The organism is Amycolatopsis xylanica, from assembly GCF_900107045.1.
Lineage (GTDB): Bacteria > Actinomycetota > Actinomycetes > Mycobacteriales > Pseudonocardiaceae > Amycolatopsis > Amycolatopsis xylanica.
This window is the reverse complement of sequence record NZ_FNON01000013.1, coordinates 56481-112187: the sequence shown is the minus strand read 5'-3', so window position 1 is coordinate 112187 and position 55707 is coordinate 56481. Positions and strand designations below refer to the sequence as shown.

At 70.3% G+C, this 55707-nt stretch carries 56 protein-coding genes (2 of these 56 running past the window's edge); 37 read left to right on the top strand and 19 right to left on the bottom strand.

Annotated elements, in window-relative coordinates; genetic code table 11:
• From BLV57_RS39420 to BLV57_RS39385, 8 genes are all read left to right on the top strand, one after another.
• Positions 1-761, top strand: the 3' portion of a protein-coding gene (locus BLV57_RS39420; RefSeq protein ID WP_218134981.1) for a radical SAM family protein. Its footprint begins 541 nt before the window's first position; the window shows 761 of its 1302 coding nt (coding positions 542-1302); its start codon lies off the left edge, out of view; its stop codon occupies positions 759-761.
• Position 762: 1 nt separating this feature from the next.
• On the top strand, positions 763-1464 hold the full coding sequence (locus BLV57_RS39415) for a nucleoside monophosphate kinase (protein WP_176969012.1): 702 nt from the start codon (positions 763-765) through the stop codon (positions 1462-1464).
• A gap of 87 nt (positions 1465-1551) precedes the next feature.
• The gene (locus BLV57_RS39410) at positions 1552-2274 is read left to right on the top strand and encodes a hypothetical protein (RefSeq protein ID WP_091298950.1); all 723 of its coding nucleotides are present in this window, start codon (positions 1552-1554) and stop codon (positions 2272-2274) included.
• Positions 2271-3455: a nucleotidyltransferase family protein gene (locus BLV57_RS39405; protein WP_091298947.1), complete on the top strand. Its 1185-nt coding sequence runs from the start codon at positions 2271-2273 to the stop codon at positions 3453-3455. Before BLV57_RS39410 ends, BLV57_RS39405 begins: the two co-directional genes overlap by 4 nt.
• Positions 3455-5203 carry an ABC transporter ATP-binding protein gene (locus BLV57_RS39400; protein ID WP_091298944.1) on the top strand — a complete coding sequence of 583 codons (1749 nt, stop codon included), beginning with the start codon at positions 3455-3457 and terminating at the stop codon, positions 5201-5203. Before BLV57_RS39405 ends, BLV57_RS39400 begins: the two co-directional genes overlap by 1 nt.
• The gene (locus BLV57_RS39395; RefSeq protein ID WP_245757707.1) at positions 5200-7131 is read left to right on the top strand and encodes an ABC transporter ATP-binding protein; all 1932 of its coding nucleotides are present in this window, start codon (positions 5200-5202) and stop codon (positions 7129-7131) included. Before BLV57_RS39400 ends, BLV57_RS39395 begins: the two co-directional genes overlap by 4 nt.
• A gap of 3 nt (positions 7132-7134) precedes the next feature.
• On the top strand, positions 7135-8754 hold the full coding sequence (locus BLV57_RS39390) for an amino acid adenylation domain-containing protein (protein ID WP_091298941.1): 1620 nt from the start codon (positions 7135-7137) through the stop codon (positions 8752-8754).
• Positions 8751-9695, top strand: coding sequence for a 3-oxoacyl-[acyl-carrier-protein] synthase III C-terminal domain-containing protein (locus tag BLV57_RS39385; RefSeq protein ID WP_091298937.1), 945 nt, complete (start codon positions 8751-8753; stop codon positions 9693-9695). The genes BLV57_RS39390 and BLV57_RS39385 overlap by 4 nt, the downstream gene beginning before the upstream one ends.
• Before the next feature lie 11 nt (positions 9696-9706).
• Here BLV57_RS39385 and BLV57_RS39380 read toward each other — a convergent pair whose 3' ends face one another.
• Entirely contained in the window at positions 9707-10681 is a 975-nt protein-coding gene (locus tag BLV57_RS39380; RefSeq protein WP_091298934.1) for a LuxR C-terminal-related transcriptional regulator, read from the bottom strand.
• Positions 10682-10981: 300 nt separating this feature from the next.
• Here BLV57_RS39380 and BLV57_RS39375 point away from each other — a divergent pair, with 300 nt between their 5' ends.
• The 8 genes from BLV57_RS39375 to BLV57_RS39340 are packed head-to-tail and all read left to right on the top strand — an operon-like array spanning position 10982 to position 16916.
• Complete coding sequence (locus tag BLV57_RS39375; RefSeq protein WP_091298931.1) at positions 10982-11248, top strand: hypothetical protein; 267 nt, start codon at positions 10982-10984, stop codon at positions 11246-11248.
• Between the two features lie 12 nt (positions 11249-11260).
• The gene (aroF, locus tag BLV57_RS39370; RefSeq protein WP_176969011.1) at positions 11261-12049 is read left to right on the top strand and encodes a 3-deoxy-7-phosphoheptulonate synthase; all 789 of its coding nucleotides are present in this window, start codon (positions 11261-11263) and stop codon (positions 12047-12049) included.
• A gap of 1 nt (position 12050) precedes the next feature.
• Positions 12051-12803, top strand: a complete 753-nt coding sequence (locus BLV57_RS39365) for a PIG-L deacetylase family protein (RefSeq protein ID WP_091298925.1) — start codon at positions 12051-12053, stop codon at positions 12801-12803.
• A complete protein-coding gene (locus tag BLV57_RS39360; RefSeq protein WP_091298922.1) occupies positions 12793-13602 on the top strand; it encodes an ABC transporter ATP-binding protein in 810 nt (269 codons plus the stop codon). The genes BLV57_RS39365 and BLV57_RS39360 overlap by 11 nt, the downstream gene beginning before the upstream one ends.
• Complete coding sequence (locus BLV57_RS39355) at positions 13599-14396, top strand: ABC transporter permease (protein WP_091298919.1); 798 nt, start codon at positions 13599-13601, stop codon at positions 14394-14396. The genes BLV57_RS39360 and BLV57_RS39355 overlap by 4 nt, the downstream gene beginning before the upstream one ends.
• 5 nt (positions 14397-14401) lie before the next feature.
• The gene (locus BLV57_RS39350; protein ID WP_091298916.1) at positions 14402-15199 is read left to right on the top strand and encodes an ABC transporter permease; all 798 of its coding nucleotides are present in this window, start codon (positions 14402-14404) and stop codon (positions 15197-15199) included.
• Positions 15196-16293, top strand: coding sequence for a hypothetical protein (locus BLV57_RS39345; protein ID WP_091298913.1), 1098 nt, complete (start codon positions 15196-15198; stop codon positions 16291-16293). Before BLV57_RS39350 ends, BLV57_RS39345 begins: the two co-directional genes overlap by 4 nt.
• The gene (locus tag BLV57_RS39340; protein ID WP_091298909.1) at positions 16290-16916 is read left to right on the top strand and encodes a hypothetical protein; all 627 of its coding nucleotides are present in this window, start codon (positions 16290-16292) and stop codon (positions 16914-16916) included. Before BLV57_RS39345 ends, BLV57_RS39340 begins: the two co-directional genes overlap by 4 nt.
• Before the next feature lie 358 nt (positions 16917-17274).
• Here BLV57_RS39340 and BLV57_RS39335 read toward each other — a convergent pair whose 3' ends face one another.
• Positions 17275-17976 carry a TetR/AcrR family transcriptional regulator gene (locus tag BLV57_RS39335; RefSeq protein ID WP_091298906.1) on the bottom strand — a complete coding sequence of 234 codons (702 nt, stop codon included), beginning with the start codon at positions 17974-17976 and terminating at the stop codon, positions 17275-17277.
• A 172-nt stretch (positions 17977-18148) separates the two neighbouring features.
• On the opposite strand from BLV57_RS39335, the gene BLV57_RS39330 reads away from it, so the two are divergent.
• Positions 18149-18751 (top strand): RNA polymerase sigma factor, encoded by a 603-nt coding sequence (locus BLV57_RS39330; protein WP_091298903.1) that lies wholly within the window; start codon positions 18149-18151, stop codon positions 18749-18751.
• Positions 18752-18762: 11 nt separating this feature from the next.
• Positions 18763-18885 carry a hypothetical protein gene (locus tag BLV57_RS44295; protein WP_281244473.1) on the top strand — a complete coding sequence of 41 codons (123 nt, stop codon included), beginning with the start codon at positions 18763-18765 and terminating at the stop codon, positions 18883-18885.
• Here BLV57_RS44295 and BLV57_RS39325 read toward each other — a convergent pair.
• Together BLV57_RS39325 and BLV57_RS39320 are read right to left on the bottom strand one after the other, a co-directional pair.
• A complete protein-coding gene (locus BLV57_RS39325) occupies positions 18882-20558 on the bottom strand; it encodes a glycoside hydrolase family 13 protein (RefSeq protein WP_091298900.1) in 1677 nt (558 codons plus the stop codon). The two genes, BLV57_RS44295 and BLV57_RS39325, sit on opposite strands and share 4 nt — an antisense overlap.
• Before the next feature lie 37 nt (positions 20559-20595).
• A complete protein-coding gene (locus BLV57_RS39320; protein WP_218134980.1) occupies positions 20596-21600 on the bottom strand; it encodes a LacI family DNA-binding transcriptional regulator in 1005 nt (334 codons plus the stop codon).
• A 175-nt stretch (positions 21601-21775) separates the two neighbouring features.
• Between BLV57_RS39320 and BLV57_RS39315 the strand changes: the two genes are divergently transcribed.
• Positions 21776-23077 (top strand): ABC transporter substrate-binding protein, encoded by a 1302-nt coding sequence (locus BLV57_RS39315; protein WP_176969010.1) that lies wholly within the window; start codon positions 21776-21778, stop codon positions 23075-23077.
• Here the strand turns inward: BLV57_RS39315 and BLV57_RS39310 are convergent.
• Both BLV57_RS39310 and BLV57_RS44140 read right to left on the bottom strand, forming a co-directional pair.
• Positions 23067-23399 carry a MerR family transcriptional regulator gene (locus BLV57_RS39310; RefSeq protein WP_091298897.1) on the bottom strand — a complete coding sequence of 111 codons (333 nt, stop codon included), beginning with the start codon at positions 23397-23399 and terminating at the stop codon, positions 23067-23069. The two genes, BLV57_RS39315 and BLV57_RS39310, sit on opposite strands and share 11 nt — an antisense overlap.
• A gap of 1219 nt (positions 23400-24618) precedes the next feature.
• On the bottom strand, positions 24619-25380 hold the full coding sequence (locus BLV57_RS44140; protein WP_091298894.1) for an ANTAR domain-containing protein: 762 nt from the start codon (positions 25378-25380) through the stop codon (positions 24619-24621).
• Between the two features lie 175 nt (positions 25381-25555).
• On the opposite strand from BLV57_RS44140, the gene BLV57_RS39295 reads away from it, so the two are divergent.
• The gene (locus tag BLV57_RS39295; protein WP_176969009.1) at positions 25556-26302 is read left to right on the top strand and encodes a phosphatase PAP2 family protein; all 747 of its coding nucleotides are present in this window, start codon (positions 25556-25558) and stop codon (positions 26300-26302) included.
• A 24-nt stretch (positions 26303-26326) separates the two neighbouring features.
• On the opposite strand, the gene BLV57_RS39290 is transcribed toward BLV57_RS39295, so the two are convergent.
• The gene (locus BLV57_RS39290; protein ID WP_091298891.1) at positions 26327-27265 is read right to left on the bottom strand and encodes a beta-ketoacyl-ACP synthase III; all 939 of its coding nucleotides are present in this window, start codon (positions 27263-27265) and stop codon (positions 26327-26329) included.
• Positions 27266-27330: 65 nt separating this feature from the next.
• On the opposite strand from BLV57_RS39290, the gene BLV57_RS39285 reads away from it, so the two are divergent.
• The 7 genes from BLV57_RS39285 (at position 27331) to BLV57_RS39260 (ending at position 32895) form a co-directional block, all read left to right on the top strand.
• Complete coding sequence (locus BLV57_RS39285; protein ID WP_091298888.1) at positions 27331-27924, top strand: TetR/AcrR family transcriptional regulator; 594 nt, start codon at positions 27331-27333, stop codon at positions 27922-27924.
• A gap of 76 nt (positions 27925-28000) precedes the next feature.
• Positions 28001-28174 carry a hypothetical protein gene (locus BLV57_RS43545; protein WP_176969008.1) on the top strand — a complete coding sequence of 58 codons (174 nt, stop codon included), beginning with the start codon at positions 28001-28003 and terminating at the stop codon, positions 28172-28174.
• A 12-nt stretch (positions 28175-28186) separates the two neighbouring features.
• Complete coding sequence (locus BLV57_RS39280) at positions 28187-28669, top strand: restriction endonuclease (protein ID WP_091298885.1); 483 nt, start codon at positions 28187-28189, stop codon at positions 28667-28669.
• Between the two features lie 184 nt (positions 28670-28853).
• Complete coding sequence (locus BLV57_RS39275) at positions 28854-30194, top strand: cytochrome P450 (RefSeq protein ID WP_091298882.1); 1341 nt, start codon at positions 28854-28856, stop codon at positions 30192-30194.
• Between the two features lie 55 nt (positions 30195-30249).
• Complete coding sequence (locus BLV57_RS39270) at positions 30250-31200, top strand: TIGR03557 family F420-dependent LLM class oxidoreductase (protein WP_091298880.1); 951 nt, start codon at positions 30250-30252, stop codon at positions 31198-31200.
• A 61-nt stretch (positions 31201-31261) separates the two neighbouring features.
• The gene (locus BLV57_RS39265; protein ID WP_091299138.1) at positions 31262-32617 is read left to right on the top strand and encodes an aldehyde dehydrogenase family protein; all 1356 of its coding nucleotides are present in this window, start codon (positions 31262-31264) and stop codon (positions 32615-32617) included.
• The gene (locus BLV57_RS39260; protein WP_091298877.1) at positions 32614-32895 is read left to right on the top strand and encodes a hypothetical protein; all 282 of its coding nucleotides are present in this window, start codon (positions 32614-32616) and stop codon (positions 32893-32895) included. The genes BLV57_RS39265 and BLV57_RS39260 overlap by 4 nt, the downstream gene beginning before the upstream one ends.
• A gap of 11 nt (positions 32896-32906) precedes the next feature.
• On the opposite strand, the gene BLV57_RS39255 is transcribed toward BLV57_RS39260, so the two are convergent.
• The 9 genes from BLV57_RS39255 to BLV57_RS39215 all read right to left on the bottom strand — a co-directional run bounded on the left by BLV57_RS39255 (position 32907) and on the right by BLV57_RS39215 (position 42829).
• Positions 32907-34217 (bottom strand): UDP-glucose dehydrogenase family protein, encoded by a 1311-nt coding sequence (locus BLV57_RS39255; RefSeq protein WP_091298875.1) that lies wholly within the window; start codon positions 34215-34217, stop codon positions 32907-32909.
• On the bottom strand, positions 34210-35127 hold the full coding sequence (locus tag BLV57_RS39250; protein WP_091299135.1) for a glycosyltransferase family 9 protein: 918 nt from the start codon (positions 35125-35127) through the stop codon (positions 34210-34212). The genes BLV57_RS39255 and BLV57_RS39250 overlap by 8 nt, the downstream gene beginning before the upstream one ends.
• A complete protein-coding gene (locus BLV57_RS39245; protein WP_091298872.1) occupies positions 35118-35798 on the bottom strand; it encodes an SDR family oxidoreductase in 681 nt (226 codons plus the stop codon). The genes BLV57_RS39250 and BLV57_RS39245 overlap by 10 nt, the downstream gene beginning before the upstream one ends.
• Before the next feature lie 28 nt (positions 35799-35826).
• Positions 35827-37149, bottom strand: coding sequence for a PfkB family carbohydrate kinase (locus BLV57_RS39240; protein WP_091298870.1), 1323 nt, complete (start codon positions 37147-37149; stop codon positions 35827-35829).
• Positions 37146-37709 carry a D-sedoheptulose-7-phosphate isomerase gene (locus BLV57_RS39235; protein WP_176969007.1) on the bottom strand — a complete coding sequence of 188 codons (564 nt, stop codon included), beginning with the start codon at positions 37707-37709 and terminating at the stop codon, positions 37146-37148. The genes BLV57_RS39240 and BLV57_RS39235 overlap by 4 nt, the downstream gene beginning before the upstream one ends.
• Complete coding sequence (locus BLV57_RS39230) at positions 37706-38719, bottom strand: glycosyltransferase family 9 protein (protein WP_091298868.1); 1014 nt, start codon at positions 38717-38719, stop codon at positions 37706-37708. The genes BLV57_RS39235 and BLV57_RS39230 overlap by 4 nt, the downstream gene beginning before the upstream one ends.
• Entirely contained in the window at positions 38716-40182 is a 1467-nt protein-coding gene (locus tag BLV57_RS39225; protein ID WP_091298866.1) for an HAD-IIIA family hydrolase, read from the bottom strand. Before BLV57_RS39225 ends, BLV57_RS39230 begins: the two co-directional genes overlap by 4 nt.
• Positions 40179-41801 carry a carbamoyltransferase family protein gene (locus BLV57_RS39220; protein ID WP_091298863.1) on the bottom strand — a complete coding sequence of 541 codons (1623 nt, stop codon included), beginning with the start codon at positions 41799-41801 and terminating at the stop codon, positions 40179-40181. The genes BLV57_RS39225 and BLV57_RS39220 overlap by 4 nt, the downstream gene beginning before the upstream one ends.
• Before the next feature lie 92 nt (positions 41802-41893).
• Entirely contained in the window at positions 41894-42829 is a 936-nt protein-coding gene (locus tag BLV57_RS39215) for an NAD-dependent epimerase/dehydratase family protein (RefSeq protein WP_091298860.1), read from the bottom strand.
• A 43-nt stretch (positions 42830-42872) separates the two neighbouring features.
• On the opposite strand from BLV57_RS39215, the gene BLV57_RS39210 reads away from it, so the two are divergent.
• The 3 genes from BLV57_RS39210 to BLV57_RS39200 are packed head-to-tail and all read left to right on the top strand — an operon-like array spanning position 42873 to position 45471.
• Positions 42873-43751, top strand: a complete 879-nt coding sequence (locus BLV57_RS39210; protein ID WP_091298858.1) for a polysaccharide pyruvyl transferase family protein — start codon at positions 42873-42875, stop codon at positions 43749-43751.
• A complete protein-coding gene (locus BLV57_RS39205; RefSeq protein ID WP_091298856.1) occupies positions 43748-44584 on the top strand; it encodes a glycosyltransferase family 2 protein in 837 nt (278 codons plus the stop codon). The genes BLV57_RS39210 and BLV57_RS39205 overlap by 4 nt, the downstream gene beginning before the upstream one ends.
• Positions 44581-45471: a glycosyltransferase family 2 protein gene (locus BLV57_RS39200; protein WP_091298854.1), complete on the top strand. Its 891-nt coding sequence runs from the start codon at positions 44581-44583 to the stop codon at positions 45469-45471. The genes BLV57_RS39205 and BLV57_RS39200 overlap by 4 nt, the downstream gene beginning before the upstream one ends.
• Before the next feature lie 385 nt (positions 45472-45856).
• Here BLV57_RS39200 and BLV57_RS39195 read toward each other — a convergent pair whose 3' ends face one another.
• Together BLV57_RS39195 and BLV57_RS39190 are read right to left on the bottom strand one after the other, a co-directional pair.
• Positions 45857-47062: a glycosyltransferase gene (locus BLV57_RS39195; RefSeq protein WP_091298852.1), complete on the bottom strand. Its 1206-nt coding sequence runs from the start codon at positions 47060-47062 to the stop codon at positions 45857-45859.
• Entirely contained in the window at positions 47059-48075 is a 1017-nt protein-coding gene (locus tag BLV57_RS39190; RefSeq protein WP_425426083.1) for a glycosyltransferase, read from the bottom strand. Before BLV57_RS39190 ends, BLV57_RS39195 begins: the two co-directional genes overlap by 4 nt.
• A gap of 35 nt (positions 48076-48110) precedes the next feature.
• Between BLV57_RS39190 and BLV57_RS39185 the strand changes: the two genes are divergently transcribed.
• On the top strand, positions 48111-49064 hold the full coding sequence (locus BLV57_RS39185) for a YihY/virulence factor BrkB family protein (protein WP_091298848.1): 954 nt from the start codon (positions 48111-48113) through the stop codon (positions 49062-49064).
• A 6-nt stretch (positions 49065-49070) separates the two neighbouring features.
• Here BLV57_RS39185 and BLV57_RS39180 read toward each other — a convergent pair whose 3' ends face one another.
• Positions 49071-50759, bottom strand: coding sequence for a PucR family transcriptional regulator (locus BLV57_RS39180; RefSeq protein WP_091298845.1), 1689 nt, complete (start codon positions 50757-50759; stop codon positions 49071-49073).
• A 172-nt stretch (positions 50760-50931) separates the two neighbouring features.
• Here BLV57_RS39180 and BLV57_RS39175 point away from each other — a divergent pair, with 172 nt between their 5' ends.
• The 6 genes in view from BLV57_RS39175 to clpB are tightly spaced (at most 9 nt apart) and all read left to right on the top strand, a layout consistent with a single transcriptional unit that may run on beyond the window.
• The gene (locus BLV57_RS39175; RefSeq protein ID WP_091298843.1) at positions 50932-51450 is read left to right on the top strand and encodes a YflT domain-containing protein; all 519 of its coding nucleotides are present in this window, start codon (positions 50932-50934) and stop codon (positions 51448-51450) included.
• Positions 51450-53324, top strand: coding sequence for a molecular chaperone DnaK (dnaK, locus tag BLV57_RS39170; protein ID WP_091298841.1), 1875 nt, complete (start codon positions 51450-51452; stop codon positions 53322-53324). The genes BLV57_RS39175 and dnaK overlap by 1 nt, the downstream gene beginning before the upstream one ends.
• Before the next feature lie 9 nt (positions 53325-53333).
• Positions 53334-53873 (top strand): nucleotide exchange factor GrpE, encoded by a 540-nt coding sequence (locus BLV57_RS39165; RefSeq protein WP_091298838.1) that lies wholly within the window; start codon positions 53334-53336, stop codon positions 53871-53873.
• A gap of 6 nt (positions 53874-53879) precedes the next feature.
• Positions 53880-54788 carry a DnaJ C-terminal domain-containing protein gene (locus BLV57_RS39160; RefSeq protein WP_091298835.1) on the top strand — a complete coding sequence of 303 codons (909 nt, stop codon included), beginning with the start codon at positions 53880-53882 and terminating at the stop codon, positions 54786-54788.
• A complete protein-coding gene (locus BLV57_RS39155) occupies positions 54788-55084 on the top strand; it encodes a chaperone modulator CbpM (RefSeq protein WP_091298832.1) in 297 nt (98 codons plus the stop codon). The genes BLV57_RS39160 and BLV57_RS39155 overlap by 1 nt, the downstream gene beginning before the upstream one ends.
• On the top strand, positions 55075-55707 hold the 5' portion of the coding sequence (clpB, locus tag BLV57_RS39150) for an ATP-dependent chaperone ClpB (RefSeq protein WP_091298828.1). The gene runs 1998 nt beyond the window's last position; only the first 633 of its 2631 coding nucleotides appear in the window; its start codon is at positions 55075-55077; its stop codon lies off the right edge, out of view. Before BLV57_RS39155 ends, clpB begins: the two co-directional genes overlap by 10 nt.

Here is a 55707-nt window from a genome sequence, read left to right as displayed (position 1 = left end):
AGCCCGCCGCCCGTGTCATCGAGCTGCTGGGCGAGGACGACCTGCGCGACGTCGGCTGCTACGTCCGGTCCGTATTGCTGGACAACGACCCCACGACCGAGCGGCTGGCCGAGGCGCTCGGGGGCAAGGTCGGGCCGATCCGTGACTACCAGCAGGAGATCGAGCTGCCGGACGGGCGGTCGATTCTCGTCTACCACAAGAACCTCATCGTCGAGGGGCGGATGAACGAGCGGAAGCTCTCCCGGCTGCCCGTGGGCCTGCCCCAGCAGTCGCGGGCCGACGTGTTCGGCAAGCGATTCCTGGACGGGCGCGGCAAGAGCGTGCCCGCGCGCACGTACAACGGACCGGTCGTGCGTCACCTGGACGGGCTGGCCTGCTTGGTGGACGACGACGGCAAGGCTCGCATCCTGGAAGGCAACGCGCCCAACCGCTGCGCCGACGTGCGCCAGGTCAGCGACTGGGCCGAGGCGATCCGGTACCTGTACGCGGATCCCCTCACGGTGTTCCTTGTGGACAATGGCCCACAGGAGCTCGCCGCGCTCCTGTCCGACGCGTTTCCTGAGGCCGCGACACTGGCAGCGGACACCAATCAGCTTTACCACCTCACCGAGTCGCTGCTGGACCGGCCCGCACGCCGGTTGTACGCCACGTTGCGCGTCTTGGAGCAGCACGTCGCCGAAGGACGAGTCACCGTGCCCGAAGATCTGGTCGGCCAGGGTTGGTCGATGCTGGACGGCGCCGGTGTCGGCAGGCGGACGTGACGTGGCTTCCCAGCATCCGAAGGCCGCGTCCGCACCGCCGGTCGTGGTCGCGGTCACCGGGCCCCCTGGCGCCGGTAAGTCCTCCGCGCTGATCGAGCTCGGCCGCCGATCGGACCGCCTCGCCCGGTTCGGTGTCCGCGATTATGGTTTGTGGCTGGCCTCGCAGGGTGACCCGCTCGGCCTGGCCATGCGGGACACCTTGCTCCGTCAGGAGCTGCTCACCGACGACCTGGTGCGGCAGGAGTTCCTGCATTTCCTCGATCGGTTGCCCGCGACGGCGGAAGTCGTCGCGGTGGAGGGCTACCCTCGGGACGAGCGGCAGTGTGACGACCTGCTGGAGGCGGTCGACGGCTGGGGCACCCGGGTCGCCGGGTACGTGGTCGTCGATGTGCCGGACGAGGTCGTGCGCGCACGTGTGACCCGCAGACGGATCTGCGGTGACTGCGGCGCCCCGACGGACGCCGGAACCGCTTCGCGGTGCCAGGACTGTGGCGGCGCGCTGGTCGTCCGGCGGGACGACCTGCTCGCGACGCTGGAGCGACGACTCGCCGAATACCGCAGGCTGAGCAAGGGACCACGCGAGTACTTCGCGGCGAGGGGGCTGTTGTCCGAGATCGACGGCGCCCAGCCTGCCGAGCGTGTGCTGGGGGAGCTCGCGGACGTGCTCGGCGTCGGCGCGGTGACGGCCCGGCTGTCGCCCTGAAGGGGAAAGGAGACGGCCATCCGGTTTCGGGCGAAACAGATGACCGAAATAATGGTAGCGCGTTACCAAGGGCTCGACAGGTGTGCGGTGGCGCCGTTGCCCGTCGGCGGTTCGTTCGCCGACATCACGCTCCGGCTCCCGGAGCGAGAAGAGCCGTACGAAGTGTTGGCACGGACCGCGTCCGAGGTCGCGCGGCGGCTGGCTCGCCCTGATCACCAGGTCGGCCCCGGCGCCGTGGTCGTCACCGGCTTGTCGGCCCACTTCGACTTCGCCGCGGCGAGGGAGTTCCACGAGCGGCTGTTCCGGTCGGTGTGGACGGAGTTCCGGGATTACGCCGGAATCCCCGGACCGGAGGAGGCCTACCGGATCAAGACGGGGACGATCGCCGACGGCGCCATCCCCGTCGAGCTGTACGGCAGCCAGTGGAGTTTCAAGGACTTGCACGTGGATCGGGAAGTCCTGCTGTTTTCCCATCTTTATGGCCCGGTCACCGGATTCACCGGTGGCGAACTGCTGCTCGTCGACATCCGGCCGTACCTGCGCGGCCGTGGACTGGGCTTCGATGACGCCTTCGCCTGGTCGAACGAGGCGACCGAAGGCAGCAAACCCGTGCTCCGCGAGGCCCACTGCGGGCCCGCGCTGGCAGAGTGTGGCATCGACCTCGGTCCACTGGGGCCGGACGCCGTCGTGTTCGTGAACAACCTGCCCGACGCGGGCATATTGCATGGAGTGCGGCCCGTCGAAGTGACCGACGTCCGCGGCTTCCGTCGTGAATACCACCGTTGCAGCGCGAAAGGAGTGTCGCGATGACAGGGCAGCACGACGGACTCGCGCGGACCCGCCTCGGCGGACTGACTCGTGAGGCGGACCTGCTGCTGGCACTGTCACGGGTGCGCCTGGACGCCGCCGGACAGCGGAGGGTGCACGATTTCCTCGGCGAGCACGGCAGGACGCTCGACTGGGGCCTGTTCATCGAACTCGCCTGTGCACACGCCGTCCTACCGCTGGTGGGCCGCAACCTCGTCAAGCTACGGCTGGCGCATTCCGCGGAAGGGCGGGCGCTCGCGCCCTATCGCTGGATCTACGCGTACGTCTACGAGGGCAACCGACAGCGCAACCTCGCGTTGCGCGACGAGTACGCCAAGGTCCTGCGCGGGTTGAACGGTGCCGGCGTCGACTACGCGGTGCGGAAGGGGCCGGTGCTCGTCGAGGGCGTCTACCCCGATCCCGGTGTCCGGCGCATGGGGGACCTGGATGTGCTGCTGAAACGGGAGAGCCTGGCCGAGTTTGCCGCCGTGGCAGGCGAACTCGGTTACCAGCAAGGACATCTGTCACGCAACGCGGATACGGTCGTGCCCTTCGACCGGCGCACCCAGATGGTGTGGAAGGTCAACCTGACCAACTCCACTCTGCCGTTCCTGAAACCGGCGCAGCATGACGACGTCGAAGCGTTCGTGCTCGATCCGTGTTTCGACCTGTTCCAGCCGCGGTCGGGACGGTCGGCGGAAGCCGCGAAGCTGCTGGCGCGGTCGGTGCCCACGACGCACTTCGGTGAACCGAGCCATATGCTCGACCGGGTGGACCAGATCGTGGACATGTGCGTGCAGCTGCACGTCGAGGCGACCACCTTGATGTACATCGAGCTTGGCAAGGACCTCACCTTGCTCAAATTCCTCGACCTGGTGGAGCTGCTCCGGCTGCTCTCGCCCGCCGAGGTGGCGGTGCTGGCCGAGCGGGTGAGTGATTTCGGCTGCGCGGACAGCGTCCACTACGCCCTCCGGCATGCGGGAATGGTCTACCCCGGCGACGTCGACCCTGAGCTGATCGCGCGGTTCGACACCGGTGACGAGGAGGTTCTCGACCTTTACGGCGCGCTGGACGACAAGCCGCAGCGCTGGGATCGAGACTTCGCCGAGCGCCTGTTCGACACCCGGCGCTGGGCGTCGCTGACCGAGCACAGCACCGTGCCCGGACCGCGCGCGGTCGTCTGATGTGGCCTCACGCGAGCGAGCTGTCCGGCTTGCTCCGCGATCATGTGCGGGCCCGCCGCACTCAGGTCGCCTGGCTGGTCGTGCTGCACTCGCTCCAGTCGGTCGCGTTGCTCTACCTGCCGACGCTCAGCGCCGACATCATCGACAACGGTGTGCTCGCCGGCGACACCGGCCACATCTGGCGAGTCGGCGCGCTGATGATCGGTGTGACCGTGGTGCAGGTGGTGTGCCTCGCGGCGGCGGTGCGGCTCGGCGCGTACACCGCCCTGTCCGTGGGGCGAGACCTGCGTGAGGCGATGTTCGCGCGGGTGCTCGACCTGTCCACGACCGAACTGGCGACCTTGGGCACGCCGTCGTTGATCACCCGTACGGCCAACGACGTCCAGCAGATTCAGACGTTCTTGCTCACCGGCCTGACGGTCTTGGTCGCCGCGCCCGTAATGGGGATCGGCGGCGTGGTGCTCGCCTTGGGCCAGGACGTGCCACTGGCCTTGCTGCTGCTCGTGATGGTCCCCGTGATCGGCTCGCTGATGCTGGTCATCGTCCGGCGGCTCCGCCCGCTGCAGCGGATACTGCAGCGGAGCGCGGACAGCGTGAACGGTGTGCTCCGCGAGCAGGTCGTCGGTGTGCGCGTGATCCGGGCGTTCAACCGCGACGAGTACGAGCGCCGCCGGTTCGCCGACATCAACACGGAGTTGACCGAGGTCGGGATCCGCAGCGGCAGGCTCAGCACACTCATGCTGCCGTTGGCCGCCACCGTGACCACTCTCTTCTGCGTGCCGGTGGTGTGGATCGGGGCCTACCGGGTCGACGCAGGCCAGATGCAGGTCGGCGCCCTCACGGCCTTCCTCGGCTACCTCGCGCAGATCCTGGTCGGGATCATCTCGGCGACCTTCGCGCTGATGGCGTTGCCGCGCGCGGAAGCGTCCGCCGAACGGGTCGCCGAGGTACTGCGCACGAAGACCTCCGTGGTGCCTCCCGCCAAGCCCGTCACCAGGCTGCCTCGTCCCGGTCACCTGGAGCTGCGGGAGGTCGAATACCGGCTGCCCGGCGCGGAGGCGGCGGTGCTGCGGGGCGTCGACCTGGTCGCGCGGCCGGGCGAGACGATCGCGGTGGTCGGCTCCACCGGCAGCGGCAAGAGCACACTGCTCGCGCTGATCGCCCGGCTCGCCGACGTGACCGCAGGCCGGATACTGGTCGGCGGGGTGGACGTCCGGGAACTGGACCGGGCGACGTTGTCCCGTGAGGTGTGCCTGGTTCCCCAGCGAGCGGGACTGTTCGCCGGCACCATCGCGTCCAACCTGCGGTTCTGGCGGCCCGGTGTCCCGGACGACGAGCTGTGGCGGGCGCTGGAGACAGCCCAGGCACGCGAGTTCGTCGAACGCATGGGCAAAGGGCTGAACAGCGCGGTCACCCAGGGCGGCGGCAACCTGTCGGGAGGCCAGCGCCAGCGTCTGGCCATCGCACGGGCTTTGGTGGTCCGCCCGCGGATCTACTTGTTCGACGACTCGTTCGCCGCGCTGGACTACCGCACGGACGGGCGGCTGCGCGCGGCTCTGGCCGCCGAGACGGCGGACGCCGCGGTCGTGCTGGTGTCGCAGCGGGTGGCGACGATTCAGCACGCCCACCGGATCTTAGTGCTCGAGGAAGGGGCTATCGCGGGCGTCGGCACCCACCATGAACTACTCGCCGGCAACGCGGTCTACCGCGAGATCGTCCAGTCCCAGCTCGCCGAAGAGCCGGCGTGACCGGCGTGCGGGCGGGCGACGGCGGCCGTCAGCGGGACCACGGGTTCGCCGCCACGGCGCGACGTCTCCTCCGGCTGGTCCGGGTGCACCGGGCGTTCTCGGCGATGCTCGCGCTCGGCCTGGCGAGCATCACCCTCAACATCATCAGCCCGATCCTGCTCGGCCGGGCCACCGACCTCGTGCTCGCTGGCGTGCTCGGCCGCGCCAATGCGTCAAGCGCGACCAAAGCCGACGTCTTGACGCAGCTGCGTGTCCAGGGCCACGAGACCCTCGCGACCATGGCAGGCGCTGTGGACTTCACTCCCGGGCATGGCATCGACATGGCCGCTCTCATTTCGACACTGCTGACCGCGCTGCTGGTGAGCGCGCTTTCCGGGGTGTGCTGGATGGCACAGGGACGGCAGGCCACCGCGGCGATCCAGCATGCGGGATCGCGGCTTCGCGCCGAGGTCGAGGCCAAGCTGAGCAGGCTCCCGCTCACCAGGTTCGACGCGACCAAGCGTGGCGACCTGCTCAGCCGTGCCGTCAACGACGTCGACAACGTGGTCGTCGCACTGCAGCAGACGATGAGCCAGCTGTCGAACTCGGTGCTGCTGCTGGTCGGCCTGCTCACGATCATGTTCGCCATCACGCCACTGCTTGCGGTGATCGCGGTGCTCGTGGTGCCGGTGGCCGTCGTGGTGACGACCCTGCTGGGTAAACGGGCACAACCCGACTTCGACCGGCTGTGGGCCGCCGTCGGCGACCTCACCGAACATGTCGAGGAGACCTATACCGGCCACGCGCTCGTCACCGCCTACGACCGCCGCGAGCCGGCTCTGGCCGAGTTTCGCGAGCGCAATGAGGCGGTGTTCCGTGCGGGCTACCGCGCCCAGTTCGTCAGCGGACTCAGCCAGCCGTCGATGAACTTCGTGAACAACCTGGGGTACGTGTTCGTCGCCGTGGTGGGGTGCCTGCGGGTCGCGTCCGGTGGCCTGACGATCGGCGAGCTCCAGGCGTTCGTGCAGTATTCGCGCCAGCTGAGCGGACCGCTGACCCAGGTGACCGGACTCGCCGGTGTCGTGCAGTCCGGGATGGCGTCGGCCAGGAGGGTGTTCGAACTGCTCGACGCGGACGAGGAGCCGACCGAGGCGGAGCATGACCGGCTGCCTGGCCGGGTGGCCGGCCTCGTCCGGTTCGAATCGGTCCACTTCGGCTACGACGGCACACCGCTGATCGAGGGCTTGTCGTTGACCGCGCGGCCCGGCCGCACCGTCGCCATCGTCGGGCACACCGGCGCGGGCAAGACCACGCTGGTCAACCTGCTCATGCGGTTCTACGACGTGTCCGGGGGCCGGATCACCGTGGACGGTGTGGACACGGCGACGGTGCCACGGTCGGACGTGCGGGCGAACATCGGCATGGTGCTGCAGGATTCCTGGTTGTTCGCGGGCACGATCGCGGACAACATCGGCTACGGCAGGGCCGACGCCACCCGCGAGGAGATCGAAGCGGCGGCCCAGGCGGCGCACGCCGACCATTTCGTCCGGACGCTGCCGCAGGGCTACGACACCGTTCTCGGCGACGACGGCGCCGGCGTCAGTGCCGGTGAACGGCAGCTGATCACGATCGCCAGGGCGTTCCTGGCCGACCCGCCCATCCTGGTGCTGGACGAAGCGACCAGTTCCGTGGACACCCGGACCGAACTGCTGGTGCGTCGGGGAATAGGGCAGCTGAGCACAGGCAGGACGTGCTTCGTGATCGCACATCGCCTGTCGACCATCCGAGACGCGGACACGATCGTCGTCATGAGCGGCGGAGCGATCGTCGAGAGCGGCACGCACGACGAGCTGCTCTCGGCCGATGGTCCCTACGCGGCGCTGTACCGCGCCCAGTTCGCGCGAACCGGGTCGGACGCGGGCTTGAGTCCAGGCATCGAGGGGGTATGACAGATGGAGAACCTGCCTTTGGGCCGGCTGCCGATGTGGCCGGGAACGACGACGAAGGCCGTCGGTCAGGCGCTGCGGAACCCCAAGGTCCTTTCCGGTGGCGGTGTTTTCGAGCGAGTGAACGAGATCGCCGAGGCCGACCCGGACGCCGTCGCCGTCGTGGACGGCGCGCGGGTGATGACCTACCGGCAGCTGAGCGAGCGAGTGCGCCGGCTGCGGCTCGTGTTGAGGGGCCGAGGATGCCGTCCGGGTGACCTGGTCGGCGTGGCAGGCCCGCGGTCGGCCGAGCTGATCGCGGCGTTCCTCGCCATCGAGTCGCTGGGCGCCGCCTACCTCCCCGTGGATCCCGGCTGGCCCGCCGGGCAACTGGCGGACATGGCGCGAACCGCACGGCCACGATGCGTGCTGGTGATCGGGGACTCGCCTCCGCCACCCACGCCGGTGGTGCGGCCGCCCGCGGCGGACGCGCCGATGTCGCCGGCGGAGCCTGCCCGTCGCGCACCGGCCGACGAACCGCGCTACGTCATCCACACCTCGGGCAGCACCGGCAGGCCGAAGGGCGTCGTGGTCGCGCAATCCGGGCTGCTGAACCATCTGTGGTCGATGGTTCACGAGCTGGAGCTCGGACCGTCGGACTCGGTCGCGTTCACCGCGGCACCGAGCTACGTCATCTCGATCTGGCAGATGCTCGCGGCGTTGCTCGTCGGTGGCCGGGTCGTGGTGATTCCGGAGGGCGACGCGGTGTTCGGCCGGAGGCTGGTCACCGCGCTGTCCCGCGGCGGGGTGACGGTCGCGGAGCTCGTTCCCACCGCGATCGGCTGGCTGGCCGAAGAACATCGGCGGCGACCGGAGACGGCACAGCTGCCTTCGCTGCGCTGCCTCGTGTCCACCGGGGAGAAGCTTTCCCCCGGACTCGCCGCGCGGGTGCTGCGCGACCGTCGCGGCATCAGACTCGTCAACGCCTACGGCGCGACGGAATGCGCCGATGACGTGACGCTGCACCGGGTCACGCCTGCCGACTGTGCCGCGGAGCGGCTGCCCATTGGCGTACCACTGCCCAATGTCGCCCTGTACCTGCTGGTGCTGGAGGACGGTGCGTGGCGCGCGGCCGAGCCCGGTGAGCCCGGTGAACTGTGGGTCGGTGGTGCCGGTGTGGCGTGCGGCTACCACGGCGAGCCCGAGCTGACCCGGGGCGCGTTCTTCGTGGACGAGTTCGATCCGGACTCGCCGACCGGGCGGCTCTACCGGACCGGCGACTTCGCCGTCTTCTCCGAAAACCGGGTGTACTGCCTCGGCCGGGCCGACCGGCAGGTCAAGGTCGCCGGTGTCCGCATCGAGCTGGACGAGGTCGAGGCCGCCGTCGCCGCGGTGCCGGGGGTGGCAGGCTGCGCGGTCGTTGTCCAGGGCGAGGACGGCGACGTCCACCTGCATGCCTATTACGGGGCTGAGCCGTCCGTCCCGCCCGAGCGCGTCCGCGGCGCAGTCGAACTCAGGCTGCCGAAGGCAATGGTGCCAAGGCACTGGACCAGGTTGGACAGTCTGCCGCTGAACAGCAGTGGCAAGGTCGACTACCGCGGTGTCGGCGGCAGGACAGGCGCCATCGATCAGCGGGAGACGGTGTGACCACTGCGGCACCTGACAAGCCGGTGTACGTTTTCGGCCTCGCCCACGAGCTGGGTGTGAGCGCGCCGCTCGAGGAGATCGACGATCCGGAGGTCCGCGAGCAGCTGGGCACCCTGCGCACCCAGGGGTTACGCGACTGCCGGGTGGCTCAGGAAACAGTGGTCGAGCTCGCGGCGCGCAGCGCGCGGCGGACACTCGCCGCCGTCCAGCCGGATACGGTCGACGCGGTCGTGTTCAGCACCGATACCTCACCCGAACTCACCCCCACCGCGGAGATCTGGGATTTCCTCGAAGCTGTCGGCTTGCCACGCACGCCGGCCACCTTCGTCAGTGGTTCGGGCTGCGGGAACCTGGGGCCTGCCTTGGCGGTGGCACGCGGGATGGTGCTGACCGGCGACAAGCCGACGGTGCTGATGGTGACCGCCGACCGGGTGCGGTCGCGAACCAGATATTTGACTAACGGGCAGACTGTGCTCAGTGACGGTGCGGCGAGCTGCGTGGTCAGCTCGACGCTGTCCGGCCCGGGGTACGAGCTGCGTACGATGGCCGACACCTGCCGGGCCGACATCGGCACGGTGGCGGACAAACCGATCCTGGTCGCTCGTGCGACGACGCTCGGCATCCGAGCCGTCGTCCGCACCGTGACCGAGCGGCTTTCGCTTACCACAGCGGACTTTCGCCACGTGCTCACCGGAAACTACGGGCGTTCGACTCTCGAGTTCATCGCGTCGTCGGCGCGGGTGCCGGTGGACAGAGTGGCGAGCCCCTTGGGAGCCGGCACCGGGCACTGCTTCTCGGCGGACGCGCTCCTGACCCTGGAGCATCTCGTGGACAGGGGACACCTCGATGATGACGATCAGACGCTGGTGCTCACGATGAGTCCGCGTTCATGGTCCGCCATAGTCCTGCGACGTATCGAGGCCGGCAGAACCGGAAACTGAACTCGCGCTGATCACAGCCAGCCCCGTTCGACCGCGCGGCAGCCTGCCTCGAACCGGCTCTTCGCGCCGAGCCGGTCCATCAGGTCGGCCGCCATGCGGCGCACGGTGCGCAGCGAGATACCCAGCCGCCTGGCCGACATCTCGTCGGTCAGGCCCTGCCCGAGCAGTTTGAGCAGTTCGCGCTCCTGGCCGGTCAGCCCCGCGTCGTCGCGGGCTGGCTCCTCGCCGAGTGGCGATGCCGCCGCCCATACCTGATCGAAGAACGCGGTCAGCGTGACGATGATGCCCTGGCTGGTCAGCTGCAGCGCGCCTTCCCTGCTGTCGTCAGGGTTCACCGGCAGCAACGCTATTTCGGAATCCACGAGCAGCATCCGGACCGGCAGCGTCGGGGTCGTGCGGAACTCGCCGCCCCGCTCGGCGAGCCAGCGCGCGTAATTCCTGGTCATCGTGTCGTTGCGGACGCTGTCCAGGTACACCGTGCGAATCGCGACTCCACGCCGTAAAGCGGCTTCGTTCAACGGTTTCCCGGCTTCGATGCTCGAGGCCGACTGCGCGCCGCCTGGCATGAACGACAGGCACTCACGCCTGGCGCGCCCGGCGAGCACCTCGATGCGGTCCTGGATCTCGTCGATGCCGACCAGCTGATCGACCTCGACGCGCCCGCCGGAGGTCTGCAGGTCCGCGAGCATGCCGGTGATCGCGGCCTGGCTTTCGGCCAGCTCCTGCTGGCTGCGCTGCAGTTGTGCCTGCCGCTGCTGCAAAAGCGACACCAGGCCGAATTCCGGATCGACCGGACGGACGATGCCGGGGTCGTCGAGAGACTGGCGTACCAAGGCGAGATCGGCCAGCTGGTCCAGTGCGGTGTGGACCTCGGTCTCGGACACGCCGAGATGGCGCGCCAGCTGCGCGACACCCCACCCGCGATGGGTGATCATCGCGCGGTAGACCGATTCCGCCGCGGCATCCAAGCCCAGCGGTTTGAGCATGTACCACCCCCAGTGGCATCGGGCCGCTGTCGAACCCGCGTCCAGCATGCTACACGCGGAGTTGATCAGTGCCCAGGTCGTGGACAGGCGGTTCCGCTCAGCGGGAGCGTGGCGGGGCTGGCAGGAAGGTGCACCGGCGTTTGGTGCCACCGCGAAACCCTTCCGGACCCTCGTGGGCTCCGGCATCGTTATCCGCATCGGAAACGCGAAAAAACGATTCCTGGGGGCTAAAAATGCTTATTCCCGAATTCGGTGGATTCGACTGGGACGCCAAGATCCGCAAGAGCGACCGCCGTGTACATGGCTAGCGTCGCACTCGCGGCCACCGGTGGCGCCCGCCACCACGACATGACGGCCGACGTGGTGGTCGACCTGCTCTGGGCGCTGGCCGAGCCGGATTCCGGGCTCGAACACGTCCGCGCGGCCACCAGTCCCGGCCGGGTCGACGTCATTCTTTTCAGTATCGCCGAAAACGCGCTTTCAGCCGCCGAGGCAGGTGCCCGGCTCTGCGAGCTCGCCACCACGACCGCGCCCCAGTTCGAGGGCTGGCGGATCGTGCACGACTGAATGGGGAACGCAATGAACGTCACTATCGGAGCAGCCGTTTTCGGTTCCGGCGCAGCGCCGGTCATCTCCGGCCCGTGCTCGGTCGAGCCGGACTACGTGCGCCACGCCCAGGCCGCCGCCGACGCGGGCGCCGACGTGCTGCGCGGCTGCGTGTTCAAGCCGCGATCCGGCCCTGACCGGTTCCAGGGCATGGGTCTTGAAGCCATCCCGCTGCTCGACGAAGCCAGGGCCCGCACCGGACTGCCGATCCTGTCGGAGCCACTCGACTCCGCCGACGTCGAAGCGCTGATCGGGCACGTCGACGCCTTCCTCATCGGCGCCAGGTCGATGCGCAACGCCCGCCTGCTGCAGGCGGTCGGCGCCGCCGGGCTGCCGGTCGTGCTGAAGCGCTCGTTCGCGGCCACCTACGACGAGTGGCTCGGCTCCGCCGACTACATCCGCGCCGAGGGCAACCCGAACGTCATCCTGTGCGAGCGGGGCATCCGGACCTTCATCACCGAGACCAGGAACACGCTCGACATCGCGGCCGTTCCGGTGCTGCGCACCAAGACCGAGCTGCCGGTGATCATCGACCCGAGCCACGCGGCCGGTCGCCGCGACTGGGTGCTGCCACTGGCGCTCGCCGGTGTCGCGGTCGGCGCGGACGGCCTGGTGGTGGAGAGCCACCCGGTTCCGGACGAGTCGTGGACCGACTGCGACCAGGCCATCGACAGCGCGGCGTTGCGGCACCTGATCGAGACCGTGAAGGCCATGCGCGTCGTCAGCCCGCTGACTCCGGCGCCAGTGGAAGTTGTTGTGTGACATGACATCCAGCACGACACGCGCGACGGTCCTGTCCGCGCACCTCGACGACGCCGTCCTGTCCGCGTCGGCGCAGCTGCTGCGGCCTGGCGCCAGGGTGGTCACCCTCTTCGCCGGTCCGCCGCCGCCGAGCATCGGCCGGACCAGGTGGGATCGCATCACCAGGGCGACCACCTCGGCCCGCCGTCACGCCGAGCGCGTCGCCGAAGACGAACTCGCGGTCGCCGAACTCGGCTGCACCGCACACCGGCTCGCCGAGCCGGAGAACCAATACCGGACCGAGCCGCCCGATCAGGCCCGGCTGACGAAGGCGTTGAGGCCCTTTCTGGCCGAGACGGCGGAATTGTGGTTCCCGGCGGGGATCGGCGGCCACCCCGACCACGTCGCACTGCGCGACGCGGCGAGTGCCGCGGTGGCGGGCGACGGCCGCGGCCCGGCGGTCTTCGTCTACGCCGATCTGCCTTACGCGCTTCGGTTCGGCTGGCCGTCCCGGGTCGACGGCGGCCCGAAACCGGACTTCCTCGACGCCGGCTTCTGGCTCGACGAAGAACTCGCCGCCTGCGGGTTCGACCGCGCCAGGCTCAAGGAGCAGGTCGTCGAGCTGACCGGGGAAGCCCGGCGGGCCAAGGAGCGCGCGGTCCGCTGCTATCGCTCGCAGCTGCCCGCGCTGCGGCTCACTCCCGACGACGCGCCCGGTTGGGACTCGTTCTTCCGCTATGAACTCTTCTGGGAGCTGGTGCCCGATGGAAGCTGAGCTCGCGATCGACGCGGCGGGTGTCTCGAAGTCGTTCGAGGTCACGGTGCGGGGGAGCGGGATGCGGGCGGCGGTCCGCTCGCTCATCCGGCCGGTGCGGGAAACCAAGCAGGTGGTGGACGACGTCTCGCTGACCGTGCGCAAGGGCGAGTTCCTCGCGCTGCTGGGGCCGAACGGCGCGGGGAAGTCGACCTTGATCAAGATGCTGACCGGCGTGCTGGTGCCGACCAGCGGCGAGATCCGGGTCAACGGCCGCGTGCCGCACACCGACCGGCTGGCCAACGCCCGGGACATCGGCGCCGTCTTCGGCCAGCGCACCCAGCTGTGGTGGGATCTGCCCGCGGTCGAATCGCTGAACATCCTCCGTGACATCTACGGCATTCCGCGGGCTGAGCACGCCGACCGGATGGCGCTGTTCAGCGAATTGCTCGGGCTCGCCGGATTCTGGCGGACGCCAGTGCGGCACCTGTCGCTCGGCCAGCGTGTCCGGTGCGACCTGGCCGCGGCGTTGCTGCACGACCCGCCGGTGCTCTTCCTCGACGAGCCGACCATCGGGATGGACCTGGTGGTCAAGGAGCAGGTGCGTGAGTTCCTCCGCCACCAGGTGGCCGACCGCGGCCGCACGGTGCTGCTGACCACGCACGACATGACCGAGGTCGCGCAGCTGTGCGATCGGCTCGTGCTGATCAACGGCGGCAAGGTGGCCTACGACGGGACGCTGGGCGCGCTTCGTGCCGCTCACCACGACGAAGACGCCGATGTCGAGGCTCTCGTCCGGCATCTGTACCTGGTCGCATGAGCGTCCAGTGGTCGCTGGCGCGGGTGCCGGTGCTGACCGAGCTGACGCACCGGAGCCGGTTGGCGTCGGCGGCGGCGATGGGCGTGCTGCAGGTGGTGCTCGGCTATTTCCTGTGGCACGCCTTGTACGCGGGCACGACCGTCGCCGCCGGGATGAACGTCGACCAGGCCGTCACCTACGCGACGATGGCCGTGCTGGTGACCCGGATCCGCTGGGCGTCGCGCATCTTCTCGCGTGATGCGCTGTGGTCGCTGGTCAACGACGGCCGGATCGCGTACTGGTTCCTGCGGCCGGTGAGCGCGCGGCGCTATCACCTCCTCAAGTCGACGGGCGAGGCGCTCTACTGGGGAGGCTGGTCGCTGGCCGGCTACCTGGTGGCGCTCGCGACCGGGTTGATCCAGCCGCCGCCGGACCCGGCGGTCGCGCTGGCCAGCGTGGTGAGCCTGCTGCTGGGACAGGTGGTCGAGTACCACTTGCTGCTGGCCGTCGACCTGCTGTGCTTCTGGATGACGACGAACAACAACGCCAGGCGCGTCTACCACTTCATCGCCGACTTCCTCTCCGGCGCGTTCGTCCCGCTCTGGTACCTGCCGGACGCGGTGGTGACGTTCGCCGGGCTGCTTCCCTTCCAGAGCACGCTGAACGTCCCGTTGTCCCTCTACACAGGACGGATCCCGCCCGCCGACGCGCCGGGACAGCTGATGCTCCAGGCCGGCTGGTGCGTCCTGCTCGCGGGCCTCACGCGGGTGATGTGGGCGCGGGTCGAGCGTCGCGTCGAGACACAGGGCGGGTGAGGACCATGAGTGTGCTGCGCAGCGCGGTCCGGCTGACCGCGCTCAACGTCCGTGCCCGCATGGAGTATCGCGGCGAGTTCGCGCTCTCCTTGGTGCACGGTGTGTTGTGGCAGTCTTCGCTGCTGCTGTTCCTGACCGTGCTGGTCACCCGGTTCCCCGGGCTGGGCGGGTGGACCGGCGGGCAGGTCTTCTTCATCGCGGGCCTGCGACTGGTCGGCCACGCGGTGTACGTGATCTTCTTCGACACGGTCGCCGACCTGCCCCGGCTTGTCCAAGAAGGACGGATCGAGGGCTATCTACTGCGGCCGCTTCCCTTGCTGACGCAGGTGTTGCTCAGCTCGGCACGGGTGACCGCGCTCGGCGACCTGGCCGTCGGGCTGACCGTGCTCGGGATCGGCATCGGCATCGCCGACACCTCGTGGCCCTGGTGGAAGCTCGCGTTCCTGGTCGCCGCCGTGGCGGGCGCCGCGCTGCTCGAAGGCGCGGTACAGCTGGCGATCTCGACGCTGGCCTTCCGGCAGGTCGACACCGGCACGCCCGCGATGTGGGCTGACGAGCTGATGGCGTCGTTCGGGAACTACCCGATCACGATCTTCCCGATGCCGCTCAAGCTCATGCTCACCACCGTTCTTCCGGCGGCCTACACCGCTTTCCTGCCCGCGTCCGTCCTTTTGGGACAGACGCAGGGCGGGGTACTCGGCGCGCTCGCGATCGCCTCACCGGCGGCCGGTGTGCTCGCATTCCTCGCCGCGCGAAGGCTTTGGTACGCCGGCGCGGCCCGATACGAAGGAGTCGGCGGATGACAGTCCAGCTGAGCGTCGCGATCATGCACCATCCGAGCCGGGCGGACCGGATCGGCGAACTGGTCCGCTCGTGTGCGCCCTTGGCCGCGCGGGTGGTGACCGATCCCGACCCGGGCGGCCCGCCGAGCCCGCTGCGCACGGCCAAGAAGGCGTGGGCCGCGATCGAGCCTGGCGCGACCCATCACCTGGTGCTGCAGGACGACATCCACCTGATGCCGGGCTTCGGTCACCAGCTGCCGCAGGCCGTCGCGGCCCAGCCGTCGGCCGCGCTCACGCTCTACGTGAACTGGCACAGCACGCCGAACTCGTACTTCGTCCGCCGAGCCGTCGAGTCCGGGTCGGCGTGGGCGCCGCTGTTCCCCGGCTTCGTGCCCACACTGGGTTTGGTGCTGCCGGTCGACGAGGCCCGCGCGCTCGCCGGGTATCTCGAGACCGTCCCGGACGACGTCCGCCACGACGACCGCGCCATCGCGACCTTCGTCGCCGACCGCGCGATCCCGGTCCTCGCCGCCGTGCCGCACCTGCTCGAACACGGCACGCTCAGCAGCGTCGCGGGCAACGAGCTCGACGGTGAGCGTCACGCGGCGGTCTTCACCGACACCTCGCTGCCTTCCGGCTACTGGGAAACGTCCTCATCGGTACTGGGCGAACTCGCCGACCGCGCGGCCCACCGCCGGTCCGGTGACTTCGCGGTCGAGTTCCACAACTCGGAGACCAGGCTGCGCTTCGCGAGGCCGGGCGCCGGTGAGCACATCTGGCACCCGTTCGGCTGGTATTGGCACGACTGGTGCGATCTGGTCGGCGTCGACCGGGACGACATTGCCGGTACCTGCCCGCTGCCCACCCGGCTCGGCATGGAGATCTGGGCGGCGGGCTACCTGCTCGGCGCGGACACCGCGAACCCGAGGGCTGAGCGGGGAGTGTTGCGCGCGGACCTGCTCAAGGTCGCGTTCGAGTCCTGGCTCAAGTGCGGCCTCCTACCCGAAGACCAAGCAAGCCTCACCCGGCTCTCGGCGCGGCACTTGGCCAATTTGGGCGTCGCCGCCGTCGCACAAGGAAACGTTGCCCGCGAACGGAACGGGATCCTGTCATGAACCAGCACATCGTGACCCGCATGGCCCGCCGCGAGGCCGCCGCCCATCTCCTGGTCGCCTCGACCGCGTTGTCGGTTCGCATCAACCTGTTCGCCCGCACCTGCCCGTGGTGCGGCGCCGGCCAAGCCGACGCACTCGCCCGTGCGTCGGCGTTGCCGATCCGGGGCTGGAAACCGGGCTACGATTGGGCTCCCGAGTCGCACGGCCACCCGACGCTGGAGATCCTGGGCTGCGAAGCGCTGACGGCCCGCTCCCTGCTCCCGCTGGGCGCCGCCGCGCACCACTTCCCGGAACTGCGGAACGGCCGCTTCCGCAGTCGCGCGGTGACCTGGCTCGAGCTCGGATCGATCTCGGCGGTGGACGCGGCCGAGCGCTGGATCGACTATCTCCTGGTGGCGTCAGGCACCGCGAACACTCTGCCGCCGACCTGCGAGACCGAGACGCTCACGCTGCCCGCCGCTTCTCGCTCCTTTGCGCCGGGCGTCGCGCACGAGGATTCCCTGGCACCGCACTTCCTCACACCGCACCACGATGCGTCGGCCGAGCTCAACCAGCTCTACCTGGACACCCGGGCCGACGCCGTCCGGCGGCTCGGGGGTTTCGCCGTCCAGGACTCCTATTGAGGGGAAAGCCAAACATGGCGTGTCGCGGAGCAGCTGGGTGAGGGCCTCCCTCACTCAATCGGGGCTACGCGGGTAGTCGGGCGAGCCTGCCGAGTGGGGAGTCGTGAGTGTTCCGGCCGGTTAGAACCGGCCGGAACACTCACGACCCCCGTGTCCAAGCCGAGCCCACGATCACGCCACCTTTGCGCTTCCCCTCAATAAGCGAGAGGCGCCGTCGGGGGCGATTCGCCCATTACGGTCACTCGCCGCGAGCGAAAAGCCCATCCATCCCCCGCAGGGGTGGTTTTCCTGAAATTCTCCGGCCCCAGCGCCTCACGATCACGGTGCGGTTACTCGAAACCGCAGCGCCCGGTGCCGTTTACGCAGGTGGGGTGGCAGGTGGCGGGGGCGGCAAGGGCAGGTCCGGGTCGATTTCGATCCCGGCCGCGCGCAGTGAGTCGTTGAGGATGTGCCAGACCCACCGGGTCAGCATGTCGGTCAACTGGGGCCGGTCGATGCCCTGCGGGCTGTTCAGCCACTGGGTGACGCTGGAGTCGACGAGCCCGACGACGCCGAAGGAGAGGACGTCGGCGATGCGCGCGTCGAGTTCGAAGGCGTTGAGATAGAACTCGAAGACCTGCGTGAGCTGGCGCGCGATGATCGTCTTGACGTCGACGATGGCGTCCTGACCGGCGGATCTGCCGATCTGGGAGTGCCGCATGAGGTAGCGGTAGAGCTCGCCGTTGGCGGCCACCCAGCCGGTGTGCGCGTCGACAGCCACGAAGATCATCTGCAGTGCGCTGCCCTGCGGCTCCCACACCGGCCGCAGCGCGGCGGTGATGGCCTGGGTCGCGCGGTCCGCGATCGCCCGCTGCAGGTCGGTCGCGTCGTCGAAATGCCGGTATATCTGGGCTCGCGCCACCCCGGCGGCCTCGGCGATGCGCTCGGTCGTGACGTCAGGCCCATGCTCGGCGATCGCGCGCAAAGCGGCCTCGACGAACTCGTGGCGCCTGCGCTCACGCTGTCCCGTCCACCGGGTGACGCGGCCGTCGGAACCCGGGCGACCCGAAGACGATCCCACTTCGCCGACCCTATCGGGATCATGAACCGGCCGTGGGCCGGGCGATTAGTGTTACAGCGCTGTCTTTGTTACTTTGGGCCGCCAGTAATCACAGAGCGTGTCGAGGCCGCGAACGGGGGAACCCTCGTTCGCGTGCCGCCGTGACGCTCGACCCGGGGGGAGCGGAGACACGATGCGGGATGCAGCGGACGAGGCCGACACGTCCGACGCGCGGCTGATCGACAGGTTCCGCCACGGTGACACGCAGGCGGCCGAGCTGCTCTTCCGGCGCCATGCCGCGCTCCTGCGCCGGGTCGCCGCACGCTGGGTGCGACGGCCCGCCGAGCGCGACGACCTGGTGGCCGAGGCGTTCACCTGCGTGTTCGCCGTGCTGCGGGCCGGCGGCGGCACCCCGGAGAACCTGTGTGCCTACCTCGTGCTCACGATGCGCGCCCTGCACACCCGATGGACGCGGCACCACGAGCCCGAGGAGACCGACGCGCTGATGCTGCGCCACACCACCGACGAGGTCGTCGCCTCGGCGCTGCGCAGCCTGCCGCCCCGCTGGCGGACCCTGCTGCGCAGCACCGTCGCCGACGGCCACACGGCGACCGAATTGGCGCCGGTGCTCGGCGTGTCGCGCACCGAGATCTCCGCCATGACCTTCCGCGCTCGCGAGGCACTGCGGCTGGCCTATCTCCACCGCCAGCCGCGGCGCCTTCCCACGCCGAGGGAAGAGCCCAGCCCCGACGCCACACATGGGCCCGCCCGGCCGGACTCCCCGGGCACGACCTGACAGGAACACCGATGAACGACACGACAGCTGTCTCGGACACCCCGATCTTCGACCTGCTCGTCCTCGAAACCGGCCTGCGCTGGCCCGCGGACGAGGCGGCCACCACCGACGCGGAAGCCGACCCCGCGCCTTAGGAGCGAGCGAACCACAGTGACGTGTCAGGTGGAATGGTCGCCTCGTCGTCGCGCGGGGCACTGGACAGCGCGAGGACGCCGTCCGGTGGATCGAATGCGACGGCGCTCTTGCTGAAGTTCGTCACGCAGGCCAGCGATCCGCCGCGCACGAACAGCAAGGGTCCTTTCCGGTCGACGCTGACATCCGCCCAGGTGGCTCGACCCCCGTTGGCCTGGAGGTCGCGCCGGATGGCGAGTGCGGCGCGGTAGAGGTTAAGTGTTGAACCGGCTTCGCTCTGCTGGGCTTCGACGCTGTAACCGGCGAACCAGGATGGCTGCGGCAGCCAAGGGTTCGGGCCGGAGCTGAAGCCGAACGACGGTCCGTCCGAGGTCCAGGGGATCGGCACACGGCAGCCGTCCCTGCCGACATCTTCGGCGCCGTGCCGGGCGAAGACCGGGTCATGCCGATCTTCCGGCGCGATGTCGAGCACTTCGGGCAGGCCGAGCTCTTCGCCCTGGTAGAGGTACGCCGTGCCGGGTAGCGCCAGCATCAGCAGCAGTGCCGCGCGGGCACGCCGTTCGCCGAGTTCGAGGTCGACCTCACCGCGGGGCCGCATCAGGGCGGCGAACGGGTCGCTGCTCGCGATCGGGGGTGCGGGCCGGGTGACGCCGTAGCGGGTGACGGCACGGAAGACGTCGTGGTTGTTGAGCGTCCACGCGGTCGAATTCCCGCTGATCGCGGTGCGGCGGGCGCGCCGCACCGAGTCCTGCACGGCGGCGGCGTTCCAGCTCCGCGTCAGCAGGTCGAAGTGGAACGCCTGGTGGAGCTCGTCGGGGCGCAGGTACTCGGCCATGTCCTCGGCCACGGGCGTCCAGATCTCCCCGACGAACATGCGGGGGTGGTCGGGGCCGTAGCCGTCGGCGATGGCGCGCCAGCGGCGGTAGATCGCATGGACCTGGTCCTGGTTCCAGGCGTGGCGGTTGTAGCCGCCTTCGGTCCAGTCGCGGAGTCCGGGATCCTTGAACAGCCCGTGCGCGACGTCGATCCTGAAGCCGTCGACCCCTCGGTCGAACCAGAAGCGCAGCACCTCGTCGAAGTAGGCGACGGTCTCGGGGTCGGCCCAGTTGAAATCCGGCTGCTGCGGGGTGAACAGGTGCAGGTACCACTGTCCCGGTGAGCCGTCTGGCTCGGTGACCCTGGTCCACGCGGGGCCGCCGAAGAGCGCCGCCCAGTTGTTGGGCGGGAGTTCGCCGCTCGCGCCGCGGCCGTCGCGGAAGTGGAAGCGGGCCCGCTCGGCCGAGCCCGCCGGCGCGGCGAGCGCCGCGGTGAACCAGGGATGCTCGGAGGAGCAGTGGTTGGGCACGAGGTCGAGCAGGACACGAAGGCCGCGCGCGTGGGCGGCCGCGAGCAGTGCGTCGAGCGCGGCCAGGTCGCCGTATTCGGGGTTGACGTCGAAGAAATCGGCGATGTCGTAACCCTGGTCGGCTTGCGGCGACGGGTAGCACGGGTTCAGCCACAGCGCGTCGACGCCGAGGTCGGTGAGGTGATCCAGCCGGGCCGTGATGCCGGCGAGATCGCCGATCCCGTCGCCGTCGCCGTCGGCGAAGGAACGGACGTAGATCTGGTAGACGACGGCGTTGTCCCACCAGGATCGGTTGCGTGGCAAGGCATGGGTTCGCGCGAGGTCGAACACGGGCGGGTCTCCTGAAGCCGGTGGTGCGGGATCGAGATCAGGCAGCCGGAACCGGGCCGGTGCTGCCGTTGAGCACGAGCCGGGTTTTCAGCAACGTCTTGCTGGGCGGCGGCGTTCCGTCGCCGAGCCAGTCGAGCAGGAGCCTGGCCGCCGTCGCGCCTTGGTCGGCCACCGGCTGGGCGACGGTGGTCAGGTCGACCAGCCCGGTCAGCTCGTGACCGTCGAAGCCGACCACCGACACGTCCTCAGGCACTCTCAGCCCGGTTTTGCGTAGCCCGCGAAGAGCGCCGAACGCCATCTCGTCCGATGCCGCGAAGACGGCCGTCGGTCGTTTCGCTCCGGTGAGCAGGGTGGTCATGGCCGTTTCACCGCCGCTGACGGTGAAGTGCCCGTCGGCTTCCATGGGCTCGCCGAGTTCGAATTCGGCCATCGCGTCCTGGTACGCGCGCAGGCGTGCCCGCGGGGTGGGGAACCCGAGCGGGACGGGATCGAGCTGCCCGATGAAGGCGATGTCGCGGTGCCCCAGCTGGGCGAGCAGCCGGATGGCGCTACGGGTCGCGGCGTAGTCGTCGATCCCGACCATGGGGATGCCCTCGGCGACCTGCCCGACGCTCACGACCGGCAGGTCGAGCCCGGTGAGGGCTTGGGTCTCCGGCTCGGTCAGTGGCAGGGACAGCACCAGCACGGCATCGACTCGCTTGCGCAGCGGCAGCTCGGCGAAGAACCGAGTGCGGCCCGCGGTGTCGCCGATGTTGTACAGCAGCGTGGCCATCCCCGCCTCGCGGAGCACTTTCTCGGCGCCGGCGATCACCGTGGAGAAGTACCAGCGGTCGAGATAGGGCACCACCACACCGACGGTCGCCGTGCGTCCGCTCGCCAGGCTCGAGGCGGACGGCGAGCTGACGTAGCCCAGCTCGGCGGCCGCCGCCCTGACCCGGTCCCTGGTCGTGACGGCGACGGAGGGCAACCCGCGCAGCGCTCTGGACACCGTCGCCGGCGACACCCCGGCCAGCTGGGCCACATCGTCCAGGCTGCTCGACATCGAACCTCCTCCACGTGCTCTCTCCTGTGCAGCGTACTTGAAAGCAAGCGCTTGCACAGTCAGTACTGGTTCTTGCTGGGTCATAGATCAGTTTCGCGGGTTCGTCCGTGCGGTCTCTAGTGCAAGCGCTTGCATCGGTCTTATGATGCGGCGTACCCCCAGGCAAGGAGGCCTGATGACGTCCACACCTCCGCGTGCCGCCGCGACATTCGCGACCGTGATGATCGGACTGGGCACGCTTGCCGCGTGCTCGGCTTCGCCGGGCGGTACGACGATCAACCTGTTCATCTCGCCGGAAGACCACTTGCAGACGGTGGTGGATCGCTGCTCCGGCCAGTCGGGCGGGCGCTATCGGATCGTGTACAACAAGCTGCCGCGCGGCGCAGACGACCAACGCGTGCAACTGGCCCGGCGGCTCGCCGCCGGTGACAAGGCCTTGGACATCATGGGCCTCGACGTGACCTGGGTACCCGAGTTCGCCGAGGCGGGCTGGGCGGAGGAATGGACCGGCGCGAACCAGGCCGAAGCGGTCAAGGACGTGCTGCCGGGCCCGCTCGCGACCGCCACCTGGAACGGCAAACTCTATGGCGCCACGAAGAACACCAACGTCCAGCTGCTCTGGTACGACGACCGGGTCACCCCGAAGCCGCCGTCGACGTTCGACGAGATGATCGCCGAGGCCACCCGGCTCCGCGCGGCGGGCAAACCGTCGAACGTGGTGTTCACGGGCGCCCAGTACGAGGGCTTGGTCGTCTTCTACAACACGCTGGTCGCCTCGGCGGGCGGCAAGATCCTGTCCGACGACGGCAAGAGCGTGGTGATGGACCAAGGCGCGGTGAAGGCGTTGGCGCTGTTGAAGACCCTCGTGACGAGCGGGGTCTCCGACCCGTCGGCCAGCAACCAGAAAGAGGACGACATCCGGCAGGCGTTCCAGCGCGGAACCGCCGCGTTCGAGTTGAACTGGCCGTACGTCTACGCCTCCTACGCCAAGGAAAAGCCCGCGGATCTCGCGCACTTCAAATGGGCGCGCTACCCGTCCGTGGCTCCCGGCACGCCGAGCCGGGTCACCATCGGCGGGTTCAACCTCGCGGTGAGCTCGTACTCGCGGCACAAGGCGGAGGCGTTCGAGGCGGCACTGTGCCTGCGCAGTCCGGCCAGCCAGAAGTACCAGGCGCTCGTGGACGGGGTGCCGCCGAGCGTCGCCGGTGTCTACTCCGACACCACCCCGCTCGATCCCGCGAAACCTGTCGACGCCAAGGCGAATCCGACGATGGCGGACCAGTATCCGATGAAGGCCGACATCCGGGCCGCGCTCGCCGAAGCCGCGATCCGGCCGCTGACCCCGGCGTATCAGAACCTGTCGACGGTCATCTCGAAAGTGCTCTCGCCGCCGTCCTCGATCGAGCCGGAGGCCACCGCCGAGGAACTGCGCGATCGGCTGACCGACGCGTTGAACTCGAAGGGCATCATCCCGTGACCGCCGGTGGCCCGGCGGTGCCGGCGAGCTGGTCGCGCAGCGCGCGGATCTCGCTGTTGGCGGCGGAGAGTTCGTCTTCCAGCCCGATGATGCGGGCGGCCGAGGCGAGGGTGTGACCGTCGTCGAACAGGACGCGGATGCGGGCGGCGAGTTCGAGCTGGCGGCGGCTGTACCGGCGGTGACCGCCGTCGGAGCGCTCGGGTCGCAGCAGTGCGGCGGTGTCGAGGCTGCGCAGGAAAGCCTGCTGGACATCGAGCAGGCTGGCCGCTTGACCGGTGGTGTAGGCGGGATAGTCGGCGTCGTCAAGCTTCTTCAAGGACACACACCAGGTTAGCTTCAGTAGGCACTTGACACAATCTCCAGTGCGTACTATAAGAAACGTATCGGTCAGTTGTACCTGGTGAAGACGTCCTGGGAGTGATCGACATGTCAGGCCGCAGCGTTGCCCCGCACGCTGACTTCGCCACGCTGGTCCTCGATGACCCAGCCTGGCTGCGTGCGGAGTTCGAGGCGATCGTGGCCGCCAATTTCGGCGCCACGCCGGATTTGCCCGTCCGTCGCGCGCCCACGCCGTCGCATCCGCGAGGTGACCGCCCGGCGGGCCGGCGCGTCCGGATGCCGCTCGGCCACGGCGACCTCGCCAGAACAGCGCGAAGAGTCGGTGCCCGGGAACGGTCACCGCCCCGCGCCGGGCGAACTCGATGAACGACCACGCGGCAAGGAGGTGAGAACAGGCAGGGAACGGCTCAACGGAGCCTGTGCGATGGCCGCGCCCCACCGCATCGCCGGTACGAACCACGACTGAGGTCCCGGCACAGCGTCTAGTGACGTACTCAGGCGGCAGCCATCGCGGGTGGCCGTTCACCCTGCAGCGCCAAGGAAAACCGTCGTTTCGCAGAGACAGTCAAGTCGATCGCCGCCGCGGCTCCGCGCCGCGGCGGCACGGACCTTTCCCGCCGGACGTCGCGAATGTCATTGCCCGGAAGGCCAAATGGGTCGTGAGTGTTCCGGCCGGTTAGAACCGGCCATATTTGGTGATCTACGCGGGTCGTGCTCGTCGGCATCTGCACGAACGGGGCTCTTGTAGCGCTCGCGGTGACAAGGGTGGCCCTTGTTACCTCCAGCGTGACAAGGGCCACCCTTGTTTCGCCAGCGAAACCGGCAAAAGGTGCATCGTGGGACGTATTTCGGCTCGTGAGGTGTGATCGGGTGTGCGAGGGGAAGGTTTGCTGCATCTAACGCAGCAAACCTTCCCCTCGCACCAGGCAGCGCCGCGAATTCCGCCGTAGGTGACCAAATACGGGTCGGCCAGCACTGGGCCTAAACACTCACGACACATTTCCTCCTCAGTCAACTTGCCTACCCTTGCAAGCAGGTGGCCAGCCGCGGCGAACGGAAGGATCTGGTCGCACAACGTCTGGATTCGTCCACTCGCGAAGATCAACTCGCCCACGCCTGAAAGGCTTGCGCGAGTGGTACCTCTGCTCCGTTGGATGCAGCGGAGTCACCACTCGCGCGGACACACCACTCTGACCTTCCCCTCACCAAGTCGGACCAGGCTGGGTTTCGCGATGGTGGAGAGTGTCGGCGACGAGGGCCTTGGCGACGTCGTGGAGCTTGGTGTTGGTGTCCTGGGACAGGCCCACGAGGATGGCGAAGGCGTCGTCGGGCTGGCAACGGCGCTGCCCGATCAGGATGCCTTTGGCCTGTTCGATGACGCCGCGGGTACGCAGGGCTTCGCGCAGGTGGTGGTTTTCGCGCAGGACCGCGCGGTGGGCGTGATTCAGCCTGGACACGGCGCGCAAGGCCTGAGTGAGTTCTTGCGGATGCGCCTGCCACCATTCCGTGCCCCGGGGCTCTTCCGTGGGCGCGCCGATGATGTGATCGATGTCGGTGATGTCTTCGACGTGATGCAGGATCCCGATGGTCATGTCGTCGGCGTCGCGCAGTGGCACGTTCAGCGGTGCCCAGATTTTCCGGACGAACCTGTGCCGGTCGTCGGGGGAGGGCACGTCGTACCGCTGAAGCCCCATGTCGTGTCGCTGTCCGTGGCGTAGTACCTGCTCGAGCGAGTCGGCGAGGTTGGCGACGCCGTCGGCGCCGGGGTCATCGGGATTGTCGGGGAAGGCGTCGAACAGGTAGCTGCCGACGAGGTCGCCCGCGGTGGTGAGGGTGGCACTGGTGTAGGCCGGGTTGGCGGCGCGGATACGCAGGTCGGTGTCCAGGATCAAGTACGGCGCGGCGGTGGTGACAAAGGCCGGATCGGCGCCGATGCGAGCCAGCGGAGCAGCTGAGGTACTCATGCTGTCGCCTCCTCCAAGGGCAAAGTGCAGGAGTGTCTCTCGCGTACGGGGTTCCTTCGCGGACTGCCATCGCAGACTCCACGCCGCCCTACTACCCAGCACTCGGGACTCTGAATCTTCACTCGGCGCCGACGCCGCTCCAGGGGTCTCAGCAACGCGTGTCTACCCTGGTCTGATGGCCGGTCTCGTGTTGATGTTGTTCGCGGTGGTAGCGGTGGCGGTGCTGGCGCGCCGGGGCACGATCGCGGTGCCGGTGGCGTTCGGGACCGCGACGGTGTTCGCGCTCGGTGCTGCGGTGGCGGAGCTGACCGACAATGTGATCGACCATGATGGCCTGACTCGGGGTGATCTCGGTGAGCTGCAGTGGTTCATCGCTCATCGCTCTGGCTGGGTGACCTCGCTCGCGGTGGGGATCAGTGACGCGGGCGACACCCTGCCGATGGCGGCGCTGGCCGGGGTCGTGTGTGCCTGGGCGGCGTGGCGGCGGCGGTGGGACCAGGTGGTGCTGGTGGCGGTCGCCACCGCGGGCGCCGGTGCGTTGGTGCTGGCGCTCAAGATGCTGGTCGGGCGATCGAGGCCGCCGGTGATCGATCGCCTGGTGCCCGAGACCAACCAGTCTTTCCCATCCGGGCACAGCCTGAGCTCGGCCGTCGTGCTCGGTGTGCTCGCTACGTTGGTGGTGCTGCACACCCACCGGCGCGCGGTGCGGATTTTCGCGGTCACCGCGGCGGTGTCCGCGGTCGCACTGGTGGGGCTGTCGCGGCTGTACCTCGGCGTGCACTGGCCCTCCGATGTGCTCGGCGGCTGGACGATCGGCATGTTGTGGCTGGCCACCTGCGTGACCGTGTACATGGGGTTTCGCCGTCGCTCCGCGACCGGGCATGCCGTTCTGGCAAGCTCTGGCAGCGCCACGGACACCTGACCGCGAGATCCCGGACCGGGTCTTTCAGGGACACGTCACGACCTGGCCTGCCCAGGACAGCCCGCCGCCGAAGGCGAAGAGCAGCACCGGTTCACCGGAGGGCAGCTCGCCGCGAGAGACCATTTTGGACAGTGCGAGCGGGACCGACGCCGCCGAGGTGTTCCCCGAGTCGACGACATCGCGGCCGATGACGACGTCGTCACGGAGCTCGAGACGGTCTGTCAGCGCCTCGATGATCCGCAGGTTGGCCTGGTGGGTGACGACTCCGGCGAGGTCCGTGGTGGCGATGCCCGCGCGACGGCAGGCCTCCGCCGCGACGGCGGGCAGTTCCTGGGTGGCCCAGCGGAACACCGACTGGCCGTCCTGGGCGAATGAGGGTTGCCACTCGTCCACGAGCCGGACCAGGTGCCTGCGTGCCGGGTCGGAACCCCAGACGACCGGGCCCACCGCGGCCGCGTCGTCCGCGCTGAGGATGGCGGCGCCCGCGCCGTCCCCGAGCAGGACGCAGGTGCTTCGGTCGGTCCAGTCGGTGATGTCCGACATCTTCTCCGCGCCGATGACCAGCGCGTGCTGGGCGGCGCCCGCCCGGACGGCGTGGTCGGCGGTGGCCAGCGCGGTGCAGAAACCGGCGCAGCCGTTGTTGAGGTCGAAACAGACCGGGCTCGTGATGCCCAGGCGGCCGGCGACCTGAGCGGCGATCGACGGGCAGCGGTCGATCGCGCTGCAGGTGGCGACGGTGACCATGCCGATGTCGCCCGGTTCGAGGCCCGCCGAGGCCAGCGCCTTCGCCGCGGCTTCGGTGGCCAGATCGGCTACCGAGCCGTCCGCGATATGGCGCTGGGCGATGCCGGTGCGGCGGCGGATCCACTCGTCGGACGTGTCGACCATCCTTTCGAGATCGGTGTTGGTCAGCACGCGGGCGGGCTGGTGGTGACCGAGCGCGGTGATGCGGGAGCCGGGCATCTGTCCCTCCTCAGGGGTCGGACCCGAAATATAGCAACCGATCGTTCGTAATCTATAGTGGTCGCATGAGCCCTCGGAAGTCGGTGGCCGAGTCCCGTCTCACCCGGCAGCGCATCCTCGATGTCGGCCTGGTGATCGCGTCCGCGGAAGGCCTGGAGGGGTTGACCATCGGGCGGCTCGCCGCTGAGCTGGGGATGAGCAAGGCGGGCGTGATCGGCCATTTCGGCACCAAGGAGAGCCTTCAGCTGGCCGTCGTCGACGCCGCCGCCGACCTGTTCGTCCGCGAGGTGCCCGAACGCGCCCGCGGCGTGGCGCGGGGGCTGCCGTATCTGCGCGCGGCCTGCGAAGCGTGGATCTCGTATCTGGAGCGTGAGCTGCTTCCCGGCGGCTGCTTCTTCACCGCGGCGGCGGCCGAGTTCGACGGCAGGGAAGGACCGGTGCGCGACGCCATCGCCGGCATGGACGTGCTCTGGCAGCGGGAGCTGCGCGTCAACATCTGGCGTGCGATAAGCCTGGACGAGCTGCCGCCGGACACCGATATCGACCAGCTGCTCTACGAGATCGTCGGGATCATGGTGGCACTCAACCATTTCCTGCAACTGCACCGCGACCGCCAAGCCCCGGCCCGCGCGCGCCGCGCGATGAAACGACTGTTCTGACTCGCGCTCGCGCGATATCCCGTGGGAGAGCATCGACCCCGAGTAGACCGGTCCGGGTGTGGGTACACCCCCGCCTATGAGCACACCGGAGATCGACCCGGCGACGGCCGCGTCCATGGAAGAAGACGCCGACTTCGCGGGTGAGCACACCGAGCCGACCTTGCATGACCAAGACGGCGACGAGACCGGATCCGACGAAGGCCGGAGCGACAGTGGAGGGCTGGCGCCGGAGAACGAAAAGCCGAACTGAAGCCGACCACCGATGAACGCTGCTTGGCAGGTCCGTGCCGGGCGGCACGGTGAACGTGAACAGGCGGCCCTGGGCGAGGGGCTCCTGATCGTCGGCTGGGACCAGGTGTCAGACCTCGCCGAATACGAAACCAGGGCCGAGCTGCGACTGGACCTCAGGCACCGCTACGCCGGAAATCCGCACTCGACGATCGTCAACTGGACAGGCCAGCTTTGGCGATTTTCGCGAGAGATGATGCTCGGCGATGTGGCGGTCATGCCCATCAAAACCCTTCGCCTGTACGCGATCGGCGAGATCTCCGGCGACTACCGATATCGGCGGGAGGCGGCGGCAGGCTTCAGGCATGTGCGCCCGGTCCACTGGCTGCGGACGGATGTGGACCCGGAGGAGATCGGACCTGATCTGTTCAGCAGTCTGAGTGCGCAGCTCACCGTGTGCAGGCTTGCCCGGCATCACGCGCCTGATCGTCTTCGCGGACTTCTCGCGGCTCAGTGAGGAAAGGGCAAAGGTGGCGTGGCGCCCCGCAGCTCGCTTCACCGCGCGACTACATCGAACTCGGTCAAGGAAATCCACACCGGCCTGCCCCGGAACACGCCATATTCGGCCTTCCGCTCACTAACCCGGTTTTGGGAGGCGCGACCTCGGGTAGCCGGTGCGGACCGGCAGGCGAGGAGAATTCATGACACGGGCCGACCAGGAACGACGCATCAGCACGGCCACGGCTTCCGTGCCTGACACGCTGCGGGTGGCGGCCATGGTGGCCGCGCCGACGATCGCCGTGGGGATCATCAAGCGCCGCCCGCACATGATGGCGCTCGCGCAGACGATCCAGGCCGACCGCGCGGGGATCAGGCTGCTGCGCCGGTTGCGTGCCAAGTACGGCGACGGCCCGCTGCGGCTGCGTGTTCCCGGACGGTCGGTCACTCTTCCGCTCGCCGCCGAGGACGTGGGTGAGCTGCTCGCGGGCGCGCCGCACCCGTTCAGCCCGGCCACCAGGGAAAAGAAGGCCGCGCTCGGACATTTCCAGCCGAACGGCGTGCTGATCTCCGAACCCCCGGAGCGGGCGGAACGCCGTCGCTTCAACGAAACCGTGCTCGAGCCCGGGCAGCCCCTGCATGAACTGGCAGCGCCATGGGCGGCGATCATCCGCGACGAGGCCGCGAGCCTGCGTGGCGCCGAACTCGACTGGACGGGCTTCGATCAAGCCTGGTGGCGGGTCGTGCGCCGAGTGGTGCTCGGGGGCGATAACGCCGCCGATCGCGAGGTCACCGACCTGCTCGATCGGCTGCGGCTGGATGCCAATTGGGCGTACGCGCGCCCGCCGCGACGGCGGCTTCGCGAGCGGTTCCTGAACACGGTGCGCCGTCAGGTCGGCTGGGCTCGTCCGGACAGCTTGGCGGCGAAACTCGCGAAAGTGCCGGGGGACGGCGCGCTCGACCCGGCCGGTCAGGTGCCGCATTGGCTGTTCGCCTTCGACGCCGCCGGGATCGTCACGTTCCGAGCCTTGGCGCTGCTGGCCACTCATCCGGTCGAGGCCGAGCGGGCGTGTAGCGGCCTCGGTTCGCTGGACTTGGCCGTGCCGCACCAGCTGCCGTATCTGCGTGCGTGTGTGCTCGAGTCTGTGCGGTTGTGGCCGACCACTCCCGCACTGCTGCGCGAAAGCCGGGTGGACACCGAATGGGGTCCGGACGGCACGACGGAGTTCGTCTACACCCCGTTCTTCCATCGCGATTCCGAGCGCTTGCCTTACGCGGATCGGTTCGAGCCCGAGATCTGGCTGGACGGACGTGCCCAGGAGAACCCCGCGCTGGTGCCGTTCAGCGCCGGTCCCGCGATCTGCCCCGGACGCGACCTGGTGCTCTTCACCGCGTCGACGATGCTCGCGAATCTGCTGCGGGACAACCGTTATGAGCTGCGGGGAACCTCCATGACGCCGGGCAGGCTGCCCGCGACGGTGAACAACTTCGGCCTGCGCTTCGAGTCGATCGCGGAGCCGCTGTCCGCTCAGCGGACCGGGTGATCATTGGCGGGCGCCGTGATGTTTACCGGCGGTCGTGCCGGGTACCGGTCAGCATATGGTGAAAATCGGCTACTTCCTGTCCTGTGAAGAGTTCGGCCCGCGCGAGCTGGTCGAACAGGCGAAACGGGCCGAAGCGGCCGGGTTCTCCGGACTGTGGATTTCGGATCACTTCCATCCCTGGCTGGACGCCCAGGGCAACAGCCCCTTCGTCTGGTCCGTGATCGGCGCGCTCAGCGAGGCCGTTTCGCTGCCCGTGACGACCGCGGTCACCTGCCCGCTGATCCGGATGCACCCGGCCATCGTGGCGCACGCGGCCGCGACGGCGGCCGTGCAGTGCCGCGGCGGGTTCAGGCTCGGGCTGGGCACCGGAGAGGCGCTGAACGAGCACGTCACCGGCGAACGCTGGCCCGTTCCCACGGAACGGATCGAAATGCTGGCCGAGGCGATCGAGGTCATCCGCGCGTTGCACACCGGCAAGGAGATCAGCCACCGCGGGAAGTACTACACCGTCGAGAACGCCCGGCTCTACACCGTGCCGGACGAGCCCGTGCCGATCTACGTCTCCGGTTTCGGGCCGAAGGCGACCGAGCTCGCCGCCGCGTCCGGTGATGGGTTCTGCACGGTCTCGCCGGACGCCGACCTGGTGCGGCGGTATCGGGAGGCGGGTGGCGGCCAGCGGCCGGTGCAGGGCGGGATGAAGGTGTGCCTCGCCGAGTCCGAAAAGGAGGGTGTCGAGACGGCGCACCGCTTGTGGCGCAACGAAGCCCTGCCCGGGCAATTGCCTTCGACGTTGCCGAATCCGCGGGACTTCGAGGCGGCGACGGAACTGGTCACCGAGGACATGGTCCGCGAGATGATCCCGTGCGGACCGGATGTCGGCCGCTCGATCGAGCAGCTCGGGAAGTTCGCCGACGCCGGGTTCGACGAGGTCTACGTGCAGCAGATCGGGTCCGAACAGGACAGGTTCTTCGAGGTGTGGGAGAAGGAAGTCCTCCCGCGCGTGTGATGGCCGCGACGAACACCCAGACCGAAGGAGAAACCGAGTGGTTTCGGTGGAAGAACGGGCGATGATCGCGATCGTGGACCCCGACACCGGCGAGCCCGTCGGCGCCATGCCGGTGGCCTCGACCTCGGAGGTCGGTGAGGCCCTGGACAGCGCCAGGCGCGCTCAGTCCCGGTGGGCTCGCACTCCGGCGGCCGAACGCGCCGCGGCGGTGCGGGCCGGCGCCGCGCTCGTCCGGGAGCGGGCCGATGACCTCGCGGAGCTGAACAAGGCCGAGACCGGGCGCCCGGTCGGCGAAGCCAGGGAAGGCGTGCTGGCGGGCGCCGCGACGCTGGAGCAGTACGCCGAGCTAGGGCCGGTGCATCGGGGCAAGACCCTGCTGGGCGCGTTCGACGCGATCGACATGATGGTGCCCGAGCCACGCGGCGTGGTCGTCGCGCTGACGCCGTGGAACGACCCGGTCGCCGTCTCCTGCGGCCTGCTGGGCGCCGCGCTGGTCACCGGCAACACCGTCGTGCACAAACCCAGCGAACGGGCACCGCACACCGGCGATCTGCTCGGACGGCTCCTGGAAAGCGTTCTGCCCCAAGGAGTTCTGCGGACACTGCACGGCGATGGCTCGGTCGGCGCACTGCTGGCCGGGTCCTCGGAGGTGGACGTGGTGGCGCACGTCGGCGGCACGGCCACCGGCCGGTCGATCGCGGCGGCCGCCGCGGTGACCGGCGCCAAGACGATCCTCGAGAACGGCGGTAATGACCCGCTGGTCGTCGACGCCGATGTCGATCCGGTGTGGGCGGCGGAGCAGGCCGCGCTCGGCGCGTTCGCGAACTCCGGCCAGATCTGCGTCGCCGTGGAACGGATCTATGTGCACGAGGCGGTGGCCGAGCCGTTCCTGGCCGCCTTGTGCGCGGAAGCGTCGAACCGCTCGCTCGCGCCGCTCGTCGACCGGCGGCACCGCGATCATGTCCATGCCCACGTGGCCGACGCGGCTCGAAACGGCGCCGAAATCCTTACCGGGGGCGAGATCCCCGGCGGGCCGGGCGCCCATTACCCGGCGACCGTGCTCGCGGGCTGCGAGCCGTCGATGCGGGTCATGAATGAGGAGACCTTCGGGCCGGTCGCGCCGGTCCGGGTCGTCCCGGGGTTCGAGCGGGGCCTGGCCGAGGCGGCGCAGGACGCGCACGGGCTCGCGGCGACGGTGCTCACCGCGAATTCCGCGCACGCGCAGCAGGCGTGGCGGGTGCTGCCCGCGGGCACCGTCAAGGTCAACGCCGTGTTCGGCGGGGCACCGGGCGGAGCGGCGCACCCGCGCGGGCTGAGCGGCAACGCGTATGGCTATGGGCCCGAGCTGCTCGACGAACTGACTCAGACGAAGGTCGTCCACCTGGGGCAGGCGATCGAACGGAAGGCGACGTCATGAAGGTGAGCACGGAGGCGGCACGCGAGATCCACGGCCTGATGGCGGCGGAAGGCGTGGTGCCGGAAGGCGGGCTGCGCGTCGACGCGCTCGCCGACCAGCCCCCGGGCGACGCGGTGGCGATCCAGACGGAGGTGGCCGCGACGGGGACCGAGACGGACCTGGTCTTCGCGGACGAGGAGACCGGCGCGCGGGTGTTCCTCGACCTGGCCAGCGCGGAGGTCGTGGGCGACCGGACACTCGTTGTCGGGGCGCGGGCCGGGGAGTTCGAGGTGCGCTGACCCCGGTTCTGCTAACGAGGATGTGGTTCACCGGGCTTTCCGGTCCCGACACCCGTCCTGAGGAACGGAGTGCCCGCGAGTGCCCGCGCGTCGAGCAGGTTGCGGGTGTCGACCAGCACCGGCCGCGCGGCGACGGCCGCGAGCTGGGCCCAGTCGAGGTCGCGGAACTCGGGCCATTCGGTCAGCACGACGATCGCGTCGGCCTCCTTGGCGACCAGCGTGGGGTCGCCGGCCACGGTCACCGGGCCCACCTTGTCGCGCCCGGTGACGCCGGGGTCGTAGCCGGTCAGGACGGCGCCTGCCCGCGCCAGCTCGTCGGCGATGGCGAGCGCGGGGGAGTGGCGGAGGTCGCCGGTGCCCGCCTTGAACGTCAGCCCGAGCAGGCCGATGCGCGCGCCCGCCAGCGACCCCGAAGCCGAACCGGTGACCGCGCACCGGATCTTGCGGACGATGACGGCCTGCTGACGGGCGTTGGCGCGCACCGCGTCGCGCAGCATGGCGAAGTCGATGCCAGCGTGTTCGGCCGTGCGCAGCAGCGCGCTGGTGTCCTTCGGCAGGCACGAGCCGCCCCAGCCGGGGCCCGGCGACAGGAACGCGGGCCCGATCCGGTCGTCGAGGCCCATCACCGCCGCGACCTCGGCGACCTCGGCGCCTAGCCGTTCGCAGAGCTCGGCGAGGACGTTGACGTAGGAGACCTTCATCGCCAGGAAGGCGTTGCTCGCGTACTTCGCCAGCTCGGCGCTCGCCGGATCGGTCCGCAGCACCGGCGCCCCGGTGGACGCGTACAGCGCGGCGACCCGGTCACCCGCCTCCTGATCGGCCGCGCCGACGACGATCCGGTCCGGGTGCAAGAAGTCCTCGACGGCGAACCCCTCGCGCAGGAACTCCGGGTTGCCGACCACCTGGACGTCGGCACGGCACAGCAGCTCCGCCGCGCGTTCGGCCGTGCCGACCGGGACGGTCGACTTCAACACCACCACCCCGTCGCGCCCCAGCAGATCGCCGAGCGAGCCGAGCACGGACTCCAGCACGCTCAGATCGGCGTGCCCGTCCGCGGCCATCGGGGTCGGCAGGCACAGCATGACCATGCCGATGCCGCGCAGCGGATCGAGCGAGGTCGTGAAGGTGAGTTTCCCGCTCGAAAGGCCTTCGCGGACGAGTTCCGGCAGCCCGGGTTCGGCGATCCCCACCTCGCCGGCCAGCAAATAATCCACTTTGGACGGATCATTGTCCACGCACACCACGGAGTTGCCCAGCCGCGCCAGGCAGGCCGCGCTGGTGAGGCCGACGTACCCGGCGCCGATGACCGCGAGCTCAGCCATGGGCCACCCGCTCGCCGACGAGACGGCGCGCCGCCGCCAGCACCCGGTCCGCGCACAGCAGGAGCAGGCCGGAGTGAGGCTGGTCGGCGTGCGGGTCGCCGACGTCGCCGACCCAGAGCGTGACGTGCTGCCGGGCGTCCGGCGGCGGCCCCCACAACCGGGGCGGCGTCGGCCCGAACAGCAGCACCGACGGGGTGCCGAACGCGGTCGCGAGATGCCCGACGCCGGTGTCGCCGCACAGCACGAGCGCCGCGTCGGCGACCAAGGCCGCGAGATCGGCGAGGCCGGTCCGGCCTGCCAGGACGGCGTCGTCGTCCAAACCGGCTTGCGACGCGACGTTCGATGCCAGGCCGACCTCGTCCGGACCGCCGGTGACGACCACCCGGTGCCCGTCGCGGGCCAGCGCCTTCGCCACCGACGCGAACCGGTCCGGTGGCCAGCGCCGCGCGGGATACGCCGCGCCGGGATGGATGACGACCGCGCCGGGCGCCGGGCTCAGCCGGTCGATCGACAGGCCGAGGTCGGTCCGGTCGGTGGTGATCCCGGCGTACTCGAGCAGCCCGCACCAGCGGTCGACCTCGTGCAGGTCGGCACGCCACGGGTACTGCCCGTGCGTGATCAGTTCGCGCGGGTCGAGCGCGAGCAGGTCGGTGGTGCTCCGCGGGCCGCGGCCGTGCAGGTTGACCGCCAGCCGAGGCGGCGGGCCCGCCCACTCGAGTTCGCCGAGCCCGGAGGTCGGCAGCAGGTCGTCGACCGCGCCGATCAGCGGGACCAGTTCGCTCAGCGACGGCGGCGCGGCCAGCACGAGCCGCTCGCCGGGGAACGCGCGGCGCAGCGCGCGTAACGCGGGGACGCCGGTGAGCAGGTCACCGAGCCCCAGCGCGCGCAGCACCAGCACGGTCACGGCCAGGACCCTTCTTCGGACGAGCACACGACCAGCTCGCGCACCTCGCACCCGGGCGGCTGGCTCAACGCGAAGACCACGGTCCGCGCGACGTCCTCCGGCCGGTTCAGCTTGGCGTCGGGCGGCGGTTTGTACTGCTCGGCCCGGTCGTCGAAGAACGCGGTGTGCATGCCACCGGGGATCAGCAGCGTCACGCCGATCCGGCCCGCCGTCTCGGCGGCGAGCGCGCGGGTGAAGCCGACGATCCCGAATTTCGAGGCGCAGTAGGCGGTCGCGTCGCTGACGGCCTTGACGCCGAGCGTCGACGCCACGGTCACCACCTTGCCGTGCGACGCTTCGAGATAGGGCAGCGCCGCGCGCACGACGGCGGCCGTGCCCAGCAGGTTGACCTGGACGACGCGTTCCCAGTCCTTAGTGGACACATCGTCGAATCGGCCGCAGGCGTCGGTGCCCGCGGCGGTGAACACCGCGTCGAGGCCGCCCGCGCGGTCGGCGAGCTCGCGCACGGCCGCTTCGGCCGCCGCCGAGTCGGCGAGATCGGCCACCACGTGATCGTCGGCGGAGTCCGGCGTGACCCGGTCGATGACGAGCGGCGAGCCGCCCGCGTCGCGGACCGCGGCGACCGTGGCCGCGCCCAGCCCGGACGCGCCGCCGGTGATCAAGACCTTGCCCAGCATGGTTCTCCCTGTCAGTGGTCGATGAGCCTCAGTGGTTGATGAGCTTGGTGGTCGAGTAGCCGCCGACCAGCGGGACGAGCACCACCTCGCCGACGTGGTCGCGTTCGGGCAGGTGCGTGCCCGCGTAGTCGCCGCCCTTGACCCAGATGTCCGGCCGCAGGCGCCGCAGCACCCGCACCGGCGACGGCTCGTCGAAGACGGCCACGGCGTCCACAGAGGACAGTTCGAGCAGCATCCTGGCGCGGTCGCGCGCGGGCACGATCGGCCTGCCAGCGCCCTTCAAGCCGCGCACGGACTCGTCGGAGTTGAGGCAGACGATCAACGCGTCGCCGAGCGCGCGCGCCTGCCGCAGCAGGCTGAGATGCCCGGGATGCAGCAGATCGAAGCAGCCGCCGGTGGCCACCAGCCTGCCGCCGTCGCGGCGGACGCTTTCGGCGAGCCCGAACGCGGTGCCGTCCACGGAGACCGGCGCCTCCCGGGTGTCGCAAGTGGACACGGCGGCGGCGCCACCGGCCGCGACGAACCGCGCGGCCGCCGTGACCGCGACGGTCACCGCCTCCCGGGTCGACGCGCCGTCGAGCAGCGCGGCCGCGGCTGCCGAGGCGAATCGGTCGCCCGCACCGCAGGTGTCGAGCGCGCGGATGCCCCGCGGCACCGGGATCGTGGACACCCCGGCCTCGTCCGCGAACACCGCGCCTCGCGAGCCGGCCGTCACGGCCAGCGCGTCGGCGGACCACTCGGCCCGCAGCAGCTTGGCGAGTTCCTCCGGCTCGGCGTGCCCTGGCGCGAAATGCCGCGCCTCGGCCACATTCGGGGTCACCAGCCGGGAACCGGGCAGCGGCGAGGAGCCGCGCGGGTGCGGATCCCACACCACCGGCGCCGTCGTGGTGGTGAGCAGCCTGCGGACTTCCGGGTGCTGGGCGACGCCCCTGCCGTAGTCGGCGACGAGGATCGCGCCCGCCGACCGGATGGCGTCACGTACCGGACCGGGCAGCGGGCTTTCAGCGGCCAAGCCGTCACCGGAATCCATGCGCAGCAACGATTGCCCGCCCGCGCGGACCCGGCGTTTCGCCACCGTGGCACCGCTGAGCGGCATCCGCGCGATCTCGACGTCCCGGCTCAGCAGCCGGGTGAGGCTCGCGCCGGCGGCGTCGTCGGCGAGTGCGGTCACCAAGGTCACCTGGGCGGCCGTCCTGGCCGCGAGCACCGCGGCCAGGCCCGCGCCGCCGGGGCGCCGCCATTCCCGCGCGACATCGACCACCGGCACCGGCGCCTCGGGGCAGAGCCGGTCGGCGGTGCCCTCGACGTCGACGTCCAGCAGTGCGTCGCCGATCACCACGAGCGGCCTCACGTGGGCACGCCCAGTGCCTCGTCGAGCGCCGTGCACAACGCGTGCACCAGCGCCAGATGCACCTCCTGCACGGTGGCGGTGCTCGGCGCCTCGACGGCGACCGCGTCGTCGCAGATCGCCGCGAGCGGGTTCGGCGCCGGGCCGGTGAACGCCCACGCGGTCATGCCGATGTCGAGCGCCGCCTTGGCCGCGGCGAGCACGTTGGGACTGGTTCCGCTGGTGGACAACGCGATCAGCACGTCGCCCGGCCTGCCGTGCGCACGCACCTGCCGCGCGAACAGCTCGCTTTCGCCGTAGTCGTTGACGATGGCGGTGGCCGACGACGTGTCGGCGTGCAACGCGATCGCCGACAGCGGCTGCCGTTCGTTGCGGAACCGGCCGACGAGTTCGCCGGTGAGATGCTGGGCCTCGGCGGCGCTGCCGCCGTTGCCACAGGTCAGTAATCGCCCGCCGCGGCCGAGAACGCCGGCGAGGTGCGTGCCCCAGTCGCGGAGCCGGGGCGCGCTCGCGTCCATCCGTCGTAGAGCGAGGTTCAGAGCCGCGAAATGCTCTTCGATCATGAGACACCTCCCGAGGTGAGTTCCGTCAGCGCTGTCAGCACCTGCGACGGGGTGATGGAGTCGAGACACGGATGCCCGGGCACCGGGCAGACCTTGGCGCGGCTGTTCCGGCACGGCGCGTGCTGATCGCCGAGCAGGGCGGCGCGCACGCCGAACGGGGCCCAGCGCGCGGCGGGCACGACCGGGGCGAACAGCGAGACCACCGGCGTGCCGACGGCGGCGGCCAGATGCGCTGGCCCGGTGTTCGGCGCGATCACCCCGCGCGCCCCGCCCAGCACGGCCGCCAGCTCGGGCAGGCTCGTGGCCCCGCCGAGATCGACGGCCCAGTCACCGGCCGCGGCCTTGGTGAGTTCCTTTTCGGAGCCGGTGACCACGACCCGATGCCCGGCGTCGGCGACCGTGCGGGTGACGATCGCGGCCCAGGCCGCGGTCGGCTGCCTGGCGGGCACCGAGGCTCCGGGATGCATGACCACGTAGCCGGGAGGACCGGCCAGCGCGGTGACATCGGGCAGCGGCCGCTTCAGCCGGAGCCTGCCGTCGTCACCGGCGGGCAGGTCGTAGCCCGCCGCGCGGGCGAGCGAAAGCATGCGCAGCGCCTCGGGCGGATCCCCGGGCACCCGGTGGCGAAGATCGAGCAGTGAGCCGGGGTAGTCGTCGCAGATCGCGCCGATCCACGGCACGCCCGCGAGCCGCAGCAGCAGCGCGAGCGGAAGCGGCGACTGATGGAACGACGTGAGCACGAGCGCCGCGTCGAGTTCGAGGTCGCGCAATCGCCCGAGCAGCGCGCCGACGCTCGGCGCGGTCAGCGGCGGCGGCTCGGGGTCGATCCACGGCGCGCACCAGGTGAGCACCTCGTCGACGCCCGGCAGCAACTCGGCCGCCGCACGCCCGCGCGGGCCCGCGAGCAGCGTGACGTGGTCGGCCCCGGCCGCGACCGCGCGGACACAGGGCCCCGCGAGTAGCACGTCCCCGACGCTGTCCATGCGCGCGACCAGCACTCGCCTGGTCATCGCAGCGCCAAGCGGACCGCGTGCGCGAGGTCGCGCGCGACGGCGGCCTCCCGGTGCGCACGCACGATTTCCCCTGGCCGGGTGCGCTGGGTCGGCACCAGCACGGCGCGGGCGCCAGCGGCGAGCGCGGCGTCGACGTCCGCGCCGGTGTCGCCGATGACCACGCACCGGCTGACGTCGACGCCGAGGTCGCGGGCCGCGCGCAGGACGAGTCCCGGCGCGGGTTTGCGGCAGCAGCAGCCGTCCTCGTCGCCGTGCACGCAGACCTGCCAGGTGCCGAACGGGCCGAGCAGCTCGTCGACGCGGGCGTTGACGGCGGCGAGCTGGCCGTCGTCGATCAGACCGCGCGCGACCCCGGACTGATTGCTGACCACCCCGACGCGCACGCCGGATTCCCTGAGTCCACAAAGGATCTCGCGGGCGCCCGGCACCGGGCGGACGCCTTTGGGGTCATTGAGATAAGGCACGTCGACGATCAGGGTGTCGTCACGGTCGAAGAGGATGGCCTCGGGAGGATGCGGCCGCCGGTGGATGATCTCGCCGCGCAGCCGGTGAAAGCACGCGGCAGGCGGGATGAGGACGCTGGTCGCGAGCATCCGGCCGACTTCGCCGGGTGTGCGCGGGCCCGCGAGGATCCGCCGCGCCGCGAATTCCGCGGTCAGCCCGGTCCAGGCGCCGAAAGCCGCGAGTGCCTTGGATTTCCTTCCGGTGACGGCGAAACCCAGCGCGGCGAGCGCGGCGGCCGTGGTCAACGCGTGCTTGCCGAGCCTGCCGGGGCCCGCACCCGTCTGCTGGCGCCACAGCACGCCGTGCTTGCGCCGCATGAGCGCGTTGTCGGCGTTGCCTGCCTGCGCCTTGAGGCTGGCGAACGGCCCGGCGCGGCGCGCGGGATGCGTCGTGACCCGTTTTCCTTGCACGATAAGGTATCCGGCCTTCGTCACCCGCAGCGCGAGATCGGAGTCCTCACGGAACGCGCGCGGGAAACGCGGGTCGAACCCGCCCACCTCGACCAAAGCGGTGCGCCGGTAGGCCATGTCCGCGGTGATCCAGCGTGCGGTCTCCAGCCCGGCAGTGCCGCGTTCGTCGTCGGCGGGGCGCCGGTCGGCGGGCAGCGGGACGACGATCCGGCCCTGTGACGCGCCGGCGTCGCGGCCCAGCGGCAGCAGGTCTTCGGCGAGCCGCTCGGCCCAGTCGGCGCCGACCAGCACGTCGTCGTCGAGGAAGGCGATCCATTCGCTCGCGGCGGCGCGCCAGCCGACGTTGCGCGCGGTCGCGGGGCCATGCCCGCCGGAGCGCAGCACCCGCACGTGGCCGGGCACCGTGAGTCCGGCTTCCTTCGCGCGGTCGTCGACCACGATGATCTCCGCCGGCCGCGGGCCGGTCATCTCGTCCAGTGCGGTGAGCAGCAGCGCGAGATTGTCCCGGCCGGTGGTCGGGATGACGATCGTGTAGTCGAGGCTCATGCGCGCCTCACCGCGAACGGCCCGAGCGCGAGCAGGTCCACCGGCGCGGAGCCGAAGCATTCGAGCGCGTCACGCGGGCTGTCGACCATCGGGCGGCCCGCGGTGTTGAGGCTGGTGTTGATCACCGCGGGAATGCCGGTGCGCGCGTCGAACTCGCGCAGCATCCGGTCGAGCAGCGGCTGGGAGCCGTCGACGGTCTGCACGCGCGCGGTGCCGTCGACGTGGGTGACGGCGGGAAGGCGGTCACGCCAGTGCTCCGCGACGTCGTGCACGAAGAGCATGTACGGACTCGGCAGCGGCCCGCGCGAGAAGATCTCGGCGGCCCGGTCGGCCAGCACCATCGGCGCGACCGGCCGGAACTGCTCGCGGCCCTTGACGTCGTTGAGCCGTTCGAGGTTCGCGGGGCGGCCGGGATGGGCGAGCAGGGACCGGTGCCCGAGCGCGCGCGGGCCGAACTCGGCGCGGCCCTGAAACCAGGCGACGATCTGGTCGGCGGCCAGCGCCTCGGCCACCTCCACGGCGATGTCCGGCGGCCGGTCGTAGCGGACTTTCGCTTGGCGCAGCACCTCTTCGAGCGCGTCGTCCGGCCAGCCACGGCCGAGATCGGCGCCCGTCATCGGCGCGACCGGCTCACCGAAGTCGGCCGACAGCTGCAGTGCCGCGCCGAGCGCGGTGCCCGCGTCGCCGGACGCGGGCTGCACCCAGACGTCCCGGAACGGGCCCTCGTCGTGCAGGCGTGTGTTCGCGACACAGTTCAGCGCGATGCCGCCGGCGAGGGTCAGCGCCGTCTGGCCGGTGCGCTCGTGCAGCCAGCGCGTGAGGTCGAGCAGCACCTCCTCGAGACAGCGCTGGACACTCGCCGCGAGTTCCGCGTGCTCGGGCCGGAACTGCTCGCCCGGTGCGCGCGGCGGCGCGAAGGTGCGCCAGTCGAACGGCTCGGTATGGAAGCCGCCGTCGCCGGTGGCGTACACGAGATCGCGGAAATTCCGCAGGAACGTCGGGTACGCGCGGGACGCGAGCGCCATGACCTTGTATTCGTCGCTGGACCTGGCGAACCCGAGATGCTCGGTCAGGTCCTCGTACAGCAGGCCGAGCGAGTGTGGAAGACGTTGGGACGCCAGCTCTTCCAGTTTCCCGTCGCGGTATTCGCCAGCCAGGTACGAGGTCGCCTCGCCCCGGCCGTCGGCGACGAGCACGGCCGAGTCGGGGAACGGCGACGCCAGCGCGGCCGAGGCGGCGTGCGCGACATGATGGCGCACGAACCGGACGATGCCCGGATCGAGGCCCGGCAGCGCGGTCTTGAGGAACTTCGGCGCGCGGCGCGCGTAGTCGGTCCGCAGCTCCTCACCGGAGGAGTCGGTGCCCGGCAGGCCGTGCTCGACGAGTCCGGGATCGTAGGAGTACCCGACGGCGTCGAGGTCGTGCGCGCCGATCCCGGCTTCGGCGAGGCACCAGGCGGCGGCCTGCTCGGGCAGTTCCCATGCGGAGAACGGCACCGGCCGCTTTCCGTGCTTGCGGCGGCTGAAGCGTTCTTCCTCGGCGGCGGCGATGATCTCGCCGTCGACGATCAGCGCGGCGGCCGGATCGTGGAACACGGCGTTGATACCGAGTATGCGCACGGGGTGACCTTCCTGCTCGGGCTTGGTCCGACAGCGTTACCCAGTGGAACCACGCCTAAACGAATCGAGGAGAAACCCCTGGGCGTCGCTACTCAGCGAAGCGGCTCTCCGGTGCGCGCGAACCATTCGACCGTCTGGCCGAGACCTTTCTCCAAGGGCGTTTCCGGCCACCAGCCGAGTGCCTGCCGCGCCAGCCCGATGTCCGGGCAGCGCCGCCGGGGATCGTCGGTGTCGGGTTCGCCGTGCTCGACGGGCGAATCGGAACCGGTGACCTCGCGGACGCGTTCGGCGATCTCCAGCACGGTGTATTCGTCGGGATTGCCGAGGTTGACCGGGCCCGCGTGCCCGCTGAGCGCGAGCGCGATCAGGCCGCGCACGGTGTCGTCGACGTAGCACAGCGAACGGGTCTGGAGGCCGTCCCCGTGGACGGTCAGCGGCTCGCCAGCCAATGCCTGGCCGATAAGCGTGGGGATCAGCCTGCCGTCGCCGGGGCGCATGCGCGGGCCGTAGGTGTTGAAGATGCGGGCGATCGCGGTGTCGGTGCCGTGCTCACGGCGATAGGCGGAGGTCAGCGCCTCGGCGTACCGCTTCGCCTCGTCGTAGACACTGCGCGGGCCGATCGGGTTGACGTTGCCCCAATAGCTTTCGCGTTGCGGGTGTTCGAGCGGGTCGCCGTAGACCTCGCTGGTCGACGCGAGGACGAAGCGCGCGCCGTGCGCGCGGGCGAAGTCGAGCGCGTGCGCGGTGCCGAGCGAACCGGCGCGCAGTGTCTCGATGGGCAGGCGGAAGTAGTCACGCGGGGACGCCGCGGACGCGAGGTGGAACACGGCGTCGCAGTGGGGCAGCCGGGGGAGCGGCTCGGTGACGTCGTGCTCGACGAACTCGCCGATCGCGTGCGCACGATCGCCGGTGGCGAGGTTGTCGACGCAGATGATCTCCGTTCCCTGCCTGCTCAGGTGCTCCGCGAGATGCGAGCCGACGAACCCGCAGCCGCCGGTGATCAGTGCCCTGTCCAGTCGCTTGGTCATGCCGGTCCGTTTACCCGGCCTCGGCCACGGGTAAGCGCCGCACATGCGGATTCTGCTGGCCGGCTGGCCCAGCTTCACGCACGGCGAAGCGACCGCGGGTGACGTGCTGAGCATGCGGAGGGTGTCCGAGGCGCTGACCGCCGCCGGTGTCGAGCACGACCTGGCGTGGAGCCCGGTCTTCGCGCCGGGCGCGCTGAGCATCGAGGACGCCGATCCCGCGAGGTACTCGCACGTGGTCTTCGTGTGCGGGCCCGTGCACGGCGCGTCGCTGCTGGCGCTGCACGAGCGGTACGCGCGCTGCCGTCGGATCGCGGTCGGCGTGTCGGTGCTGGACGTGGCCGATCCGGCGGTGCGCGGCTTCCATCGGGTGCTGGCCAGAGACGGCGTCGGCGGCGCGCGCCAGGATCTGTCGGCCGTGTCCACTGTGGACCTGGTGCCGGTGATCGGTGTCGTGCTGGCGCCCGGCCAGCGCGAGTACGGTGGACGGGGCAGGCATGATCGGGTGCACGAGGCGATCACGACTTGGCTGCTGAACGTCGATTGCGCACGCCTGCCGCTGGACACCCGGCTCGACAGTCAGGACTGGCGGCACGCCGCGACGCCGGGGCAGTTCCTTTCACTCTTGTCCAAAGTGGACGCACTGGTCACCACCCGCCTGCACGGCCTCGTGCTGGGTCTGCGGTGCGGCCTGCCGGTGCTGGCCGTCGACCCGGTCGACGGCGGTGGCAAGGTCACCGCGCAGGCCGGTGCGCTGGACTGGCCCGCCTGCGTGAGCGCCGAGGACGCGCTCAGCGGTGAAAAGCTGGACGGCTGGGGGAGCTGGTGTCTTTCGGACGCGGGCCGGGCGCTCGCGGCGGCCCATCGGATGGACCAGGCCGAACCGCTGCTGACCGAACTTCTGGGTGAACTGGAGGCCGGATGACCGAGGCCAGGACGACCGTGGTGATCGCCACCCGCGACCGCGCGCCGGAACTCGCCAGGACACTGGCCGAGCTGCACGTGCTGCGCCCGCGCCCGCCGGTCCTCGTCCTCGACAACGCGTCCCGCGACGACACGGCCGCCCGCGCCGCCGAGTTCCCAGGGGTGCGCGTCGTGCGGCTGCGGCGGAATCTCGGCGCCACCGCGCGGAATCTGGGCGTCGCGCTCGCCGAGACGCCCTACGTCGCGTTCAGCGACGACGATTCCTGGTGGGCTCCGGACGCGTTGCCACTGGCCGAAAAACTGCTCGACGAGCATCCACGCGCCGGGCTGCTGGCGGCGCAGACCCTGGTCGGCCCGGAGCACCGGCCCGACGAGATCACCGAAGCGCTCGAGTCGAGCCCGCTGGGCCGCAGCGCGGATCTGCCGGGCCCGTCGGTGCTCGGTTTCCTGGCCTGCTCGGCCGTCGTCCGCGTGCACGCCTTCCGCGCGGCGGGCGGCTTCAGCCCGGTGCTGCACTTCGGCGCAGAGGAACGGCTGCTGTCCTACGATCTCGCGGCGGCAGGCTGGGGTCTGTGCTACGTCGCGGCACTCAAAGCCCACCATCACCCGTCCACGCTGCGCGCGCCGGGAAAACGGTCCGTCCTGGAGGCGCGCAACAACGCGTTGATCACCTGGATGCGCCGTCCGTGGCCCGCCGGGTTCCGCGCCGCCGCCGGACTGCTCACCGAGCCGCGCGCGCTGGCGGGAGCGTTGTGGCGACTGCCGAAAGCCTTGGCGCGACGCCGGAAACTACCGTCCGAAGTGGAGCGTCAGATCGGGATGCTGGAACGATGACCCGGGTAACCGTCGTGATGATCACCCACAACCGGCGCGCCGAGCTCATGAAGACACTGCGCCAGATGACCGGACTTCCCGACGCCGCCCCGATCATCCTGGTGGACAACGGCTCCACCGACGGATCGGCCGACGCCGTCGCCCGCTCGTTCCCGTCGGTCACCCTGATCCGCGCGGACCGCAACCTCGGCGCGGTCGGTCGCAACCTCGCGGTACGCCGGGTCTCGACCCCGTATGTCGCCTTCTGCGACGACGACACCCGCTGGCAACCCGGCGCGCTCACCAGGGCGGCCGATCTGCTGGACCAGTACCCCGGGCTCGCCTCGGTCACCGGCCGCTGCCTGGTCGAACCCGAGCTGACCGAGGACCCGATCACCCCCGAGGTCCGCCATTCCCCGGTGCCGGGCCCCGCGTGGCTGCCCGGCCCCGCCCTGCTCGGCGTGATGGCGGGCCTGTCGATGTTCCGCGTGTCGGCGTTCACCGGGGCAGGCGGCTTCTGCGAGCGGATGTGGCTGGGCGGCGAGGAAGAGCTGCTCGCGCTCGACCTGGCCGCCCGCGGCTGGTGGATGGTCTGGGCCGAGGACGTCGTCATCCACCACGCGCCTTCGGTCACCCGCGACCCCACCCGCCGCCGCCAGCTCGGCATCCGCAACACCTTGTGGACACTCTGGCTCCGCCGTCCGCTCCGGAGCGCGCTCCGCGGCTCCGCACGCGTCCTGAGCTCCGCTCCGCTGGACCGCTTCACCGTGGCTGCGGTGTGGGAGGCCTTGCGCTCGGCGGGCTGGGTGCTGCGAAGCCGGGCCGTCGTGCCGCGCTCGGTCGAGCGCGGACTCTGCCTGCTCGAACACTCGCAACGCCATTCCCGAGCCCGCCGCTACGTCGGCTGACAGGGGTCGTGAGTGTTTAGGCCGGTTAGAACCGGCCGGAACACTCACGACCCCCGTCAGCCTGGCCTCGTCGGGAACCGCACGAACGGGGCTTGTGTCACGCTCAGCGGAACGACAGTGACTTATGTGTGGTGGTGTGTGGGAAACGAGGCGTTCAACGCTCCGTTTCCCACAGGCCGGGCCCCGGCCTGGGTGACAAGGGCGGCCTTTGTCACCCACAGCGTTGCAAGGGCGGCCCTTGTCACGTGCCCAGGGTGGATGAGTCCGAGCGAGTGGAAGAATTTCTGCATCTAACGGAGCAAACCTTCCACTCGCGCCGAGACTCGCGTGGTAAGTCGACAAATACCGGTCCGCTAGAACCGGCCGGAACACTCACGACTCGAAGTCAGCGGGTGGCCTCTTTGCGGAGGTCGGCGAGTACTCGGTCGTAGACGCGCAGCGTGTCCGCGGCGACGCGGTCCCACGAATACCGGGAACGGGTGCGGTCTTGGCCTGCGAGGCCGAAGGTGTCGCGGACGGCCGGGTCGGCGAACAGGCGGCCAGCCGCCTCGGCGACCTTGTCCGGACGGCGGGGCGGGACGTGGAGCCCGGTGACGCCGTCGACGACCGTGTCGATGAGCCCGCCGACGGCCGCGGCGATCACCGGGACGCCGCAGGCCATCGCCTCCAGCGGCACGATGCCGAACGGTTCGTACCAGGGTGTGCACACGACCGCGTCGGCGGAGCGCAGCAGGGCGGGCATGTCCTTGCGGCCGACCTGACCGGCCAGGCGGACCCGGTCGCGCACGCCCAGCTTGCCCGCCAGCGCGAGCAGCCTGCGGGCTTCGGGGTCGTCCTTCAGCCGCCCGTTCTCGGGACCGCCCGCGATCACCAGCTCGGTGCCGGGCAGCCGGGGCAGCGCCGCGATCGCGATGTCGAAACCCTTGCGTGGCACCAGCCTGCCGACCGCGACCAGGCGGCGGCGAAACCGGGTGGCCGCGCGCGGGCCGTCTTGGCTGAACCGGTCGAGCGCCACGCCGCAGGGCACGACCGACACGTTCGCGCGGGGCACGCCCAGCCGGATCAGCTCGAACACCTCGTCGGAGCAGGTCGCGGCGATCCGGGCGACCTTGCGCCCGATCAGCCGCTCCAGCCGGACCCGATCGGCCGGGCTGGTGTCGTTGTCGCCCTGATGGCGGCGTTTCACCACGCCGAGCGCGTGAAAGGTCTGTACCACCGGGATGCCGAGCCCGGCGGTCGCGTGCAGGCAGGCCAGGCCGGACATCCAGAAATGCCCGTGCACCACGTCCGGCGGGGTGGCCGTCCAGCGTTCACGCAGGAAGTCACCGAACCGGACCATGAACGGCAGTAGCTCGTCCTTGGGTATCGGCCGCGGCGGCCCGGCCGGCACGTGGACCACCCGGTAGCCCGCGCGGACCCGGCGTTGCTCCGGCTGATCGGGATCGTCGCGCCGGGTGTAGACGGTGACGGCGTGCCCGCGACGGCTCAGCGCCGCGGACAGCTCGGCGACGTGCACGTTCTGCCCGCCCGCGTCGACGTCGCCGAGCGCGGCCAGCGGGTTCGCGTGCTCGGACACCATCGAGATCCTCATCGGCGCACCTCGCCGAGCAGGTGGTCCCAGTCGCCGAGAAACCGGGACAGGCCGAAATGCCGCAGCGCGAACTCGCGCGCCGATTTCCCGGTCAGCGCGGCGAGATCCGGCTCGTGCACCATCTCCCGCAGCGCGCCCGCGAGCACGGTGACGTCCGTGGAGAGCACACCGGCCTCGGGCGGGACGGCCAGCATCGACTCCGTGGTGCCCAGCGCCACCACGGGCATCCCCAGGTGCATGGCTTCCAGCAGGGAAAGCCCGAGCGAGGTCCACCGCGCGGTGTGCAGGTAGACCCGCCGCCGCGCCGCCTCCCGATGCAGCTCCGCCGTGCGGAGGTCGCCCAGCCCGCGAATCCGGCCCGCGGCGCCCGGCAGGTCGGCGAGTGTCTCCGTGCCCATGCCGAACACGTCGATCGGCGCCGACTCGGCGAACGCGGGCAGCAGATCGGTGCCGGTGACCCGCCATCGGCGCAGCGGCTCGTTGATCATCGTCACCGCCGACGGCAGCTCGCCGGTGTACTGGTGACCGGGATCGGGGATGCCGTGCGGGATGACCACGGTCGGCGCGATGCCGCTGTCCCACATCAGCTCGTTGAAATGCGTGACGTGGACGATCGGGATGTCGTCGCGCCCGGCGAGCGGGTGCCTGCTGGTGACGGCGCGCCCGCGTGGCGTGTTGTGCTCGACGTAGACGGCGGGCACGTCTTCACCGGGGCGGCGGCGAAGCCAGCGCTGTGCGAGTTCCAGCTCCTCCGGCCGCTGCAGGATCACCACGTCCACGGGGGTGTGCCCGAGGTCGGACACGGGCACTTCCACCACGGAATCGGGCCAATCGCGGCCGCAGCGGCCCCGGCCCCACTGGCTGTCCCCGGTGAGCACCGGCAGCAGGTACTGGTGAGGTCCTTGGACGAACGACGTCGTCCAAGAGCCGTGCACGTGCCAGACCAGCACCTTGAGCGAGGGCGTCGTCGACTCCATTGCGGGGTGATTGCCGTTGCGCGCTGAAATAAACATGGTGTGGTCCGCGCGCTGGTGGGTATAGCGAGGGGATGACGGCTCGCAAAGCCCCGGAAGGCCCCACCGATCTGTCCCGGCGGTCGTGGTGGGGCGTGCTGAAACGCACGGTTTCGGAATTCAACGAGGACAATCTCACCGACTGGGCGGCGGCGCTGACCTACTACGCGTTCCTGTCGCTCTTCCCGGCGGTGATCGTGTTGACGTCGGTGCTCGGCCTGCTCGGCCCGTCAGCGACCCAGACCCTGATCGACAACGTGAACGCGCTCGTTCCCGGGCAGGGCAAGGAAATCATCGGGAACGCGCTCCGTGAACTCCAGCAGTCGAAGGGACTCGCCGGTCCGCTGGCCATCATCGGGCTGCTCGGCGCGCTGTGGTCCGCGTCGGCCTATGTGGGCGGGTTCATGCGAGCGGCCAACTCGATCTACGAGATGCCCGAAGGCCGCCCGCTCTGGAAGACACTGCCGTTGCGGGTCGGGCTGACCCTCGCGGTGGTCCTGCTGCTGGCGTTGTGCGCGGCAGGGGTCGTGGCGACCGGCGCGATCGCCGACCGCGCCGGGCACGCGCTGGGCATCGGCTCGACCGGGATCCTGATCTGGGAGATCGCGAAGTGGCCGGTCATCGCCCTTTTGGTGAGCCTGGCGTTCGCGCTGCTGTATTGGGCCGCGCCGAACGTCGAGTCGCCGGGATTCCGCTGGCTGAGTCCAGGCGGCCTGCTGGCCGTGGTGCTGTGGGTGCTCGTCTCCGGCGCTTTCGCTCTCTATGTCGCGAATTTCTCTTCCTACAACAAGACTTACGGCTCGCTCGGCGGGGTCATCGGCTTTCTGGTCTGGCTGTGGATCTCGAACATCGCGGTGCTGCTCGGCGCGGAATTCGACGCCGAGCTGGCCAGGGCCCGGCGCATCGAAACCGGGGCTTCGGAAGAGCAGGAACCGTTTTTGCCACCACGTGACGCACCCGAAGGGTTCGACGGCGCCGCTGAGGCCTAGCCGTGTTCACACCGAGCCGCCGAGCACCTTCCACGCTCTGACGGCCACGTGCAAGTTGAGCTTGGTGTCGACGTCGGTCAGGTCGAGGCCCGTGATCTCCCGGATCCGGCCCAGCCGGTAGCGGAGGGTGCTGCGGTGGATCATCAGCGCGGAGGCGGTCTCGTCGTAGTGGCCGCCGCGGTCGAGGTACTGCGCCAGCGTCTGGACCAGTTCCGCGCTCTTGTGCTCGTCGTAGTCGAGTAGCCTGCCCAGCCATTCCCGGACGTACGCCACGATGTCGGCGCGATTTTCCCCGCTGTCCAGAATGCGATAGAGGCCCAGCTGGTCGAAGGTCGTCGCACCCTCGGGCGACGCCGACGTCCGGCGGATGGCCAACGCCCGTAACGCTTCCGAGTAGGACCTCGGAAAGTCGCCGGGGCGGTCGCAGCGGCCACCTATCCCGGCCGCGCCGGTGCCGCCGAGGTGATCCGCAAGCAGGCGATACAGCGTGCCGCCTTCCGGGCACCCGCTGACGAGGACCACCACCACACCCGAATGCCGCGAGATCATCGAGCTCAGCTGGAGTGACGCGGCCGCCCGGCCCACGGCCTCGGCGACGGTGTCGTCGGTCTGCTCGCCGTCCCAGCGGACGACGATCACGCAATGCGCACGGCGCAGGTCGTGCCCGAGCGCGTCGGCGCGGGCGTAGGCACTCTCGTCGTCGGTGCCGGTGATCAGGTCGTCGACCAGGTCACGGTGCAGGCGCAACTCGACCTCGGCGAGATTGCGCAGGTGGGACAGTTCCAGTGCCAGCACCGTCGTCGCGTATTCGAGCGTGAACATCTCGTGGCCGCCCACGGTGTCGTGCGGGTCCACGAGCGCCACCACGGCGAGCACCTCATGCCGCGGTTTGACCAGCGAGAGCACCCGATCCTTCTCCCGGACCGGGTGCGGGACCGCCGCGGCGCGCCTGAGCAGCTCCTCGCGCCGGTGGGCCTGGGGCTTCGGGTACGGGTCGGGCTTGCCGGGACCGGCCCAGGCCCGCAGGTTGCCGAACCGGTCCTCGATCGCGACCGGCAGCGAAGTCAGCTGGTGCACGGCGTGGGCGATGCCGGGCTCGCCCGCACTCGACACGGAGATGTCGCTGAGCACCTCGTGCACGCGCGTCTGTTGCTCGAGCCGGGCGACGGAGGCCGACAGCCTGCCGTTGACCTCCTGCAGTTCGAGCGCGTGCGCGCGCTCCCGCCGGTGCTGCGAGGCGTTCACCAGCGCACCCGCCGTCTGCCTGCCGAGCGCCTCGAGCAGGAAGAACTCGTCCTCGGGCGGCTCTGCCGCGGCGTGCACCACCAGATAACCCAGCAGGGCGTCCAGCCCCCGCAATGCGAAGCCCCAGCACCAGCCGCCGCCGGGGAGGAGGAGCGGGCCGCTGACACCGCCGAGGAGCCCGATCTGCCGGTCGAGCTCCGCGTCCGGCTCCGCGTCGTCACGACGGCGGAGCGCACCCGCGGCGAGCAGGTACACCGCCTTGGCGCCGCACCTGCTCAACGAAGAGACGGAGGTGGCGGCCAGCCGGATGATGCCGTCGGCGTCCCGGCCGTCGATCATCGTCGTCGAGACGGCGAACAGCCCGCGCAGAGTCGACTGCCGGCCACGCCACCAGCCATCCGTCCTTTGTGGAACTTCGTGGGCTCCGTCGCCCGCGTCCGCAGGTGCCATCGGACCTCCGACCGTCGGCTGTCTAGAACGTTACAGCCGTTGATCCTGTTCTGCCGTGTCGATCGCGCGCGGGGAATTTCGGCCTGCCAGGCGCACGCGCTGGCGCCGTGGTCCTTGCCACTGTGGGTGTCCTGGGGCGAGCGATCACCGCGTACGAGCATTGAGGAGAGTCATGACCACGCAGTCCGGTGCCACGGCGCCAGTACCGCGCCACTCGACGGATCCCGGCACTGCGCAGCAGCGCCGGACGATCGCGTCCTACGAAAACTACAGCGAAGCCGAACGTGCCGTCGATTATTTGTCGGACAACGGCTTCCCAGTCGAGCGGGTCGCCATCATCGGCTCGGACGTCAAGCTCGTCGAGCAGGTCGTCGGGCGCCTGAACTACGGCGGCGCCGCACTGCGCGGAGCCGGCTCCGGCGCCTTCACCGGGCTGCTGATCGGCTGGCTGTTCGGCGTCTTCAACTGGTTCACGCCCCTGCTGGCGTCCTTCACGCTCGCCATTTACGGCCTCGTGTTCGGCGCGGTGATCGGCGCGATCTTCGGCCTCGTCGCGCACGCGCTCCAGCGCGGCCGCCGTGACTTCGCCTCGGTCAGCGCGATGATGCCCACCCGCTACGAGGTGGTCGCCGACGAGGCGGTGGCCGACGAAGCCAGGACACTGCTCGCCAAGCTGAAGGCGGGTGTGTGATGGCCAAGGCGGTCGGTATCGACCTGGGGACGACCAACTCGGTGATCGCCGTCTGGGAAGGCGGCGAACCGACGGTGATCGCCAACTCCGAAGGCGCGCGGACCACCCCGTCGGTGGTCGCGTTCACCGAAAGCGGGGAGCGGCTGGTCGGCCAGCTCGCCCGCAGGCAGGCGATCCTCAACCCCAAGGGCACGATCTACTCGGCGAAGCGGTTCATCGGCCGCAAATACGACGAAGTCAGTGACGAGGCCAAGGCGGTCGGTTTCGACGTCGTCGAGGGCCCGGGTGGCGTCGTCCGGTTCAAGGTCCGCGACAAGCTCCACTCGCCGGAGGAGATCAGCGCGCAGGTCCTGCGCAAGCTCGCCGACGACGCGGGCAAGTTCCTCGGCGAGCGGGTGACCGAGGCGGTCATCACCGTGCCCGCGTACTTCAACGACGCCCAGCGGCAGGCCACCAAGGACGCGGGCAAGATCGCGGGCCTCGAGGTACTGCGCATCATCAACGAGCCGACCGCCGCCGCGCTCGCGTACGGGCTCGACTCGAAGGCCCACGAGACGGTCCTCGTGTTCGACCTCGGCGGCGGCACCTTCGACGTGAGCCTGCTCGACGTCGGCGACGGCGTGGTCGAGGTCCGGTCGACCGCGGGTGACACCCACCTCGGCGGGGACGACTTCGACCGCCGGATCGTGGACCACCTCGCCGATCAGTTCCAGAAGGACAACGGCATCGATCTGCGGTCGGATCCGCAGGCGCTGCAACGGCTCTTCGAGGCCGCCGAGAAGGCGAAGGTCGAGCTGAGCTCGGTCAGCCAGACCAGCGTGAGCCTGCCGTTCATCACCGCGGACAAAGACGGCCCGAAGCACCTCACGACCACCCTGATGCGTTCGGTGTTCGAGCAGATCACCGCGGACCTCGTCGAACGCTGCCTCGGCCCGGTCAAGCAGGCGATGGCCGACGCGAAGGTGACCGCGAACGACATCGACGAGGTCATCCTGGTCGGCGGGTCGACCCGGATCCCGGCCGTGCAGAGCCTGGTACGCAGGCTGACCGGCGGCAAGGACCCGAACATGAGCGTCAACCCGGACGAGGTCGTCGCGCTCGGCGCGGCGGTCCAGGCGGGCGTGCTCAAGGGCGAGGTCAAGGACGTCCTGCTGCTCGACGTCACCCCGCTGTCCCTCGGCGTCGAAACCCGCGGTGGCGTGATGACGAAGATCGTCGAGCGCAACACGACGATCCCGGCGCGGCGAACCGAGGTGTTCTCCACCGCCGAGGACAACCAACCCGCGGTCGATGTCGTCGTGCTGCAAGGCGAACGGGAACGGGCCGCCGACAACCGGGTGCTCGGCCGTTTCCAGCTCACCGACATCCGGCCCGCGCCGAGGGGCGAGCCCCAGATCGAGGTCACCTTCGACGTCGACGCCAACGGCATCCTGGACGTCACCGCGAAGGACAAGGACACCGGCGCGCAGCAGGGCATCACGATCAGCGAAAGCTCGAACCTCGATCAGGCGGAGGTCGACCGCATGGTCTCCGAAGCCGAGCGCAACCGGTCCGAGGACCAGCGGCTGCGCGAGGAGATCGACGCGCGCAACCTGCTCGATTCGGCCGCGTACCAAGTCGAACGGGCCATCACCGACACCACGCCGCCGCATGAGAAGGCGCGGGCGGAGATGCTCGTCCAAGAGGCTCGTGAGGCCGTGAAGGACGCCGCCCCCTTGGACCGCGTGCGGTCGCTGACCTCGGAACTGCAGCAGGTGCTGGCCGGGCTCACCGCGCCGCGGGCGAGCGGCGGCGGCAACGGCGACAGCGACGGCGCCCCACGGCAGACGGCCGACGAGGACGACGTGATCGACGCCGATTTCGACCGGGCGTGAGGCGGACCGATGGCCACCACAGGAAGGGCCGCGGAGCAGGAGAACCCCTCCGCGGAGGTCGCCGGGGCAGGCACGCAGTCCCGCCCCCAGGACGTGCCGGCCCCGGCGACCGGAACCGACGAGAAGATCGCCGAGCTCGAGGACCGGTGGCGGCGGGCCGTCGCCGACCTCGACAACGTGCGCAAGCGCCATGTCGCGGAGCTGCGGCGGGAGACCGAAGCCGAGCGGGCGCGGGTCGCGGCGGCCTGGCTTCCGGTGCTGGACAACCTCGAACTGGCGCTCACGCACGCCGAGGCGGACCCGTCGGCCATCGTGCACGGCGTCGAGGCGATCCGGGAGCAAGCCGTCCGGCTGCTCGCCGGGCTCGGGTATCCGCGTGACGACGAGACCGGCGTCCGGTTCGACCCGAACCGGCACGAGGTCGTCGCCGTCGTCGAGGACCCGGCCACCGAGCCGAACACCGTGACCGGGGTCGTGCGCCCCGGCTACGGGACCGACCGGCACCAGCTGCGGCCGACGGCCGTGACGGTGTCCAAGTCGCGGGAGTGAGCGCCGGTGGCCACCGACTTCTACGACGCGCTCGGTGTCGCCAGGTCCGCGAGCGCCGACGAAATCCAGCGGGCGTACCGGAAACTGGCCCGGCAGCTCCACCCGGACGTGAACCCCGAGCCGGGCGCCGAAGAGCGCTTCAAGGAGATCAGCGAGGCCTACCAGGTGCTGTCCGACCCGGATCAGCGCAAGAAGTACGACCGGTTCGGCGCGGATTTCCGCCGGGTGCCCGACGACTTCGACGAGCGGGCGTACGCCGGTGCCGGCGGCCGTGTCCGCCGCACCCAGGCGGGGCCGGGATTCGGCGGCGGGTTCGAGGGATTCGAAGGCGTCGACATCGAGGACCTGCTGGGTGGCTTCTTCCGGGGCCGGGGCGCAGGCGGGCCGGTCGCGGGCGCCGACCAGGAGGCCGAACTCGAGCTGACGGTCGAGGAGGCCTACCGCGGCGGGCGGCGGCACTTGAGCATCGGCGGCGAGCGCGGGTACGACGTCGACATCCCGGCCGGTGTGGTCGACGGGCAGCGCATCCGGCTCGCCGGTCAGGGCGGGCGCGCCTCCGGGAACGCCGCGCCCGGCGACCTCTACCTGGTGGTGCGGATCAAGCCGCATCCGCGCTACCGCCTGTCCGGGCGCGACATCACCGTCGACCTGCCGGTGTCGCCCTGGGAGGCGGCGCTCGGCGCCACGGTTCCCGTGCTGACCCCCGGCGGCGAGGTGAAGGTGCGGGTCGCGGCCGGCTCGTCGACCGGACGGCGGCTGCGGCTGCGCGGCGAGGGCCTGCCCAACCCCAAGGGCAAGCCGGGCGATCTCTACGCCGAGGTGCGCGTGCTGGTGCCGAAGAAGCTCGGCAAACGGGAGCGCGAGCTCTTCGAGGAGCTCGCCGCCGTGTCCGATTTCGACCCGAGGAGGAGCTGATGGCCGAGTACCTGCTCGTCCGTCCCGTCCGGCTCAGTCTCGACACGGTGGCCGCGCGCAGCGGGCTGCACCCGGAGCTGATCCGCCGGTTCGTCGCGCTGAGCCTGGTGGACGGCACCGCCGACGCGAACGGGCGGCTGTGGTTCACGCCGTCCGCCGTCGCCACCCTCGCGCGTATCCAGCGCCTGCGCGCGGGCCTTTCCCTCAACTACGCGGCCATCGGGCTCGTGCTCGACCTGCTGGACCGCATCGACGTCCTCGAAGCCCAAGTCAGGAGCCACCGGCGATGGACATGAGCAAGCTGACCCAGAAATCGCAGGAAGCGCTGCAGGAGGCCCAGAGCGTGGCGCAGCGCCACGGCCACACCGAGACCGACGGTGAGCACCTGCTGCTCGCCCTGCTCGACCAGTCCGACGGCCTGGCGCCCCGGCTGCTCGAGCAGGCGGGCGCGGACGTCGACGGTCTCCGCGCGGCGACCGAGGCGGAACTCGCGCGGCGGCCGAAGGTGACCGGCCCCGGCGCCACCCCCGGACAGGTCTACGTCACCCGCCGACTCGCCGGGCTGCTGGACGCCGCCGAACGGGAAGCCAAGCGGCTCAAGGACGAATACGTCTCCGTCGAACACCTCGTGCTGGCACTCGCCGACGAGGGCGCGAAGTCCGCGGCGGGGCGGCTGCTCACGCAGTACGGCGTGACGCGCGAATCGTTCCTGACGGCGCTGACCAAGATCCGCGGCAACCAGCGGGTCACCTCGGCGACCCCCGAAGGCGCGTACGAGGCGCTGGAGAAGTACGGCCGGGACCTGGTCGCCGACGCGCGGTCGGGCAAGCTCGACCCGGTCATCGGGCGGGACGCCGAGATCCGCCGGGTGATCCAGATCCTGTCGCGCAAGACGAAGAACAACCCCGTGCTGATCGGT

Bases quoted from the DNA above. Each gene is read 5' to 3' on its own strand.
- BLV57_RS39405 (WP_091298947.1), top strand. From the start codon at position 2,271: ATGACAGGGCAGCACGACGGACTCGCGCGGACCCGCCTCGGCGGACTG.
- BLV57_RS39400 (WP_091298944.1), top strand. From the start codon at position 3,455: ATGTGGCCTCACGCGAGCGAGCTGTCCGGCTTGCTCCGCGATCATGTG.
- BLV57_RS39390 (WP_091298941.1), top strand. From the start codon at position 7,135: ATGGAGAACCTGCCTTTGGGCCGGCTGCCGATGTGGCCGGGAACGACG.
- BLV57_RS39380 (WP_091298934.1), bottom strand. From the start codon at position 10,681: ATGCTCAAACCGCTGGGCTTGGATGCCGCGGCGGAATCGGTCTACCGC.
- BLV57_RS39375 (WP_091298931.1), top strand. From the start codon at position 10,982: ATGGCTAGCGTCGCACTCGCGGCCACCGGTGGCGCCCGCCACCACGAC.
- aroF (WP_176969011.1), top strand. From the start codon at position 11,261: ATGAACGTCACTATCGGAGCAGCCGTTTTCGGTTCCGGCGCAGCGCCG.
- BLV57_RS39365 (WP_091298925.1), top strand. From the start codon at position 12,051: ATGACATCCAGCACGACACGCGCGACGGTCCTGTCCGCGCACCTCGAC.
- BLV57_RS39360 (WP_091298922.1), top strand. From the start codon at position 12,793: ATGGAAGCTGAGCTCGCGATCGACGCGGCGGGTGTCTCGAAGTCGTTC.
- BLV57_RS39355 (WP_091298919.1), top strand. From the start codon at position 13,599: ATGAGCGTCCAGTGGTCGCTGGCGCGGGTGCCGGTGCTGACCGAGCTG.
- BLV57_RS39350 (WP_091298916.1), top strand. From the start codon at position 14,402: ATGAGTGTGCTGCGCAGCGCGGTCCGGCTGACCGCGCTCAACGTCCGT.
- BLV57_RS39345 (WP_091298913.1), top strand. From the start codon at position 15,196: ATGACAGTCCAGCTGAGCGTCGCGATCATGCACCATCCGAGCCGGGCG.
- BLV57_RS39340 (WP_091298909.1), top strand. From the start codon at position 16,290: ATGAACCAGCACATCGTGACCCGCATGGCCCGCCGCGAGGCCGCCGCC.
- BLV57_RS39330 (WP_091298903.1), top strand. From the start codon at position 18,149: ATGCGGGATGCAGCGGACGAGGCCGACACGTCCGACGCGCGGCTGATC.
- BLV57_RS44295 (WP_281244473.1), top strand. From the start codon at position 18,763: ATGAACGACACGACAGCTGTCTCGGACACCCCGATCTTCGACCTGCTC.
- BLV57_RS39320 (WP_218134980.1), bottom strand. From the start codon at position 21,600: ATGTCGAGCAGCCTGGACGATGTGGCCCAGCTGGCCGGGGTGTCGCCG.
- BLV57_RS39315 (WP_176969010.1), top strand. From the start codon at position 21,776: ATGACGTCCACACCTCCGCGTGCCGCCGCGACATTCGCGACCGTGATG.
- BLV57_RS44140 (WP_091298894.1), bottom strand. From the start codon at position 25,380: ATGAGTACCTCAGCTGCTCCGCTGGCTCGCATCGGCGCCGATCCGGCC.
- BLV57_RS39295 (WP_176969009.1), top strand. From the start codon at position 25,556: ATGGCCGGTCTCGTGTTGATGTTGTTCGCGGTGGTAGCGGTGGCGGTG.
- BLV57_RS39290 (WP_091298891.1), bottom strand. From the start codon at position 27,265: ATGCCCGGCTCCCGCATCACCGCGCTCGGTCACCACCAGCCCGCCCGC.
- BLV57_RS39285 (WP_091298888.1), top strand. From the start codon at position 27,331: ATGAGCCCTCGGAAGTCGGTGGCCGAGTCCCGTCTCACCCGGCAGCGC.
- BLV57_RS43545 (WP_176969008.1), top strand. From the start codon at position 28,001: ATGAGCACACCGGAGATCGACCCGGCGACGGCCGCGTCCATGGAAGAA.
- BLV57_RS39280 (WP_091298885.1), top strand. From the start codon at position 28,187: ATGAACGCTGCTTGGCAGGTCCGTGCCGGGCGGCACGGTGAACGTGAA.
- BLV57_RS39275 (WP_091298882.1), top strand. From the start codon at position 28,854: ATGACACGGGCCGACCAGGAACGACGCATCAGCACGGCCACGGCTTCC.
- BLV57_RS39270 (WP_091298880.1), top strand. From the start codon at position 30,250: ATGGTGAAAATCGGCTACTTCCTGTCCTGTGAAGAGTTCGGCCCGCGC.
- BLV57_RS39265 (WP_091299138.1), top strand. From the start codon at position 31,262: ATGATCGCGATCGTGGACCCCGACACCGGCGAGCCCGTCGGCGCCATG.
- BLV57_RS39260 (WP_091298877.1), top strand. From the start codon at position 32,614: ATGAAGGTGAGCACGGAGGCGGCACGCGAGATCCACGGCCTGATGGCG.
- BLV57_RS39255 (WP_091298875.1), bottom strand. From the start codon at position 34,217: ATGGCTGAGCTCGCGGTCATCGGCGCCGGGTACGTCGGCCTCACCAGC.
- BLV57_RS39245 (WP_091298872.1), bottom strand. From the start codon at position 35,798: ATGCTGGGCAAGGTCTTGATCACCGGCGGCGCGTCCGGGCTGGGCGCG.
- BLV57_RS39235 (WP_176969007.1), bottom strand. From the start codon at position 37,709: ATGATCGAAGAGCATTTCGCGGCTCTGAACCTCGCTCTACGACGGATG.
- BLV57_RS39230 (WP_091298868.1), bottom strand. From the start codon at position 38,719: ATGACCAGGCGAGTGCTGGTCGCGCGCATGGACAGCGTCGGGGACGTG.
- BLV57_RS39225 (WP_091298866.1), bottom strand. From the start codon at position 40,182: ATGAGCCTCGACTACACGATCGTCATCCCGACCACCGGCCGGGACAAT.
- BLV57_RS39215 (WP_091298860.1), bottom strand. From the start codon at position 42,829: ATGACCAAGCGACTGGACAGGGCACTGATCACCGGCGGCTGCGGGTTC.
- BLV57_RS39210 (WP_091298858.1), top strand. From the start codon at position 42,873: ATGCGGATTCTGCTGGCCGGCTGGCCCAGCTTCACGCACGGCGAAGCG.
- BLV57_RS39205 (WP_091298856.1), top strand. From the start codon at position 43,748: ATGACCGAGGCCAGGACGACCGTGGTGATCGCCACCCGCGACCGCGCG.
- BLV57_RS39200 (WP_091298854.1), top strand. From the start codon at position 44,581: ATGACCCGGGTAACCGTCGTGATGATCACCCACAACCGGCGCGCCGAG.
- BLV57_RS39195 (WP_091298852.1), bottom strand. From the start codon at position 47,062: ATGAGGATCTCGATGGTGTCCGAGCACGCGAACCCGCTGGCCGCGCTC.
- BLV57_RS39190 (WP_425426083.1), bottom strand. From the start codon at position 48,075: ATGTTTATTTCAGCGCGCAACGGCAATCACCCCGCAATGGAGTCGACG.
- BLV57_RS39185 (WP_091298848.1), top strand. From the start codon at position 48,111: ATGACGGCTCGCAAAGCCCCGGAAGGCCCCACCGATCTGTCCCGGCGG.
- BLV57_RS39180 (WP_091298845.1), bottom strand. From the start codon at position 50,759: ATGGCACCTGCGGACGCGGGCGACGGAGCCCACGAAGTTCCACAAAGG.
- BLV57_RS39175 (WP_091298843.1), top strand. From the start codon at position 50,932: ATGACCACGCAGTCCGGTGCCACGGCGCCAGTACCGCGCCACTCGACG.
- dnaK (WP_091298841.1), top strand. From the start codon at position 51,450: ATGGCCAAGGCGGTCGGTATCGACCTGGGGACGACCAACTCGGTGATC.
- BLV57_RS39165 (WP_091298838.1), top strand. From the start codon at position 53,334: ATGGCCACCACAGGAAGGGCCGCGGAGCAGGAGAACCCCTCCGCGGAG.
- BLV57_RS39155 (WP_091298832.1), top strand. From the start codon at position 54,788: ATGGCCGAGTACCTGCTCGTCCGTCCCGTCCGGCTCAGTCTCGACACG.